This is a genomic window from Vibrio misgurnus (genome assembly GCF_029635775.1).
Taxonomy (GTDB): Bacteria; Pseudomonadota; Gammaproteobacteria; order Enterobacterales; family Vibrionaceae; genus Vibrio; species Vibrio chanodichtyis.
The window spans coordinates 1,959,688-2,017,358 of sequence record NZ_CP113241.1; the positions used below are offsets into that span (position 1 = coordinate 1,959,688).

Sequence of the window (57,671 nt, forward strand, 5' to 3'; positions counted from 1 at the left end):
CAACTTGGAATGATGGATCTTCTGCAACCATTTTACCGATCGCGATACCCATTTTCTCAGAACCGTTCTTATCTTTAGGCTTAACAGCGATAGAGATAACTGGGGTTGGGAAAATCATAGGCTCAAGAGTACATTCGTGCTTAGGATCACATAGAGTGTGACCAGTTTGAACGTTCTTCATACCAACGATCGCAATGATGTCACCTGCTTGTGCAGATTCTAGCTCGTTACGGTCGTTTGCGTGCATCTCAACCATACGGCCAACACGCTCAGTTTTACCAGTTGCACTGTTAAGAATGGTATCACCCTTCTTAATCTTACCTGAGTAGATACGAACGAAGGTCAGGGCACCAAAACGGTCATCCATGATCTTGAACGCAAGCGCTTTTAGAGGCGCATCAACAGATACTGTTGCTACTTCGCCAGTCGGCTCACCAGTTGCTGGATCAGTCAGTGGTTGAGGTTCTACTTCTGTTGGAGAAGGTAGGTAATCAACTACTGCGTCAAGTACAAGCTGCATACCTTTGTTTTTGAATGCAGAACCACAGAAAGTTGGGAAGAACGCGAGATCACGAGTACCTTTACGGATACATGCTTTGATTTGCTCAACAGTTGGCTCTTCGCCTTCCATGTAAGCCATCATCAGCTCGTCATCTTGCTCAACAGCAGTTTCGATCATCATTTCACGGTATTCTTCTACCTGATCAACCATGTCTGCTGGAACTTCTTTGATTTCGAAGTTTTCTGGAAGACCTGAGTCATCCCATACGAACGCTTGACGAGTTAGAACATCAACCACACCAACGAATTCATCTTCGCGGCCGATAGGTAGAGTCATAACCAGTGGGTTTGCGCCAAGAACTTTCTTCACTTGTTCAACAACACGGAAGAAGTCAGCACCCATACGGTCTAGTTTGTTTACGAAGATCAGACGAGATACTTCTGAATCGTTCGCGTAACGCCAGTTAGTTTCTGACTGAGGTTCAACACCGCCAGAACCACAGAATACACCGATACCACCGTCAAGAACTTTCAGAGAACGGTAAACTTCAACTGTGAAGTCAACGTGTCCCGGGGTGTCGATTACGTTAAAACGGTGACCTTTCCAGAAACAGGTAGTCGCAGCAGACTGGATAGTGATACCACGCTCAGCTTCTTGTTCCATGAAGTCCATCGTTGAAGCGCCGTCATGTACTTCGCCCAGACGGTGGATTTTACCAGTCAGCTTCAGGATACGCTCAGTGGTAGTGGTTTTACCCGCGTCAACGTGCGCGAAGATACCAATGTTTCTGTATAATGATAAATCTGCCATTGTCTTACTCTGTTAATAAGGTATAAAGTGCGCGCAGAGTATATCACAATCTGTCAAGACTGATACCCTTGCTTACACCTGCTGATAAAAAATATCCTTAACCGACTTGAAATCATCGCTTAGTCGCGAGTGCGCTGACGCTCATCCACCGAGCAAAACTCTTCGATTTATGCTGTGTAAACCGCGCCGCTACCCACTACAACTGCAAATCTTTAAGGTGCCATTAACTATCGCCTGTCGCAGACAAACTATAGGTGATCCGCCCACGACTCGCGAGGTTCCAAGCAGATTTTTTTAGCCGCACTAGCTTAGGATTACAACTCATCAAAAGCAGCAATCGCATCCGCCAGTTTCTTAACGCCATGAATTTGCATTCCCGCTACACCACCTTTGGGTAAATTGGCAATCGGCACAATCGCTTTCTTAAAACCATGTTTAAAGGCTTCATTGAGCCGCTCTTGGCCACTGGGAACTGGCCGAATTTCACCAGCCAAGCCCACTTCACCAAAAATCACCACATCTTTAGGCAAAGGTCGATCGCGAAAACTGGAGAGCAGCGCCATCAATAACGCTAAATCGGCACTGGTTTCGGTGACTTTAACCCCACCGACCACATTGACAAACACATCTTGATCCGCCATCTGCAAACCACCGTGTTTATGCAGCACTGCCAACAATAAAGACAAGCGGTTTTGCTCTAAACCGACCGCCACACGTCTTGGATTGGCCAACTGTGAGTAATCGACCAACGCTTGAATTTCCACTAACAGCGGGCGAGTACCTTCCCAAACCACCATCACCGAACTACCGGAGGTGGCTTCCTCTCCGCGAGATAGGAAAATCGCCGAAGGGTTACTCACTTCGCGCATCCCTTGTCCGGTCATGGCAAACACCCCCAGCTCATTCACCGCCCCAAAGCGGTTTTTATGGCTACGCAGGGTACGAAAGCGGCTATCGGTATCACCATCCAGTAAAATCGAGCAATCAATAATGTGCTCCAGCACTTTAGGCCCAGCTAGCGTGCCGTCTTTGGTTACATGACCAACGATAAACACCGCCACATTATTCTGTTTGGCATAGCGAGTGAGTGCTGTGGCCGATTCACGCACCTGCGCCACACTCCCCGGCGAGGATTGCACATCCGCCATATGCATAACTTGAATGGAATCGATCACCATAATGCGTGGCTTTTCTTGCTCTGCGATTTGGCAAATGCGATCTACATTGGTTTCTGAGAGCATTTTTAGATGCTGTTTCGGCAAGCCAAGCCGCGCTGCACGCAGCGCCACCTGTTGCAGTGACTCTTCACCAGTGACATATAGGGTTGGCATCTGTTCGGAAAGTAAACACATGGTTTGCAGCAGTAATGTCGATTTACCTGCACCAGGACTGCCGCCAATCAAAATCGCCGCCCCGGGCACAATACCGCCACCGAGCACGCGATCCAGCTCTTTAAAACCACTGCTAAAGCGAGGCACCTCTTGCAAATCAATATCCGCCAAGGTTTGTACTTTGGCTTCAAGAGCACCGGCATACCCCGAGAGCCGTTCATTACGCACAACCTGTGGTGAAGCGGCAAGACGCACTTCCGAGATCGAATTCCATGTACCACAGGCGTTACACTGCCCTTGCCAACGCGGGAAATCCGCACCACATTCGTTACATACATAGGCGCGTTTTGCTTTCACTATTCATCCTCGAACTTGCACTCACTGATCAAGCGTAATACTTTAACAAAAAGGCATCGCAACCACATATCGCTAAAGAAATGTCACTGACCGCCGATGCATCACAATAGAAGACACTTTAACAGAAAAGTATGCAGCAAATCGAAATTCTCTCTCTCGCGGAAAGGCTTATCTCGGTTTACCATTCTGGTGAACTCGATAAGCTTTTAACTCATATGACCGATGGACAACCGCCATCCACCAAGTTATTGGTGAAAATGGAGCTGAACCGCCTAATGGCTCCTTGCAGCAAAAGCATTGATTTACGCGGCAAGGTGCAAGGTGAATGTCGGGAGTATGCGTTCGATAATCGCCAGCATTGGCTCGATGATGTCGCGTTCAACGCCTACCATAAAAATATGAAGAAATTTGGCGGCTATACAGAGGGAGTATGGGAAGCGGTTAATAACACGCGCAATAATTTTCGAGTCATGAAGCAGCAAGGCAAATTGGCACCGAAAAATGACCAGCCGAAAGATACCAGCTTTGAGGTTGAACCACTCAAACTCGGCTACGACCTCAAGCGTCAAGAAAATCGCTTAAAGATCGCTACCCAAATTGAGATTCGATTACCAAACGAACAGTTGATCCATGGCTTAAGTGTCGATCTCTCGCCTTCCGGAGCCAAATTAAAAGTCCCTGCCGCCTTTGACTACAAGCTTGGCGAAATTATTCAAATCTACTTTGCTGAACTGCATAGCGCCTCGATGGTGACTGGGCTGCAGCAAGGTCTTGAATATCGTATTCTCGGTATTGATGAAGCCCATGACAGTGATGCGGTTAAATTTTTGCGCGTGCTAAAACTCAATAATAGCGATGTGATTGAACAAGTGATTGAGGAGGCGATTCAAACCAATACTCAAAAAGCACGCCATGACAATCAAGATAAAATCATCCGAGCACGCACTCGCGGTTATGAGCATATGTACCTCAAACACACCAGTAACTTGCCGCTGTTTTTTAGTCACAACGAGCTCAAACTGGCACTACTGACCGAAAATAATCGGCCGATTTGGCAATATTGGCATGACGAACGGAATCAACAGGCACTCGGCTCGTTATTCAAACCAGAACGTATGGCGTACTTAGCCGCTCCAGGCGTGCGTGGCAGCAATAATGTGCTCTATGCATTTAAACATGAGCATCAACATAAAACGCTGTTTTTTTCGATGCTGATGCCTGAGGCCAGCCAAGAACAACGTAAGCTGTTTTGGCATATCGGAGCCAAGCGCGACAGTTGGCGAGCGTTTCGCTTATTTGTATTTGAGTTATCCGATCAAGAAAGACAAGCCTTAGCACAACATTCGAGTGAGCTTGCCGATCACTCTAGCGCTTTAACCCACTGTGGCGTGTTGCAAGAAATTGGTAATAGTGAGACTGGCCATGATTACCTGCTGGCCGACAAACCGAATCTGGCCACTGGTGCGCTCAATGATTTTCGCCATCCTCGCCAAGTGATGGGTAATCCGATGGGCATCTACTTTGACGCTCGTTCGCGGCGTAAAGAGCCGCGTTATCGCTTTCGAACCCCAGTGCAAGTGAGTAACGGCACACACAGTGTCACAGGAGCGACCGTCGATCTATCCAAACGGGGCTTAAGCCTGCAATTAGAGGCCCCCTTAGCGGTCAAAGCCAATGATCAAGTTTGGGTCGATTATCTTGAGCTCAAGCTGTATGACAAAACGCTGCCACTGGGTAATACCCCTTACCAAGTGGTGCGCATCGATCCGACAGGGCGTAGCTTACAGTTAGTGATTCAAGAGAGTGTTCAAACGATAAAAACCATCGCCTTTTTCAATAGCATCATTGAATGCAACCAAGACAAACTATTGAAAAAAGAGGAAATACTGCCTAGCAACCCACTACTCGAAAGCCTGCATAACATCCTGCTAGATAAGATGGTAAGCACTCCATTTTTTGTCGAAAAAGTGGCTAGCAACCTCAAGCCGAAAGTGATTGGGGTCAATTACCCATTACCAGCTTATCTCAACCTACTCGCTCAATTAAGCAGTGAGCAGCGAATTACCTTGCAGCCGATTTTTAAAGGCCACACTAATTCACTACTCGCAACGCCGATGAAACGGATTGAAGGAGCAGAGCCTCAATACCGCGAAATTTACTTGAGCATAGTGAAGTATGGGACCCAAATTCAATCCATCGAATCACGCTTACTCAGTGATTTTAATGATACCGGCGAGCGGATCCGCTTCATTCGCCAAGGGCAGACAATGGGAGAACTCTATGTACTCAGGATCAGTGGCGTTCCAGTATTTGCCCCCATCACCAATTTGTTGCGCAGTGATTTGAACGAGCTGGCCACCATCAGCCCAGCGCATGCCAAAAGTCTAGAAAAAGAGATGTTGGCACAAGTGGGCTATGGCGAAATTGTCGATATTACCGAGGAAGTGCTGATCCGCCTTGAGCTAACCCGCTAAGCCAATCGTGTATCCATTGACCGTTGGAACCCAAAAACCCGCCAAGCGAGCGTAATCAAACGCTTGGCGGGTTTGGCCGGAATTGGGTTACAGGTGCGTTTTTGGTTTGGCTTGCCAACTCAGCTTTTGCTGGCCAATTAACGCCGCAGAAAGAATACACAGCACACCGCCTAATCCGGCAAAACGCACCGCGGTTTGCGCTTGTGCTTCAACTTTCGGTTTGGCATGAAATGCCACCCCCAGTCCTGCCGCAGCCATCATCAGCAAATCGTTAGCACCATCGCCAACCGCAACCGTATTATGCATTTCGATATCGTATTGCAGCGCCAGAGCGCGCAGAATATCCGCTTTAGTTTGCGCCCCCACCACCTCACCCAACACTTGACCCGTCAGTTTACCATCGATAATTTCCAGTTGATTGGACTTGGCATAATCGAGTGACAACTCCGCTTTTAGATGATCAGAAAAATAGGTGAAGCCCCCTGAAGCAATCGCTACTTTCCAGCCTAGCGCATGCAGCGTAGCCACCAGCTCTGGCAACTCTGGCATCAAAGGCAGCGTTGCGCGCACTTGGCTTAAAATCTCTTCTGGCGCACCTTTAAGTTTACTCACGCGCAAACGCAAACTTTGCTCAAAATCGAGCTCACCTTGCATCGCGCGTTCGGTCACTTGCGCCACTTCTTCGCCCACCCCCGCGAGTTTGGCAATTTCATCAATACATTCAATTTGGATCGCGGTCGAATCCATATCCAATACCATCAAACCGGGTTTGCTCAAATCTGGGACATCTTGGATCCGCGCATAATCCAACTCCAGAGCTTGCAAAATGGTTTCATGCTCAGACGTCAGCTCTCCAGCCATTAAAGCCACCTGATAACCACCCACTTGCCACAAGGCTAAAATGGCGTCAGAACGCTCGGTAAAGAAATCCATATCGGCAAACTGAGCGGGAGTGAGGTAATGGCCATAGACAATCCAACTGGCGCGATGTTTCGCTAACGGATTGACCCCACGCGTAGCAGGGAAACGCTTAAGCAGCGAAGGGTGTTTTTTGATGGGTAACATTGTTAAAGCATCCATGTCGACTTTCCTTATTCGGTACAGCCAGACGTTACCCTATTGCAATTTAAAAACGCAAGTCTCAAACTGAGCGCAGTTGTTTTTTTGCAGGTGTGTTTCCGCATGGATGGTTCACTTTTTTCATTTCGCCTGGTGGCGCGTATTACCACAATGCTCGCAATTGCAGTGATGTTTGTGATCACGATTCAAAATAGTGTGGTGATCAGTAAAGGTAATGAGCGCATTCAAGCCAACCAACTGGAAACCCTGACTAAAGTGTTGATCACACAAGCGGCTCTTTCGGCCAGCAGCATGATTGTCGATCAAGATCAAGAGCGTCTATTAGCACTTACTAACCAATTAGCTACCGAACGACTAGTGTTTGATGCCTCAATTTATGACTCAGAAGGTGTGTTATTTGCCGCCAGTGATGCCGCGTTAAGTGTGCGTGAGGTGCTCGGTTTAGATACCCCACTGCATACGGCGAGTATTGGTCGTCAACAGTTGGTCGAGCCAGTGATCCACGATGGTAGTGTGATTGGTTTTGTGCGGATCAGTTTTGAAACTGGTAAAGTGACGGCGATTTCTGACCATCACTATCGTAAAAGTGATCACAATATGTATTGGATGCTATTGATGAGTTTTGTCAGCGGAGTTTTGCTCACCTTACTGCTGCGCCGTAAAGCCAAAAATCCAACCGGTGAAAATCTATTGCTCCAGCAAACAGAACCCTCATTGGATGAGTAACACGCGACGTTAGTACCCTCTGCAAATGATCACTGCCAAGCAAGCGTGATCATAAATAAAAAAACCTCAGTTGGCACTGAGGTTTTTTATAGTTCAGGCTAAATCAGAGCAGTGATTAATAACCCGCTTGATCGCCAATCAACACTGAATCCAGCGCGATTTCAATCATTTCATTAAAGGTATTTTGACGCTCTTGAGAAGTGGTTTGCTCACCGGTTTTAATGTGATCAGACACGGTGCAGATAGTCAGAGCTTTCGCGCCATATTCTGCCGCCACACCGTAAATCCCCGCAGCTTCCATTTCTACGCCGACGATGCCGTATTTATCCATCACATCAAACATCGATGGATCAGGCGTATAGAATAATTCAGCCGAGAATAGATTACCGACTTTAACCTCAATCCCACGGGCTTTGGCGGCTTCTTCCGCGGCCTTAACCATCTTGTAGTCAGCAATCGCAGCAAAATCATGATCTTTAAAGCGAATGCGGTTTACTTTAGAGTCAGTACACGCGCCCATGCCGATCACCACATCACGTAGTTTGATCCCTTCATTCACCGCACCACAACTGCCGACGCGAATGATCTTCTTCACGCCAAAGTCTTTGATCAATTCAGTCACATAGATTGAGCATGATGGGATACCCATCCCGTGTCCCATCACAGAGATCTTACGTCCTTGATAAGTACCGGTGTAACCGAACATATTACGCACGTCACACACTTGAACCACATCATCAAGGAATTTTTCTGCAATGTATTTGGCGCGCAGTGGATCACCCGGCATCAATACTACGTCAGCGAAATCGCCCATTTGCGCATTAATATGTGGAGTTGCCATGTTTTCGTTCCTTTGGTTTGTTGGCTATCAGCCATCATTAACAAAACCCAACGGCTAAATTTAGCCCTTGAATATGCGTGTTAGAAAAGTTTTTTACCGTAATCCATTGGCGAAATGCCAAAGTAGCTGGCGAGCGTTTGCCCAATGTCAGCAAAGGTGTCACGGCGGCCTAACGAACCCGGCGCAACTTGCTTGCCATACACCAATACCGGAATATGTTCACGAGTATGGTCGGTTCCCGGCCATGTTGGGTCGCAGCCATGATCGGCGGTGAGGATCAAAATGTCCTGCTCCTGCATTAGCGCCAACACTTGCGGCAGACGCTGATCAAAATACTCCAATGCCGCAGCATAACCCCCCACGTCACGGCGGTGACCATAAGCAGAATCGAAGTCAACGAAGTTGGTGAACACGATAGTGTTATCACCCGCTTGTGTGATCTGCTCCAAGGTCGCATCAAACAGGGCAGGAATACCCGTCGCTTTCACTTTATCGGTGATGCCGCAGTTCGCGTAGATATCGGCAATTTTACCAATCGACACCACGCGGCCTTGCTTCTCTTCGACCAGCTTTTGCAGCACCGTCGCCGCAGGTGGTTCAAGCGACAGATCGCGTCGATTGCCAGTGCGGGTAAATTGCCCCTTACCCGTCCCAATAAATGGACGCGCAATCACACGACCAATATTATAATCCGCCAGCTCTTCACGGGCGATTTGGCATAGCTCAAGCAGACGCGATAAACCGAACGTCTCTTCATGACAGGCGATTTGGAATACTGAATCGGCTGAGGTGTAGAAAATCGGCTGACCAGTGCGCATGTGCTGTTCGCCCAACTCATCCAGCACTTGTGTCCCTGAGGCGTGGCAGTTGCCTAAAAAGCCATCCAGTCCTGCCCGGGCTAAAATGCGATCGGTTAGCTCTTTTGGAAAGCTATTTTGCTTATCGCTAAAGTAGCCCCATTCAAACAATACAGGCACACCAGCAATTTCCCAGTGACCGGATGGGGTATCTTTGCCGGAAGAGAGTTCCGCCGCATGAGCATAAGCACCCATGATATCAGCACGCTGATCCAGCCCTGCGGCAAAACGTCCTGTCGATTCTTTATGCGCCATAGCTAAACCGAGTTTAGACAAGTTTGGCAGCTGTAAGGCACCGGTACGCTGGGCGTTATCGGCCAGTCCTTGCGCACAGTGATCGGCAATATGGCCTAGGGTATCCGCCCCCACATCACCAAATGCGCTTGCATCTGCTGTCGCGCCAATCCCAAAGGAATCTAATACTAAAATAAAAGCTCTTTTCATTGTTCACTTCTCCCCGTGGTTACACGTCTTGCGCACGAATTTGACGGTAAACATCCGGTGTTGGCACATAATCACCGCCCACTTTGATCGCACTATGTAACGCATTAGCCGCTTGTTGCCACTGCTGTTCATCGCGTGCATGGATGATGGCTAAAGGTTTATGAGGGTCAGCGATTTCACCCAGACGGATAAATTGGTCAAAACCGACCGCGTAATCAATCTGATCACTCGCGACCCAGCGACCGCCGCCCATAGCGACCACTGCCATACCAATCGCACGAGTATCCATCGCAGAAATAATACCGGACTGCTGCGCGTATACCGGACGCACAATCTCAGCTTTGGCGAGGTAGTTATCGTAGTTCTCGACAAAATCGCTTGGGCCACCAAGGCCTGCCACCATTTTGCCAAAGCGCTCGGCCGCTTGACCGTTATCCAGCACAGCTTGCAGCTTGTCACGCGCTTGTGTGGTGTCTTTGGCTAATTTGCCAAGTACCAGCATTTCCGCACACGACGCCATGGTAACGTCCAGCAAGCGAGGGTTACGGTATTCGCCCGTCAGGAAACGTACCGCTTCACGCACTTCAACGGCGTTACCCGCAGAAGAAGCCAGCACTTGGTTCATATCGGTTAAAATCGCGGTGGTGTGGGTACCAGCACCATTGGCGACCGCGACAATCGATTTGGCTAACTCTTCAGAGGCAGCATAAGTAGGCATAAACGCGCCAGAGCCCACTTTGACATCCATGACTAATGAATCGAGCCCAGCAGCCAATTTCTTCGCAAGAATTGAAGCGGTGATCAGCGAGATGTTATCGACCGTGGCGGTAATATCACGTGTGGCATATACTCGTTTGTCCGCAGGCGCCAAATCACCGGTTTGACCGATGATCGCCACTCCAGCTTGTTTAGTGACGTGGCCAAATAGCTCATTACTTGGCGTGATGTTATAACCGGGGATCGCTTCCAATTTATCCAGCGTGCCGCCGGTATGACCCAAACCACGCCCAGAAATCATCGGTACATAGCCACCACAGGCTGCCACCATTGGGCCAAGCATCAATGAGGTCACATCCCCTACACCACCGGTTGAGTGTTTATCGACGACAGGGCCATCAAAGTGCATCGGCCGCCAGTCGATCACCATCCCGGAATCGCGCATCGCACAGGTCAGTGCAATCCGCTCTGGCATGGTCATTTCACGGAAGAAAATCGCCATCGCAAAGGCCGCAATTTGCCCTTCCGAAACGGTATTACTGGCGACACCTTGAATGAAAAATTGGATCTCCTCATTAGTGAGGATTTCACCATCACGTTTTCTGCGGATGATTTCTTGAGGTAAATATTTTGTTTGCGATGAATACATAGTCGCCTCCCAGTTCCAAATGAAACTGCGTAGTGTAAAGAGGTAAAGCAGCGCGAAGACTCGCGCTGCCATCAGACACAGTGAATATTAGTAAGCGGCAGGATCGGCCTTTTGGTCTGTGACTTCTAATGTATTCAGAAGGTTGGTAAGTAGGCTGGAAGCACCAAACCGGTAATGACGGCTATCGGCCCAATCGCTACCGAGAATCTCATCGGCCATCGCCAGATATTGTTGGGCATCTTGTGCAGTGCGTACCCCGCCAGCCGGCTTAAAACCTACCGTTTTCGCAACGCCCATATCGCGGATCACTTCCAGCATCAGGCGAGCATATTCTGGTGTCGCATTGACAGGGACTTTACCGGTTGAGGTTTTGATAAAATCCGCACCCGCTTCAATACAAATTTGCGATGCTTGTTTGATCAGCGCAGCTTGTTGCAGCTCACCGGTTTCGATGATCACTTTCAGCAGCACCCGCTCACCACAAGCCGCTTTGCACTGTTTCACCAGCTCAAAACCCACTTGTGGATTGCCAGCCATAAGCGCACGATAAGGGAATACCACATCCACCTCATCAGCGCCGTAAGCCACCGCTGCTTTGGTTTCAGCTACTGCAATCTCAATATCATCATTACCGTGTGGAAAATTAGTCACTGTCGCGATACGGACCTCAGGCGTGCCTTGTTCACGCAGTGTCTTCTTAGCAATCGGAATGAAGCGAGGATAAATACAGATGGCGGCGGTATTGCCGACTGGACTTTTCGCGTCACGACAAAGTTGGATCACTTTGGCATCGGTATCATCGTCATTCAGGGTCGTCAGATCCATCAGTTTAAGTGCACGTAGAGCTGCTACTTTCAATTCGCTCATTTCTCTCTATCTCCGATCAATATAGTCATCTATTTTACTGCTTAGTCGATTCTTGGTTCGCTAAACAGCCACAAATAAACGGACTTGGTTCCTTGAAGACTTGGTGCTCAAGCACCAATTGCAATCCTTGTCACCGCACAGTACCCGTTTGGGTCACCGGTTGTATCGCCATCACTACAGTATAGAGGTTTGCGGCTAGACGGTAGTGATACGCGAGGAGCAAACGGTTTGCATCTCAAAAAAAATGGGCCAATATTTTACGCTAACCCATTGTTGAATAATGGTCTAAGTTCGAAAACTCACCAGTGATAGGTGAAATCGCCATCGAGCTAGCCCACAAATAAAACACCCCGCAGCAATCACTTGCTACGGGGTGTTTTTAAACGTGTCTATCGCATTGTTGCTCTAAACTCTATCTCTAATGATTAGAAAGAGAGGAAGAAACCAGCGATAGTCGCCGCCATCAGGTTAGACAGCGTACCAGCAATAACCGCTTTAACACCCATGCGTGCGATATCACCACGACGCTTAGGCGCCAGGCTACCCAGACCACCCAATAGGATTGCGATAGAAGACAGGTTAGCAAAACCACACAGAGCAAACGAAATGATCGCTTTGGTTTTTTCTGACAGCACCGCTGGTGCAGCATCAGTCAGATAAGGAGCAAACTGCGAGTAAGCAACAAATTCGTTAGCCACGGTTTTCAGACCGATAAACTCACCCGCTACAGTTGCTTCATTCCAAGGCACACCGATCAGGAACGCTAGTGGCGCAAACACCCAACCTAACAGCATTTCTAATCGCAGCTCAGGCATGCCGAACCAGCCACCCACGCCACCTAGCATACCGTTGATCAGAGCAATCAGACCAATGAAGGCAATCAGCATCGCACCCACGTTCAGCGCCAGTTGCAGACCAGCAGAAGCACCGCCTGCCGCAGCATCGATAACGTTAGCTGGTTTGTTATCACCACCATCCATTACCACATCTTCGTTTTCGAGTGGCTTTTCAGTTTCTGGCATGATCAGTTTTGCAAACAGCAAACCACCTGGAGCCGCCATGAATGACGCCGCAACCAAGTATTCAATCTTAACGCCCATAGAAGCGTAGCCCGCCAGTACACCACCAGCGATAGAAGCCAAACCACCACACATCACCGCAAACAGCTCAGACTGAGTCATTTTTGGTACAAATGGACGCACCACTAATGGTGCTTCGGTTTGACCAACGAAAATGTTCGCTGCTGCAGACATTGATTCTGCGCGTGAAGTGCCGAGGGCTTTTTGCAAACCACCACCCAGAATGCGAATAACCCACTGCATCACACCCAAGTAGTACAAAACAGAGATCAGCGCAGAGAAGAAGATCAGCGTTGGCAATACGCGGAATGCGAAAATAAAGCCGCCGCCGCCAAACACTTCAAACATCTTGCCTGATACCAGTCCGCCAAACAGGAACGAAGTACCATCGTTACCGTAGTTAATGACGTTAGAGACGGCATCCGAGAAGCCACGTAGTAGCTCTTGGCCCCAAGGAACATACAAAATGAATGCACCCAGTGAAAATTGGATAGCGAAAGCGCCACCCACGGTTCTTAAATTGATAGCTTTACGGTTACTTGACAGAAGTACTGCGATTCCCAGCAGAACTGCCATGCCGATTAGGCTCATAAACAGGCTCATGGTTTATGACTTCCTTATTAGTTTAATGTTGGCGTGTGACAAAATGGAGCGATTAAGCGGGGGCAATTATACCCATGGGCACTGGGGGAAAGTAATGCCAGACTCACAGTTTTGGATAAGATTCATCACGCATTCACCAATTTCTGTGATGGGCATCATGCTTTTTGTTAGAGTTACGCAAAATAACCACATGTTTTTGAGATTTTATTTACACAAACCAAACAGGTTTTGACTGGTTTGCCACAGAATTGGCGCAATCGATTCCTCAGCAACGCCTTTTAACTTCGCCAATGTGGCTAAGACTAAACGTAATTGAGCGGGGTGATTCGCCTCTCCTTGCCAGCCATTGAGCGGCATATCTGGCGCATCGGTCTCCAACACTAAGTGCTCGGTGGGTAAAGCGGCGATCGCTTGGCGCGTTTTATTGGCTCGCGGATAAGTGATAACCCCACCCACCCCGATTTTAAAGCCTAAATCAATAAACTGCTGCGCTTGTTGCAAGCTGCCAGTAAAGGCATGTAGCACACCGCCCTGCTGAAAACGCTGCTGTTTCAATAACTGCAACAATCGGTTATGCGTACGCCGACTGTGTAAAATCACTGGTAACTTGGCTTGGGTAGCAATAGCTAGTTGGGCAATCAACATCTGTTGTTGCAACTGAGCATCCACCTCTATCGCATCATCCAAACCACACTCGCCTAGCGCCACACAAGCGGCATCTGCATGGCTCAGCGCGGTTTCTAATTCAGCTAAATGGGTAACCGAATCTCGATTTAAATAGAGCGGATGAAAACCTAAAGCGTAAGAAATGCTGGATGGAAAACGCTGGGCAAGCTCGGCTACCTGGTGCCAATTTTGCGGCCCAATCGCAGGCACCAGCAGATGTTTAACCCCTTGCTGAGCCGCACGTTGCAGCGCCCTTTCTGGTGCGCTGACGAAGGGGGCAAAATCAAAATGGCAATGAGTATCAAATAACGGCCACACCGTTGAATTAACCCTCTTCACGTTTAAAGACTAACTCAGTCGGTGTCGACTCTTCGGCAACAAAATAATAGCCTGCGCTGTTAAAAGCCTGTAACCCCTCAATCGAATCAATTCGATGTTCAATGATGTAGCGTGCCATCATGCCGCGCGCTTTTTTAGCAAAGAAACTGATAATCTTATATTGCCCCTGCTTGGCATCTTTGAAAATCGGCGTGACAATTTGAGCGTTTAAACGCTGTGGATTAACCGCTTTGAAATATTCATTCGATGCCAAGTTGACTAATAACCGATCCCCTTGCGCGTGCAGCGCCTGATTGAGCTGCTCAGTAATAATATCGCCCCAATAATGATATAAATTGGTGCCCCGTGAATTGGCCAATTTGGTGCCCATCTCTAGCCGGTAGGGCTGCATCAAGTCAAATGGACGCAGTACGCCATATAAACCAGAAAGCATGCGCAGGTGTTGCTGAGCATAATCCAAATCGCTGGCCGATAAGGTTTGCGCGTCTAACCCGGTATACACATCGCCCTTGAAAGCAAAAATCGCCTGACGCGCATTGTCCAAGCTAAAGGTTTCACTCCACTCAGCAAATCGTGCCACATTGAGTCCGGCGATTTTATCGCTCACGCTCATCAGAGCGGCAATCTCACTTGGTGATAAAGTGCGACAAATCTCAACTAAAGCGGCAGCATGGGAAACAAGCTCAGGCTGGGTAAACGTTGAGCTAGCAACCGGTGAGGCATAATCGAGGGTTTTCGCCGGAGAAACAACAATCAGCATAATAATTCCTATGGTTCAATTGAACTTATGTTTGGCCGGAGGTCGCGGTGACGGCGCGCCTCGCCAGATCATTTCGGCAAGCATAAGCAGACTAAAATAGAGTACAAAAAAAGCCATGCACTGTCTGCATGGCTTTTTCAATTGCTCGCATCGGAGATCTCGATGTTGATCTCTAGCTAGAATGCTTTGTTTCTACGATACTTTTTGGTTATCCCAAATCCCATCTTCAAGTTGAGACTTCAACTCTGGATAGTCATTCGCATCGAAGGTCGGCACTTTACCTGCATTTAATTGGCGGTTGTAATCTTTAGCCAGCTTAATCACTATGCTAGAGAGCAGCAAAATCGCCACTAAGTTGACAATTGCCATCAGCCCCATCGACACATCCGCCATCGCCCATACGGTCGGCAGAGTGGCCAGCGATCCAAACATCACCATGCCTAAGAACACTAAACGAAACAGCACTAAGCCTTTTTTGTTGTTATGTTCCAGGAAAACCAAGTTAGTTTCTGCGTACGAGTAATTAGCAATGATCGAGGTAAAAGCGAAAAAGAAAATCGCAAAGGCAATAAAAATGCTGCCCCACTCACCGACTTGTGAGCTTAATGCGCGCTGAGTCAACTCAATTCCAGTCAACTCACCGTGCGGCACATATTCACCTGAAACCAAAATAATCGCCACGGTTGCCGTACAGATCACCACCGTATCGATAAACACGCCCAACATCTGCACATAACCCTGTGAAGCTGGGTGTGGAGGATAAGGCGTCGCGGAAGCTGCAGCATTAGGCGCCGAACCCATACCCGCTTCGTTAGAGAACAAACCACGCTTAACACCATTGATCATGGCTTGTGCAATCGCATAGCCAAGGCCGCCGGCTGCCGCCTCTTGTAACCCGAAAGCACTTTTGAAAATCAGGCTAATCGCACCAGGCACTTTATCGAAGTTAATCACGACCACAAACAGAGCAATCGCCAAGTAAGCAAATGCCATGAAAGGCACGATCAGCTCTGCGGTACGGGCAATTTTGCGAATGCCACCGAAAATCACGAAGCCACTGAGTAGCACCAGCGCTAGCCCCACCGCGATAGGCTCAAGGCCAAATGCGGTTTTCATCGCCCCCGTAATCGAGTTAGCTTGCACCGCGTTAAACACTAAACCAAACGCAATAATCAAGAAGATGGAGAACAGTACGCCCATCCAACGCATACCCAGCCCTTTTTCCATATAGTAAGCGGGGCCGCCGCGGTAATTGCCATCTTTATCACGGGTTTTATACAGCTGTGCCAACGTGCTTTCCGCAAAAGAGGTCGCCATCCCCAGCATGGCAATCAGCCACATCCAGAAAATCGCCCCAGGGCCACCGGCGGTTAAAGCAACGGCCACCCCGGCCATATTCCCTGTACCAACCCGAGCCGCTAAGCTGGTGCATAAAGCTTGGAAAGAAGAAATACCCGCATTATCGGCTTTACGGCTGTTTTTTAGCACGCTAAACGTATGGGTAAAATGACGAAATTGGATAAAACCCAATCTCAATGTGAAATAGATACCAACCCCAACTAATAGGTACACCAGGATGGAGCCCCATAGTAGGTCATTCATTAAATTAATTAAGTCTGTCACAGGAACCTCGTCTTGAGTGATGGGCTGCTTTTACTCCGATGAGTAAAAGTTTCTGTTACACGGATAGGCTATTAAAATTATCTTTTTGCCGTGCACTCGTAGCGCCATTGAGCAAATAAAGGCCCTCAATAGCACCCAGCCTGTTTTTTGACGAGCGGATAATGCAATCTCAACCCACAAAAATCAATATGAACATAATTTCGTTAAAATGTTATTTTTCACCTTAGAATCACGCTCTCATAACATAAGCAAACCATTTAAGCAACAAACCAGACACAATATAAGAGTAAAATAATCACAACAGAGCTCACTTATTAACCACCAACTACGGGTTATACAAACGAAATCTCACCCCCTGAGAATCAGACGATTTCTATTTATCCCAATATCTACCGATAAAATAAGCCGACATTTTGCGATCGTCTGCACAAAAAACAAGCTAAACCATGACCAGCGACTAAAAGAATAACATTTAAGCAACACAGCAAACGGAGCAATTTAATCGTTTGCGCTTATCTTTAGGTTACTATTTCATCAAAAAAAGTACTGCAAAATGTGAAATTCCATTTAAAAACCAACCAAAGCTTCATTAAATCGAAACAAATGAGAAATAAATCATAGTTACGCTTCGCTAAGGTGTGCTATTTAGAAAGCACTCAGGGAATGATGACCATCTAGTGAGGCTATTTATGGACGAACTACGCTTTGATGAACTATTAGAACTCGAATTCTCCAAAATCCGTCACACCCGCACCAAACCTGTCAAACGGATGTGGCGAGAAATCGAAGCAATTCGAGATCGAAAACGGCTAGAAAAAGAGCTGTTAGAGATGGATGTGTGTCTCGAGCTGCAAGACATCACCATTTAATTAACCACTCAACCGCGACTGACGATTGCTCCACTTAAATGGATTCGGATTCACTTGTGCGCACTCGGTGAGCCAAATGGGCATAACGCTCAGCAATCGTGTCACCAAATACAGGATCATCCAGGTTTTCCTGCCATTGAGCTTCGACACTTCGCCAATCATCATCACTGAAACTTTGCCGGATCAGCGGTAAAATCGACTGCTCCTCCAGCTCAAGATGCTGAGTCTGCTGATCGATAAAGGTTTGCAATAATTCCACCAACACCGCCTGAGGAACCACAGCGTCATGTAAAATCATCACCGTGACTTCTAAAAACTGCTGGCTCATTTGCGCTAAAGCTTGATGCTGCTGTGCAAGATTGGCGACCAGCGGATCAGCATAGTGCGCCAGATAATAGCGGTACAAAATATCTTCTTTGGGATGATGTACTTGCTCACTATGGGTAGCTAAATAGTCAATCATCTCTTTCAGCAGGCGGTAGTTAATCGGCTGCTCATTTTTCACACGCGCTAATTTTTGGCCTAACATCGACAACAAACGCACCATGTAACGGTGTTCACGCTGGATCTGCTCCATCATCATCGGTTCAATCTCCCTATCATACTAGGCAACAGTGTAGAGATGGATCGCGATGCCAGCTTTGAGGCGGATCGAAAAAACGCCAACCGAATTAGATCACCTACGGTAGCTGCCACTCGATAGGAGCCATGCCTTGCGCTTGTAATAACTGATTGGTTTGTGAAAAATGCTGACAACCGAGAAAGCCTCGATGTGCAGAGAGTGGCGACGGATGAGGAGCCATTAACACATGATGACGCTGACGATCGATGCGTTGTCCCTTCTTCTGCGCATGTGAGCCCCACAGTAAAAAAACCAACCCACTACGCTGCTGATTAAGCACATCAATCACATGATCAGTAAAGGTTTCCCAACCAGTTTTGGCGTGAGAATGGGCCATTCCTTGCTCGACAGTGAGTACAGTGTTGAGCAACAGCACGCCTTGCTGTGCCCAACTTTGCAGATAACCGTGTGGTGGAATTTGAAAGCCAGCAATATCTTGCGCGAGCTCTTTATAAATATTGATCAGAGAGGGTGGCGTTTTAATCCCCGGTAATACGGAAAAACATAGGCCATGTGCCTGATTTGGCCCGTGGTAAGGATCCTGACCCAAAATCACCACTTTAACATCGCTAAATTCAGTGAAGCGAAACGCGTTAAATACATCCTTGGCGGGGGGATAAATCACCTTACCAGCTTGGCGTTGGCTTTCGACAAATTGCAGGGTTTGTTGAAAATACTCCTGCTGCTTTTGCTGGCCAATCACATCATGCCAAGTGAGAGATTGAGACATATCAATACCTTAAAATTCAATTTTCCTACCGCATTGTATACCCAAATTAAGCACAGTTGCAGACGAGTGTGTAACCTTGTCACAGATCACACACTGAATAACACAAGCGAATGGTATGAACGGCAAGTTCAATCCAATCTTGAAAACAACAATAGCCTTATCAATTAATGCGGTTTTGGTGGTGGCGCCCTGTGATGGCCTTGTCCATTAACATGTCGATTAGGCACCGGACGACGAGCGGCAGGTCGGGGGGCGGGGGAAATTGAATTGGGGAACGAATTCATAACAGCATCCTTCTGACAAACTGGCACGGATCATGAAGAAAGAAATATGCCAAATCTGTGAAACTCACCAATTAATTAAACTTTTATTGTAAAAATTTCCGCAAAGTTGCGATCTCCATCGCCCAGAGTTCTGGATCAATCGTTTCTAGAATCAAAGGGATACCATTAAATCGAGCATCCTGTGCAATATATTCGAAACACTCCCAGCCAATCTCGCCCATGCCGAGTGAATGATGGCGATCGACTCGGCTGGCTAACTTGCTTTTTGAATCATTAATGTGCATCGCACGTAAATAGTGCATACCGACCACGCGTGCAAACTCAGCAAACGTCTCATCGCATGCCGCTTTTGTTCGCAGATCATAACCCGCGGCAAAAGTATGGCAGGTATCCAGACACACCCCAACACGCTGCTTATCTTCAACTTGCTCAATAATCGCGGCTAAATGCTCAAAGCGCCAACCAAGGTTACTGCCCTGCCCTGCGGTATTCTCGATCACGGCGACAACATTCGGCACCGCCCGATGTGCTAAGTTAATTGACTCAGCAATCAAGGCTAAACACTCCTGTTCTGAAATCTGTTGCAAATGGCTACCGGGATGAAAATTGAGTAAGCGCAAGCCAAGTTGATCACAGCGCTGCATCTCATCAATAAACGCCGCGCGTGATTTGGCTAATTTTTCTGGCTCAGGAGCACCTAAATTGATCAAGTAAGAGTCATGCGGCAAAATAGCTTCGCTGGTGAATCCCCATTTAGCACAGTTGGCTTTAAATGCCCGAATAGTACTTTCTTCCAGCGGCTTTGCTGCCCATTGGCGCTGGTTTTTAGTAAATAGAGCAAAGGCATTGGCACCGATTTCATGCGCACGCATTGGCGCAAGCTCTACACCACCCGACGCCGAAACATGTGCCCCAATTAACTTCTCATACATAATGTTGCTCTCATTGTTACTTAATCACTGCCGACTTTCATTGCATCGAGCTAACTTGCTGATTTTGTCTATTCTAAGTCAAACCACATCACAAAAATGTAGTAATTTAACAACAAATTTGAATTTAAAAATTTTTTAATCATTCAAATAAATGTAATTACTGTTATTTTTAAAACATTTATTGATACAAATCAAAAATAAAAGTCCGATTCGAAAGTGCAATCTTGTGGTTTATTGACTTAAATCAATATTTAAAATGTGGACATTTGCTATATAATAGCCAGCTCAACAAGATCTGAAAATTAACACCAATAATACCACTTCAATGTGGACTAGGAGAAAGTGATGATCCAAGGTATCCAAATTACTAAAGCAGCCAACGACGACCTATTGAACTCTATCTGGTTGATCGATAGCGAAAAGAATGAAGCACGCTGCGTTGCTGCGTTGCAAGGCTACACAACTGATCAAGTGGTTAACATTAATGAACTAGGCCAGTTCGAGTGTCGTGAAGTGGCGATCGAAACCACACCACGCATCGAAGGTGGTCAACATCTAAATGTGAACGTATTACAACGCGAGACTCTTGAAGATGCGGTTGCGCATCCAGAGAACTATCCACAACTGACTATTCGTGTTTCAGGTTACGCAGTGCGTTTCAACTCATTGACTGCAGAGCAGCAGCGCGACGTTATCGCACGTACTTTCACTGAATCTCTGTAATTCAGCAATCCGTACTCCGGTTACTCAAACGGTGCTCAATGAGCACCGTTTTTTTTATCTCTAAACACTAGTCAGGCGAAATGAGTTTCACCTGACTAATTTTTGTCTGACTAACTTTGACCTTACCGAATAACGCGGCTCACCGCGATGATTGCATCCCGATTAACAGGGCTCGTAAAGCCGTAAAGTCTGCATCCAACTCTTGAGACAATAGATCGAGCGCCGCATGCTTAGCCAACGGTGCCGGCAGTTCAATATCCGTAGCTAAAATCTCATCCACCACCTCTTTAAATTTGGCCGGATGGGCAGTGCACAGGAAAAGCCCAGTCTCTTGCGGCGCAAGCTGCTCGGTAAGCAGCTGATAAGCAATCGCACCATGCGGCTCACATAAGTAGCCTAACTCATACAACTGCTGTACCGCTTTGGCACTTTGCTGATCAGAAACCGCACCTTTGCCTAAGGTTTCCAAGCCCCAGCCCATACGCTGACACAGCTCTTCAATCCGAGGCCAGTTATTAGGCTGACTGACATCCATCGCATTGGATGTCGTGGCAATGGTCGGTTTCGGTTCCCAACGCCCGGTGGTTAAGTAGCGTGGCACCGTATCATTAGCATTGGTCGCCGCAATAAAACGTTTTACCGGTAAGCCTAACGCTTTAGCCAGCAAACCGGCGGTTAAGTTACCAAAATTGCCACTCGGGACTGAGATCACCAAATTTTCACGCTCAGCCTTGCTCATCTGCGCAACCGCTTCAAAGTAGTAACAGATCTGCGCCATTAAACGGCTAATATTGATCGAATTCGCCGAATTTAAGCCAATTTGTTCACGCAGTTGCGCATCATCAAACGCTTGTTTAACCAAGGCTTGGCACGCATCAAAATCACCATCAATCGCCACGGTATGGATGTTGTTACCCAGTGTGCAAAATAACTTTTCTTGCAGCGGACTGATTTTACCTTTGGGATACAAGATCACCACATTGATATCTGGCATACCATAGAACGCGTGCGCTACCGCCGCACCGGTATCCCCCGATGTTGCGGTTAAAATAGTGATTTTTCCGCCATTAGAAACCGCCGCCAAAGATTGCGCCATAAACCGGCCACCAAAATCTTTAAATGCCAAGGTCGGACCATGAAACAGCTCTAACGCATACACCCCTTGCTTAACTTTTTTGATCGGAGCGGGGAATTGAAACGCAGCATCGACCATAGCACGAACTTTTTCAACCGGCAGTTCATCACCAATCAAAGCAGCGAGAATCTTGCTACTACGTGACACGAAATCTTCCGCGAGCAGTGCATCAATATCATCAAATTTCGGCAAATGTGCCGGAAAAAACAGTCCTTGATTACGGCCTAATCCTTGACGAACCGCTTGGCCAAAAGAGACTTGCTCATCATTTTGTTTTATGTTGTACAGCTTCATAACTCACTTCCTGTTCGTTTCGAGCCTTGCTTGTCTAGCCGACAAATGTGCACGAATCCTTGTTGATTTTGAACATAATTTTGCTCAAGCCAGCTGGCGATACGCTCAGCAACGGCTTGTTCTTTACATACGCTAAATAGGGTTGGGCCACTGCCTGAAATTCCGGTGGCTAACGCTCCAGCGGCTGCTGCATAGCTACGCGCCTTGGCAAAACCGGGCAGCAGTTTCTCACGGTAAGGTTCTGCAATCACATCTTTGATCATTTTGGCGGCTAATTCAGGCTGCTGGGTATGACAAGCGTGAATAAAGCCCGCCAAATAGCGACCGTGCGCCACAATATCTTGCCGGCGATACTGAGCCGGCAAAATCGCGCGTGCCTCTGCGGTTGAGACTTTAATCCCCGGATAAGCCATCACCCAGAACCAATCATCAAAACTTGGTACTGATTGACTGATAATACCGAGCTCTTCGAGCATCAACTGTACGCCACCTAAATAGCAAGGCGCGACATTATCATAATGAATACTGCCGGAAATCTGCCCTTCCATTTCGCCCATCAGTGCCAACAGTTCGGTTTGATCAAGCGGGTTGCCATGAAATTGGTTGAGCGCATCCAAAGCCGCCACAATCGAACAAGCACTAGAGCCGAGCCCTGAACCAATCGGCATATTTTTTTCCAGCGTCATGATCAACGGTTTCAGCGGCAGCGCTTTTTTGTCTAGCTCACGGGCAAAGACTTGCCAGCAATCATACACAATATTCTGCTGGGGATGGCTCGGTAACTTATCGACAAAGCGACCCACCGTTTTCAGTTCAAAAGGTTGCGCACCATGCTCAACCTTAACCCGATCGCCAAGCAGTGAACCATCGATCGGTGACACTGCCGCTCCCAATACATCAAATCCAACACTGACATTACCAATCGATGCCGGAGCGTAAACCACAACACTCATGTCACTTGAATCCATGTCACTTGCACTCATCTCTGTTAAACCCCTAATTTCCAACCCAGTGTACGCATGACATCGGAGAAAACCCCAGCGGCGGTGACTTGTGCTCCGGCACCATAGCCACGCAATACCAGTGGGATCGGTTGATAGTAGCGACTGTAAAACGCCAAGGCATTTTCGCCATTTTTAACTTTGAACATCGGATCGTGCTCATCCACCGCCACAATTCGCACTTGGCATTGGCCATCTTCAATTTGCGCCACGTAACGCAACACTTTACCCTGCGCTTTGGCTTCAGCAACCCGAGCTGCAAATGCCGCATCGGCTTCGGGTAAGCGCGCCATAAAGGCTTCAACACTGCCTGAAGCATCAAAGCCGGCAGGCAATGCGGGTTCAACATGCACATCACTCAGCTCCAACTCATAACCGGCTTCCCGCGCCAAAATGAGCAATTTACGCGCAACATCCATTCCCGATAGATCATCACGTGGATCAGGTTCAGTAAAACCTTTCTGTTTAGCCAAGTTAGTCGCTTGACTCAAACTCATGCCCTCATCGAGTAAGCCAAACATAAACGACAGCGAGCCAGAAAGAATCCCACTGAATTTTTCTAGCTCATCGCCTGCCGCAATCAGGTTTTGTAAGTTTTCAATCACCGGTAAACCTGCGCCGACGGTGGTTTCATACATCAATTTACGTCGTGAGTGACGCGCCACCTCACGCAGTTGATGGTAATAGCTCATGCTGGCCGTGTTGGCTTTTTTATTCGGCGTCACGACATGAAATCCAGCCGCGAGTAAATCCGCATACTGGTTCGCAATCTCATCACTGGCGGTACAATCGACCAATACCGGGTTAATAATATGATGACGCTGCACTAGGTCAGTTAAGTGGGCAACGCTGACCGGCTGATCAGCATTGATCATTCGATCGCGCCACTGCTCAAGCGCTAAGCCAGCACTATCCACCAACATTCCTTTGCTATTGGCCAAGCCACATACCCGCATGATGATGCCTTTTTCTGCCAATTTGGTTTGTTGACGTTGAATTTGATCAACCAACTCGCCACCGACGCCACCGACTCCGATCACGAACACATCTAAAAAGTGTTTCGAGTTAAACAGGTTTTCATGACACGCTTTGATCGCTTCTGCAATCTTATCGTCTGGGATCACTGCCGAAATGGCGCGCTCTGAAGAGCCTTGTGCAATGGCAATCACATTGACGTGTACTTCAGCCAAAGAGGCAAAGAATTGTGAGGCTACACCACGCGAAGTGCGCATCCCATCACCCACCAGCGTGATAATCGCCACATCATCGACAAACTCAACCGGCTCTAATAAGCCATCTTTGAGTTCCAGTTCAAAAGCTTCAGCCAGCGCCTGCTGAGCCAATGCTTTATGCTGTCCATCAATACAGAAACTGATGCTGTATTCGGAAGAAGACTGGGTGATCAGTACAATCGAGACATCTGCCGCTGACATCGCGCCAAATACCCGACTCGCCATGCCAACCATTCCTTTCATTCCCGGCCCTGACACATTGACCATGGTCAGATTGCTCAGCGTGGTGATGCCTTTGATCGCCAGCTTATCTTCACCGGTATCCTGACCAATCAGCGTACCAGCACCTTGTGGATTAAAGCTGTTTTTGATCAGACACGGAATTTGGAATTGGGCAATCGGCGCGATGGTTTTAGGGTGCAATACTGATGCACCAAAGTAAGAAAGCTCCATCGCCTCTTGATAACTGAGTGATTTCAGTAAACGCGCATCATCAACCAATCTTGGGTCACAGTTGTACACGCCATCGACATCGGTCCAAATTTCACAGCAATCCGCACGCAAGCAAGCCGCCAAAACAGCCGCTGAATAGTCAGAGCCGTTACGTCCTAAACAGACCAATTCACCTTGCGCATTACCGGCGGTAAACCCCGGCATAATGTTGACGTGCCGCTGCGGCAGTGGTGAGTGTCGAAAACGCTGAGTCGAAGCTTCAACATCGACCATTGCTTCAAGATAGTCGCCTTTGGCTAATAAATATTGCACCGGATCAATCAGATTAGCCGGTAAACCTTTGGCTTCAATCACCGCTTTCATCAGTTGAATTGAGATCCGCTCACCTTTACTGATGATCCGTGCATTGGCATTATCAGGGCACATACCAAGCAGGGTAATACCTTGTACAAACTGACGCAGTTGGCACATGGATGCCTGTACTTGAGCGTTATAAGCCGCCATTTCTAAATTGGGCAGTTGCTGATGGAGACCATCGCGCAACGCGTAAAATGCCTCTTCAAGCTCAACAATTTGTGCTTCTACTTCACCACGGCACAAAGCGCTCTCAATCACCGCCACCAGCTTATTGGTGGTTTTACCTGGTGCCGACAACACCACCGCCACCTCTTCTTGCTGTGCATTATTGGCAATAATGTCTGCCGCGCGCAAAAAGCGCTCTGGATCGGCCAATGATGAACCACCAAACTTTAATACTCGCATCCCTTCCTCCAAACGTATTTAAAACTGGTATAAAAAAAGGCCTGTATCGGTTGGGATACAGGCCTTTTTTTGTGAATTTTTTCGCTCAGCAGCCTGCCCCAACATGCGATGTGTCGGTAATGGTAATAATGGTGGTCATTACGATCAGGCTGTGATTCAACATAAGTCCATTTGTCTATCTGTGTATTGGCTTGCGAATACGTTTAACCTATTTTTGTTCAATTCGTCAACGAAAATCTAATTTTTATTTGTGATTTTAAATATCTATATCCGTGTTCAGTGAGGCGATGAAATAAAATTTCTGATGCAATTAAGCAGTGACTTAGCCTGCCGAACTGGCTAACCAAACACTGGATAGCCATCGCAGCAAGCCGTCAGTAATCCCTGTGCTCAAAACACGTCAAGCGGCGTCTCGGAGATGACAATACCATTCCAGTCGGCATACAGGTAATCACCGGGTTCAACAATTTGGTTTTGCATAGTCAAGGTGACATTGACATGACCAGCACCACGCTTTTCGGTTTTAAATGGGCAGCTACCGAGCGCTTTGATACCTAAGTCCATCTCCGCCATCGCGACCACATCACGTACCGCACCGTAGACAATCACGCCTTCCCAACCATTTTTGATGGCTAAGATCGCCAATTGATCACCCATTAGTGCTTTTTGGCATGAGCCATGTCCATCAACAACCAGTACTTTGCCTTTACCATTTTGACTGAGCACTTCAGCGACTTGCGAGTTATCGTGATAGCAACGCACCGTCACAATCTCGCCCCAAAAGGCACAGCGTTGGCCAAAATTCTGCAGTGGCAGATTAAGCAAAGTGACTTGCGATTCATACTTATCGCAAAGATCCGGGGTTATATCTCTCATCATTCCTCCATGATTATCTGTTTTAGATTTATTGACTTGGGATTAACCCGAGATAAAACTCGCTATCACCAATCATCGGGCTTATTGAAAAGCACTATTATCCAGCGGAAAGTATTTTCTAAGCCGCGAACAAACACCCTCTAGTGTCACTTTTATCCCATCATAATCAATTGAGTCTAGCTGTAAACGTTGATTATTTACGCAATTCTCATTGTATGACAAGTGCAAACGCTCAGGGTTCCATGTGGTAGTTATGCAAATAAAACGACCAAATCATGAATTTCATCCAGAAAAAACACCACTCTCATTAGGCTCACCAAGGGTTGAACAACCGCTTAGTTGCATAATTCACTCGGTTTACAAATCGTGATAATGCTTAATATCTGTTACATTATAACTCTTGATATAAATCAACAAAGTGATGGGAATTAACATACGGGCATTGTTAGCATGCTGTTAACATTATAAAATCCCGCCCCATAGACTGGTAGAGCCTGTTGAGAATGGGAACCCTCAATGCGAGTTACATCAAGGATGGCGGACAAAAAGCAGTAATGTTTATTAATTTTCATCTTATTAATTAACATAACCCACCAAAATGTGATCTTTTTGCCTAGAATGATTTCTACTAGCACGTTTTTTTTACAAGTTTAGGTAACGCTAATGCAAACCCCGCAGATCCTTATCGTCGAAGATGAGCAAGTCACTCGCAACACTCTTAAGAGTATTTTTGAAGCAGAGGGATACGCTGTTTTTGAAGCCAACAATGGTGAAGAAATGCACCAATTGCTGTCTGATTATCCAATCAATTTAGTGATTATGGACATCAACCTACCAGGAAAAAATGGCTTACTGCTTGCACGTGAATTACGTGAACAGGCCGATGTTGCACTGATGTTTTTAACTGGACGTGACAATGAAGTCGATAAGATCCTCGGCCTAGAAATCGGCGCGGATGACTACATCACGAAGCCTTTTAACCCACGTGAATTAACCATTCGCGCGCGTAATCTGCTCAGCCGTTCAATGAATACGGGCAACGCACAAGAAGAAAAACGTAGTGTTGAGAAATACACCTTTAATGGCTGGGAATTGGATATCAACAGCCGCTCACTGGTCAGCCCTGATGGTGAAAACTACAAGCTACCACGCTCAGAGTTTCGTGCTCTGCTGCACTTCTGCGAAAATCCAGGCAAAATCCAAACTCGTGCCGATCTGCTGAAGAAAATGACTGGTCGCGAGCTGAAGCCACATGACCGTACTGTTGATGTCACGATTCGTCGCATCCGTAAGCACTTTGAATCGGTGTCTGGTACTCCAGAAATTATCGCTACCATTCACGGTGAAGGTTACCGCTTCTGCGGTGATTTAGAAGACTAATCGTTGTGTAGCCAAAAGTGACACCCAAAAAGACCCTAGCTTAATCGCTAGGGTCTTTTTTTAACCGACTGATATTTGCCTGGTTAATCAATTTTTTTCTGGCAGCATTAACCACTGTTTCAAAAGCCCAATATCCGATGGGTACTCATTTTTAATCTCTTCTACCCAATCGCTGATATTTTCCCACCACGCTGGCGTGTCGGGTGATTGCGCTTTTTGGGCAATCATCTGGATCCGTTTTAACCCAATCGATCCAGCGGCACCTTTGATTTTATGGGCTTCATTGACTATCCCCTCTTGATCTTTGGCAATCATATTGGAATCCAACACACTCACATAACTGGGCATCGATTGTTCAAATAAACTGACACTATCCAGCACTGGCTGACGGCCGACAATATCGATATAAGATTGCAACATCTCAATATCCAATAGCTTGCGATACATATCTTGGATCGGTTTTTGTACCGTCACTTGAGGATCGGGTAAAACGGCAAGCGTTTCTCGCTGATCGGTGATTTGAGCGATCACTTTACGCACCGCTGCCACCGATAGTGGTTTACTGAGCGCAGCATCCATACCTCTACGACGGTATTCTTCTTTATCTTTTAGCACATTAGCGGTTAACGCCACTAAAGGCGGCAAAGAAGTATACGTCGCACGATAGTGCTGAGCAATATCAAATCCGGTCATATCCGGCAACTGAATATCCAGAAAAACCAAATCGTAGTCGGTTGGGTTAAAGCGCTCAATCGCCTCTTCTCCCGTCATCGCCACCGTCACTTGATGGCCCATACTCTCCAATAGCGAACGCGCCACGGTAATATTCAACTGAATATCTTCTACCATAAAAATTTTCAGCTGAGTGGGCGATGCTGGCGGCTCAATACTAGCCGGAGCCTGCTCCAACAGTGGCACCGTGATCTTAACCGTAAAAGTACTGCCGAAACCTTGTTCGCTAGCCACACTAATATCGCCCCCCATCAATTGAATTAACTGGAGTGATACCGCTAAACCAATCCCAGTACCTACCGCATGTAAGTTATCTTTACCGGATTTCACTTGATAATACATGGCAAAGATTTTTTGCTGCTCCGCTTCAGAAATGCCAATCCCAGTATCTTCAACTTCAAGGGTGATTTCGGCTTGCTGCTCATGGCACTCAGCACTGACCGTCATCACTACGCCACCTTCTTTAGTAAATTTCATCGCATTACTGAGCAAATTCCATAGCACTTGACGTAGACGAGTCGCATCCACTTCGACCCAACAAGGCAATTCGGTCAAACGCTCTAAATCAAAACGCAGACCTTTTTGCTCAGCCATCAAGGCTGCGAGCACTTCAATTTCAGCCACAAACTCTTCAAAATTAAGCGCTTCGGGGAACAGTTCTAACTTACGGCGATCAAACTTATCCATATCAATAATATCGTTGAAAATATTACCGAGAGTGATGGCGCTGACATTGATGGTTTGCAAATGTTTGCGCTGCTCAACACTAAGCGGTGTATCCAGCAACATGCGACTCAAGCCAACAATCCCATTTAGTGGAGTGCGCAATTCATGGCTAATGGTTGAAATAAAAGTGGTTTTATCGCGACTGGCTTTTTCAAGTGATTCTTCGTTACGTTTGCGTTCGGTAATATCTCGGCCAAAACCAACCAAACCAATATGTTGACCATCTTTGCCATACAAGGGTACTTTACGTAACTCAAAAAAGCTCTTACGACCATTAGGATACACCACCCACTGCTCATGCGTTATGACGGCATTACTGTCAAAAACTTGCTGATCGGTGGCGACTGCCGATTGCGCCATTTCTTTATTGTAAACATCCCAAGGGGTTAACCCGACCAGCTCACTTTCCCGCTTGCCGGTCAACTCTTCCATCGCTCGGTTACAGCCAGAAAATTCACCTTTCGCATTACGGTAGTAGATCAAATCCGGTGAAGCATCAATAAATGAGCGTAATAAAGAGGTCCGTTCAGCCAGTTCGACTTGGGTCTTTTCACGCTGATAAACTTCATTTTCCAGATCGAGCATCGCTTCTTCACGGGCTTCTTCGGCCTTAATCCGATCTTCGATCTCTTGATTTAATTTGAGAATATTCTGCTGATATTTTTGATTCAGCTCGCGATCACGCACCCCCATCTCTTTGAGCTTAGAGACTAATTTTGAGAGGCGTTGGCGCGAGCTTTCCAGTTGTTCGACGATCACGGACAACAAATAGATCGCCGCCGAAGTGATGATAATGCTGATACACACCGAACGAAGAATATCAACATCATCCACAAACCCCTTTAAAAACAGAGTTAAAGCCAGATGAATAACAAAATCCAGTGCCGCCAAGGCAATTGCTAACAGGATGGAAAAACGTAACACCCCTAGTTTGGCCAATGAGTCCACATAGTATTGGGCCAAATTTTTCATCGGTTTCATTCACTGCTCCGTCAGATAAACAGCCATCAGTCTAGCCTTTTTCCTTGGCAAAGGTTAGCCACGCACGCTCACTTGTATTCAATCTGCGACATCAAAGCTGTGTGCGAGACTCAAAAGGAGTGCCAAGTAGCGAACCTTGCCCACCCTCAATCGCCAGCGTTTGACCAATCGCGGTCATCGCCGCCCAGCGATTCTCACACCATAGCGGAGCCAACAAAGTCGGACGGCGTGCTGCTGAAGAGACTCGATGGTAGATAATATGCGGTGGCGTCGAACGGATCATCGCACAAGCAATCGCCACATATTCCTCTTGTTCAAGCACCGATAACCGCCCTGCTCGCCACGCTTTGGCCATGGTACTCCCTTCCACGATATGTAAACCATGTAACTTGATACCATCGGTACCCACCTCAAGCACTTGCTGTAACGTTGCCAGATTATCAGCACGATGCTCACCCGGCAGACCAACAATTAAGTGAGTACACACTTTGATACCGAGCGCCCTTGCCTTGGTGGTGACCTCTGCATAACAGGCGAAATCATGGCCACGATTAATCCGCTTTAACGTGTGGTTATGCGCAGTTTGTAATCCAAGCTCTAACCACACTTCATACCCTTGCTGTACATACCCGGCCAGCAACTGTAACACCGCATCTGGCACACAATCTGGTCGCGTCCCGACACATAAACCGACAATATCCGCCGCTTCAAGTGCTTGTTCATACATCGATTTTAACACTTGCACTTCAGCATAAGTGCTGGTGTAAGCCTGAAAATAAGCGAGATATTTATTGGCGCGTTTGATTTCGCCGGCCCGATCTTGCAACTGCTGCTGGATGGTTTGCTGCTGAGTGGCTTCATTGGCAAAGGAGGCCACATTGCAGAAAGTGCAGCCACCACGGCCAATCGTTCCATCGCGATTAGGACAACTAAACCCACCATGTAACGTCAGTTTATGAACTTTTTCACCATAACGACGCTGTAAATCTTGTCCGATGGTATTGACTAATAGATGTAGATGCATGTCCAACACTCACAATAAATATTCACGATATTTCATGTAATTAAATTACATTCCGCATCATTTAGGCGGCGAATTTTAATCTTTTGAGTTGAATTTCGAATCGATTCAAATCAAGAAATCGGCACAAATCAAACCTCATTCACCGCTTACCGCTAAGCAGTTAAATAAAACGTTCATCTTCCGGTAAAAAAATAAACCCAAGCACAGAGTTTTCGTTGGAATTTGCCCCAGCAAAATTGTAGGATACTTTCAGTTTTCCGTGCTTTTTTGCTCATGAAATAGCAAGCAACGCGGTAGACTTGTCGGTGATATTCCCCACCTACCAAAAGAATCCACTAGAAAAGTGGCTCGATAATAGGAATATCGCTAAGGATTGTCTTTCTCACAACATAATTCCTGTGAGAGACGGAAAGGACGCGGATCTGCTGCCTAAGCAGATTTCACTTAAAACCAAAAAAGGATAAGACGCAGCATCCCAGCACCAAGTCGATCGCTAGCACGGCTTAAGGTAGCAAGGGATCACTGAAGCTCGCTTCAGTGCGGTTGCGTCCTCGATAACTGGAAGGATGTATCTATGGTAGATAAAGCGCAACGTTCGCGTGGTCTTTATACGCCTGAGTTGGAGCACGATGCTTGTGGTATCGGCTTTGTCGCCCACCTGAAAAATCGCAAATCCCATCAGGTGGTCACTCAAGCTTTGGATATGCTTGCACGCATGGAACACCGTGGCGGTCAGGGTTGTGACCCTCGCAGCGGTGATGGCGCAGGCATTTTGTTGCAAAAACCTCACGAATTTTTACTCGAAGAAGCGGTCAAGCTTGGCATCAAGCTGCCCTCATTTGAAAAATATGGCGTGGGAGTGGTGCTATTCCCGAAAGATGAGCACAAACGCGCTCAGTGTCGCGATATTCTGGAACGGAACGCGAAACGCCTTGATCTGGATGTGATTGGCTACCGTGTGCTACCAACCGATAACCGGATGCTTGGTGCCGATCCACTCAGTACTGAGCCACAGTTTGAGCATGTGTTTATTTCCGGTGGCCCCGGCATCCAGCCCGATGAGCTTGAACGTAAACTGTATGTGCTACGTAACTACACGGTGCGCGTCTGCCTAGAAAGCGTCTCCAACATCGGCGATGATTTTTACATCAACTCGATGTCTTATAAGACCTTGGTCTATAAAGGCCAATTGACTACCGCACAAGTACCACAATACTTCCTTGATTTGCAAAACCCAACCATGGTCACTGCACTGGCGCTGGTACACTCGCGCTTTTCGACCAACACCTTCCCGAAATGGCGACTGGCGCAACCTTTCCGCTACATCGCACATAACGGTGAAATCAACACCGTGCGCGGTAACTTGAACTGGATGAAAGCGCGTGAAGCGATTTTACAATCCAAACTGTTTACCCAAGCTGAAATCGATATGCTACTGCCGATCTGCCAAGAAGGTGCATCGGATTCGGCCAACTTTGATATGGTGCTTGAACTGCTGGTGCTGTCCGGCCGCAGCTTGCCTCATGCTCTGATGATGATGATCCCTGAAGCGTGGCAAGAGAACAAAGCGATGGAACCCAAACGCCGCGCTTTCTATCAATATCACGCAAACGTGATGGAACCTTGGGATGGCCCAGCCTCGGTGTGCTTTACCGATGGGGTACAAGTGGGTGCCACATTAGATCGTAACGGCCTGCGTCCATCACGCTATACCGTAACCAAAGATGATTTTCTGATCATGGCCTCTGAATCTGGTGTGGTCGAAATTGATCCGGCCAACGTCGAGTACCGTGGTCGTCTGCAGCCGGGGCGGATCTTTGTCGCTGATCTTGAGCAAGGGCGTATCATCTCCGATGAAGAAGTCAAAGATGGCATCGCCTCAGCTCAGCCTTATGAACAGTGGGTCGAAGAAAACCTACTCAGTTTGAAAAAACTGCCGGCGGCTGACAACGTACATAGCCAGCCATCGCCAGAGCGTCTGCTGCACCGCCAACAAGCGTTTGGGGTGAGCAGTGAAGAGGTCAATGACATCATTCTACCGCTTGCGCAAACCGGCTATGAACCACTTGGCTCAATGGGAGCCGACTGGCCAGTAGCCGTGTTGTCTCATCAATCGCAGCATTTGGCCAACTACTTCAAGCAACTGTTTGCGCAAGTGACTAACCCACCGATCGACCCGATCCGTGAACGCATGGTGATGTCACTCAACACTTACATTGGTCGCGATCAAAACTTGCTGGCGGAAACCCCAGCCCACTGCCGCAAAGTCGAGCTTGAATCGCCGGTCATTTCTAACACTGAGTTGGAAAAACTGCGCGCAATTGATAACGAGCACTTGCAAGCCAAAACCTTAGATATCGTATTTCGCGCCAGTGATGAATCGGGCAAACTTGAGCGCGCGCTCAAGCGGATCTGTCAATACGCAGAAGATGCGGTAATTGATGGCTACTCGATTATTTTGCTGACCGACCGTGCCGCCAACTCAAACCATGCTGCCATTCCGGCCATGCTAGCGGTCGGCGCGGTACACCATCACCTGATCCGCAAAGGTCTGCGCTCCAAATGTGGCATTGTGGTCGAAACTGGTGATGCGCGTGAAACCCATCACTTTGCCACTCTGCTCGGTTATGGCGCCAATGCCGTCAACCCATATCTGGTGGTGGAAACCATTGTTGAGCTTAAACGGCAAAACAAACTCGATGCGGATATTGCGGTCGAGAAATACTTCGAAAACTACCGCAAAGGTGTCAACGGTGGCTTGCTGAAAATCTTCTCGAAAATGGGGATTTCCACCCTGCAGTCCTACCACGGTGCGCAAATTTTTGAAGCGCTTGGGATCAGCAAAGCGGTGGTGGATAAATACTTCACGGGCACCATCACTCGTATCCAAGGCTTAACTCTTGACGATATCGCCAAAGAAGTGCTGGTACGCCATCGCATTGGTTACCCAACTCGGGAAATTCCCCTGCAAGTGCTGGATGTCGGTGGGGTTTATCAGTGGAAACAGCGCGGTGAACAGCATCTGTTTAACCCTGAAACCATTTACTTGCTGCAGCAGTCTACTCGCCACAAAGACTACGCACAGTTCAAGCAATATGCCGCGGCGGTCGATAGCCAAGGCGATAAAGCGGTGACTCTGCGCAGCCAGCTCGATTTTGTCAAAAATCCGGCCGGCTCAATCCCGATTGAGCAAGTGGAACCGATTGAAAGCATCGTCAAACGTTTTGCGACTGGAGCGATGTCATTTGGCTCGATCTCTTACGAAGCTCACTCGACACTGGCGATTGCGATGAACCGCTTAGGCGCGAAATCCAACTCTGGTGAAGGCGGCGAAGATCCGATGCGTTTTAAACTCAACGCCAATGGTGATTCAGAACGCTCAGCGATCAAACAAGTCGCCTCTGGCCGATTCGGGGTAACCTCTTACTATCTGACCAACGCGGATGAAATCCAGATCAAGATGGCGCAGGGAGCGAAGCCGGGCGAAGGTGGTCAGTTGCCGGGCGATAAAGTCGATGAATGGATTGGTGCCACTCGTCACTCCACACCAGGAGTGGGTTTGATCTCACCACCACCGCATCACGATATTTATTCGATCGAAGATTTAGCCCAGCTGATTTTCGATCTGAAAAACGCCAACCGCAAAGGGCGGGTTAACGTCAAACTGGTGTCTGAAGCCGGAGTTGGTACCATTGCATCCGGTGTCGCGAAAGCGAAAGCCGACGTGGTGCTGATTGCTGGCCACGATGGTGGTACCGGTGCTTCCCCGATTTCATCAATCCGTCATACGGGTCTACCGTGGGAGCTTGGCTTGGCCGAAACCCATCAGACTCTGCTGAAAAACGGACTGCGTAACCGCATCGTGGTGCAAGCCGATGGTCAAATGAAAACCCCGCGTGATATCGCAATTGCGGTACTACTCGGCGCGGAAGAGTGGGGCGTCGCGACCGCAGCGCTGGTGGTAGAAGGTTGTATCATGATGCGTAAGTGTCACAAGAACACCTGCCCAGTCGGCATTGCAACGCAAAATAAAACACTGCGTGAGCGTTTCGAGGGACGCGCGGATGATGTGGTGACCTTCTTCCAATACATGGCACAAGGTCTGCGTGAAATCATGGCCGAGCTGGGTTACAGAACCATTAGTGAAATGGTCGGCCAAGCGCACAAACTGACCGTGCGCGATGATATCGGCCACTGGAAATACCAGAATCTCGATCTCTCACCGATCCTGTTTATTGAACCACCGCGCCATGAAGATGGCATTTATTGTCAGACCGAGCAAAATCACCTGCTTGATGGCGTACTGGATCGCACTTTGATCCAACTGGCCAAGCCAGCGCTTGAGCACGGTAGTGCAGTGACAGCGGAACTGCCGATCATCAACACCGATCGTAGTACTGGTACTATGCTGTCGAACGAAATCTGTAAGGTTTACCAAGACCAAGGTCTGCCACAACCAATGCAGGTGAAATTCAACGGCAGTGCCGGACAATCGTTCGGCGCATTCCTCACCAAAGGCGTTTACTTTGAAGTCGAAGGTGATGCCAATGACTACTGGGGCAAAGGGCTTTCTGGTGGCACATTGGTGCTGTACCCGAACCGTAATTCATCGATTGTACCGGAAGAGAATATTGTGGTCGGTAACGTCTGTTTCTACGGTGCGACCTCTGGCGAATCTTACATTCGCGGCCTAGCGGGTGAGCGTTTCTGTGTACGTAACTCAGGCGCGAAAGTGGTTGTTGAAGGTATCGGTGATCACGGCTGTGAATACATGACCGGCGGTGTCGCGGTGATCCTCGGCTCAACCGGCCGTAACTTCGCCGCGGGTATGAGTGGCGGTGTGGCTTACGTTTGGGATAAATCGGGCGACTTCAAAGCTAAGCTCAATGCCGAGCTGGTCGATCTCGATCCTATCGAAGCGCAAGACCAAGCCCTACTCAAAGAGATGTTAACTAAGCATGTTCAATTCACAGGTAGTGAAGTGGCCAAAGCTTTCCTCGCCAACTTTGATGCAAGTCTAGCCACTATGGTGAAGGTCATGCCGCGTGATTACAAAGCGGTATTGCACAAACGTGCTGAGCAGGAGCAACAGGCCACATTAGCAGCGGAGGCGGTATAAATGGGTAAAGCAACCGGATTTTTAGAATTTGGTCGTGAGCTGCCGAAAAAAATCGACCCGGCAGAGCGGATCAAAAACAACCGCGAGTTTGTTCTTAACCAAGAATTTGGTAACAAGATCAATCAGCAAGCTTCACGTTGTATGGATTGTGGTGTGCCGTTTTGTCATAACGGCTGCCCGATTGGCAACATTATTCCCGAGTTTAACGATGCGGTGTATCGCGACAGTTGGGAAGAAGCTTGGAATATTCTGAGCTCAACCAATAATTTCCCAGAGTTTACTGGCCGAGTTTGCCCAGCGCCTTGTGAAAGCGCCTGTGTGCTCGGGATTAACCAAGATCCAATTACCATCTGCAACATTGAAAAAACCATTGCTGAACGCGCTTATCAAGCGGGTTATGCCAAACCAAGAACCCCACGTTCACGCACCGGTAAAACGGTGGCGATTATCGGCTCAGGACCAGCCGGACTTGCCGCCGCCGAGCAACTTAATGCAGCAGGCCATAGCGTGACCGTGTTTGAACGTGATGAAAAAGTCGGTGGTTTGCTGCGCTTCGGTATTCCAGATTTCAAACTGGGAATGGATGTTATTGATCGCAAAATCAATGTGATGGAGCAAGCGGGCGTTAAGTTCGTGGTCAATGCCCATATCGGAGTAGAGATCAATGCTCAGCAATTGCGCCAAGAGTTTGATGCCGTATTGCTGACCGGTGGTTCAACCGTACCCCGCGATCTGGCGATTCCGGGACGGGATCTGCAAGGCGTGTATTTCGCGATGCAGTTCCTTGCACAAAACAACCGCCGCGCCAATAACATGGATCTCAAAAGTGCGGAAATCCATGCTCAAGGCAAGCACGTGGTGGTGATTGGTGGTGGCGATACTGGCTCAGATTGTGTCGGTACCTCGAACCGTCATGGCGCCGCGAGCATTACTCAGGTGGAGATCATGCCAGTTCCATCCAAAATGCGCCCAGCCAATATGCCTTGGCCGCAGTATCCAATGATTCTGCGCACGTCAACTTCTCATGAAGAAGGGTGTCAGCGCCATTGGAATATTCTCACCAAAGAGTTCATTGGTAATGAACAAGGTGAAGTGACGGGTCTACGCATTGCTGACATCGTGTGGCAAGATGCCGCCCCCGGTGAACGGCCAAGCTTTAATGAAGTGGCGGGCAGTGAGCGGGTGATCCCTTGCGATATGGCATTTTTGGCGATGGGCTTCCTGCATCCAGAACCACACGGGGTGATCGCTCAGCTCGGTATCAAGCTGGATGAGCGTGGTAATGTGGCCACACAAGATTTTGCCACCAACCAAAAAGGCGTATTCGCCGCTGGCGATATGCGTACCGGCCAATCACTGGTGGTGCGCTGCATCAACGAAGGCCGTGAATGCGCACGCGCAATTGACACCTTCTTGATGGGCAATACTCACCTTGAAGCCAAAGCCGATTCACTGATGCTTTCGGCTTAAGCAAAGCACAGGCGCGAGCGATACATCCTCGCTTGCGCCTTGTGAGTGAAACCTTTCCTTCCATCTTGTTTGATTTCGGCCAGCCCTCGGGCTTGGCCTTTTTTATCCAACCTTTTTATAAAACCCGGTTCATTTCAGTGCCACGTTCAAGAAACACTCTTTGGGCGTAAAATCGCTACACTCGATGATCCCGCTGCAGCTCGATCGATTAACCGTGCTCGTGCTACACTGCGACTCGTTTTCCTATTGATAGATAAAAGAGAGCTTCCATGAAAATCGGCATCATCGGCGCAATGCAACAAGAAGTCGCTATCCTAAAAGATCTTATTGAAGATGTGCAGCAAGTAGAGCAAGCCGGTTGCACGTTTTACAGCGGTCGAATCCAAGGTGTCGAAGTCGTGCTGCTGCAATCTGGGATCGGTAAAGTCGCGGCGGCATTAGGCACCACTTTACTGCTCAGCCAATACGCACCCGATGTGGTGTTCAACACCGGCTCTGCTGGCGGCTTTGATGCCAGCCTAAATGTGGGTGATGTGGTGATCTCAAGCGAAGTGCGTCATCACGATGCGGATGTGACCGCTTTTGGTTATGAGATGGGCCAAATGGCAGGCCAACCAGCGGCTTTTATCGCAGACCAAGCATTAATCGCCCTCGCCGAGCAAGCACTCGCCAGCTTACCTGCCACTCATGCAGTACGCGGCTTGATCTGTACCGGTGATGCGTTTGTATGCAGCGCCGAGCAACAAAGCGTGATCCGTCAACACTTCCCACAGGTTGTCGCAGTCGAAATGGAAGCATCCGCCATCGCGCAAACCTGCCATCAATTCAAGGTGCCTTTTGTGGTGGTGCGTGCTATCTCTGATGTCGCGGATAAACAATCGCCAATGTCATTTGATGAATTTCTTCCCTTAGCTGCGCAAAGCTCTTCGGCGATGGTGTGCAAAATGATTGAATTGCTCAAATAAGTGAGCCAATAGATGGATAACGGATTTTCCCATCTGTATGCCAATGGTGCGCTACTCGTCATGTGGGGCGCACTGCTGTTTCACTGGTTACTACCGATCCCTTATGCCGCGCACCCGCTGACTTTGTGGCACAAGTTTGCTCAGTTACTGGCCAGCAAAGTGAATACTCCGAGCAGCTATCGGCAAACTTTGCTGTCCGGCACTTTAGCTTGGGGGTTAATGATCATCCCCACTCTCGCACTGTTATGGGCGCTTAAACCACTGGTCTGGCAACCGCAGTTGTTTGATTTAGCTCTGCTGCTGATTGCGTTAGATTGGCGACGCCAGCAAACGCTTGCCAATCAACTGGCGCAAGCGTTAGCTATAGACAATAAACCGCAAGCACGCGAGCTGTTACAACCGTTGCTCAATCGACAAACCGCGCCACTTTCAGCGCTTGGACTTGGTAAAGCAGGGGCGGAAACCTTGATCATGGGCTTTGGACGCAACGTGGTGTGTGTGCTGTTTTGGTATGGCCTACTCGGCGGCAGTGGCGCACTACTGTATCGCTTGATGGCTGAACTGGCGCGAGCATGGTCACCCTCGCGCAGCGCATACCAACCTTTTGGCCTCTCTGCGGTGCGGATTTTAGTCGTGCTCGATTGGCTACCACTGCGGCTGTTTAGCTTATTGATCATGTTCGGTAAACAAGCGGGATCGGTCTACCAAGCGGTGCGGGAACAAAGCCGCAGTTGGCCACTACCCGGCCCAGCTTGGCTATTGTGTGCAGTCAGCAATAAATTGCAGCTCTCACTCGGTGGGCCTGCGATGTATGGTGATAAAAAAAGTGTTCGCGCGAAAATTGGTGGGCGAATTGCCCCTGCTGCGATCCATCTAGCGCAAGTACACCACTTGATCGCTTGGCGCATCTTAGTCTGGATCGCATTAGAAAGCCTGTTGTTACTGTTCATCTATCGCGGAGTATAAATGCCAGTTATCCAACTGTTCATCGGCGCGTTATGGTTTATTACAACCAGCGCATTCGCCGCGCCATTTGTAGCGCAGCGCGTGATTAGCCTAGCCCCACATGCCACGGAAATTGCTTACGCAGCAGGGCTAGGCGATCAATTGGTTGCCGTCAGTGAATACAGTGACTACCCACCTGCGGCGCTAAAACTGGATCGTGTCGCTAATCATCAAAGCATCAATATTGAAAAAATCCTTACTCTGCAACCCGATTTGATCATCGCTTGGCCGGCTGGCAACCCACCACGGGAATTGGCCAAACTGCGCCAACTCGGCCTGACGATTTATGACTCGCAAACCAAAACGCTCGCTGAGATTGCCAATAATATTGAAGCGCTAAGCCAATATTCCGCCAACCCACAATTGGGCCAACAAGCAGCACAACAATTTCGCCAGCGTTTACAGGCGCTGCGCGAGCAATATGCGACTAACCGGCCGATGCGCTATTTTTATCAGCTCAGTGAAAAACCGATCATCACCCTCGCGCAGGGGCACTGGCCAAGTGAAGTGTTTAGCGTCTGCGGCGGCGAAAATATCTTTGCCGATAGCAGCGTCCCCTATCCACAAGTCAGCATCGAGCAGGTATTGGTCAAACAACCTGAAGTGATTTTTACCTCGCCCCATGCGCTGAGTGATGGCCACATGTGGCAAGCTTGGCGTAACCAATTGAGTGCGGTAAAAAACCAGCAAGTTTGGCCTCTCACCACCGACTGGTTAAATCGCCCTACCCCAAGAAGCTTAGATGCGGTGCAACAAGTGTGTGAGTACCTCAAAATTGCACAAAATCAGTAACGGTAGCCGATAAAATTTCGTAAAATCCGCCGCGATTTCTCTACCCGATACGATATACATAGTGAGACAGCCTTGGATACCTCTCTGCTTTACTTGATTGATATGTTTGGTACCGCGATATTTGCGGTTTCTGGTGTGCTGCTGGCTGGACGCTTGAAAATGGACCCATTTGGCGTAGTGGTACTTGCCAGCGTCACCGCGATTGGGGGTGGTACCATCCGCGATATGGCGCTTGGTGCAACGCCAGTCTTTTGGATCAAAGATACCCTCTATTTATGGGTGATCCTGATCACTTGTGCGCTGACCATGCTATTGGTACGCCGCCCGAAAAGAGTCGCGTGGTGGATCCTGCCGGTGTGTGATGCGATTGGCTTAGCGGTGTTTGTTGGAATTGGCGTGGAAAAAGCGCTGAGCTACCAAAGTTCAGCGCTGATTGCGGTGATCATGGGGGTGATCACTGGCTGTGGCGGTGGCATTATTCGTGATGTCTTGGCGCGAGAAATTCCGATGGTGCTGCGCAGTGAGGTATACGCCACCGCCTGTATTATCGGTGGCATAGTCCATACCAGCGCACTGAGCATTGGTTGCAGCAGCTCAACCGCGCTGCTCTCTGGGATCTTTACCACGTTACTGATCCGGCTTGGTGCGATTCGCTGGCATCTATCGCTCCCCACTTTTGCCCTATCAAAATAAGTGAGCTTGCCTCGAGCTAAAAGCCAATCATGGATTGCAGCGCGCTGGCGTGCTGCTGCCAAAGTAGCCGAAGCGCCATCAACATCGACATGGTGATCACTAATGGTCGGATCCAACGCTGACCTTTGCTGATCACCACTTTCGCCCCCAAGCGCGCACCAATAAATCCGCCCACCGCCATGGTTAGGCCGATCGGCCAAATCGGTAAGCCTGCGATAATGAAAAAGGTTAGCGCGGCGATATTGGAAGTAAAATTGAGCACCTTAGTGCGTGCAGTGGCTTCGACTAAGCCAAGATGGCCTAATGCGACAAAACACACGGTAAAAATCGCGCCAGTACCTGGGCCAAAAAAACCATCGTAAAAACCGACCCCAAATCCGACCGTAAACGCAAAAGCACTCTCGGATAAGGGGGCTGGGCCTTGGTCGACTTTGGTCGCGGGGGCGAGTAAGAAATAGAGTGAGATAGCGATCAACAGCCCCGGGATCAAGCTGGTCAATAAAGAGGCATCAATATACTGCACCGCCTCCGCGCCAAGCGCCGCACCGACAAAGGTACAGCCAATCGCCAGTCGCATCGTTTTTAAATTCACGATACCTTGGCGCACAAAATACAACGTAGCCGAAAAACTACCAAACGAACTTTGTAGCTTGTTGGTCGCTAACGCTTGAGTCGGTGGTACTCCTGCCGCCAGCAAGGCCGGTAAAGTCAGCAAACCGCCACCACCCGCCATGGCATCAATAAACCCGGCGACGCAAGCCACCATCCATAACAGCCCTAATATTTCCAGTGAAAGTTCCATTTTTCCCCAAGCGATTCAAAGATAAGCTCTAACAGTAGCGCTGCTCAAAACAGCGAAACACAAGACAACAACCTATTTCATTTACTGCATCATTTCGATCAAACTAGGTTTTGTTACGTAATTCAGCCAAAAAATATTCCGCTAATATAGCTAAACAATAATAAAATTCCCCTTCATCACAGGCAGACTTTAAGCGTTGTAAATAGAGCGTCGCCCACGGAAAAAGATGCTTGTTTAATAGTTCAATTGCTGCGGATTCTTGATCTTGTTCAAGAAAGTGAGCAAGGGCCAATAGCATCAATCCAAATTGATCTTCTGGCTCGTGGCAATCAAGTTGCACCGCTACGCCATGACGTTGAAGAAATTGACGATAAGCTAAGGTACTTTCACCCATCACGATATTCTCAGGATCTAAGTACACCGATCCCCAAGGTGGAGCGAGCATATACCCTAGCCCTTCGAATAGTTGACTAAAGTGTTCAGGTTGCGGTGATGGTAGGTGATGGCACACTGCCGCAATCGCATCAGGATCGCTCCAAGAGAAATAATTGGCTAATTGTGGAAGATCGTGTAACGCATACTGCGCAGGTTCACTTTGCGGTGCATAATAAAATAAGCTACCCAGGATTCTGGGAACAATTGCTAACATTAACTTTCCTTTGTTCTAAAACGTACTCAGCCTGCGATCCAAGTACCCAAGCATACTTGCTTATGGTATCTGATCTCACAGGCTGAAAGTTAAACTCGGTTGAAAAGGAGAATACCGTCAAAGTATCCTCCCAACAGCCATCACTACATCGTTATCCACCACAGATTATAAAATGCAATACGTGAAGCTAACTCGCCGATAATCATGATTAGCGCACCACTGAAAAGTAAAGGTTTAACGGCTTGTTTTTTGAGTAAGACCCACACCGCAAGTGCAAGGGCAATGGCGATGGAGAACCAATAAGTGTACCAGTACACCATTTGTGCACTCACTAAATCTGGTACCTGCTCGGTTAAAAATGCCATATATCCCGTACGAGTAGCCAAGGAAACCACCGCTCCGATGATCACCACTAAACTAGCGAGTCGCTTAACACCAAGCCCTAAAGCACACATGCCACCAGAGATAGCCACGGTCAGCCACAAATGCAGCGACGTATAATGGCTATTCCAAGCTGGAACGGTGGCCAATTGGTAAACTTGTGTAATCGACCAAGCAAAAGCAAGACCCAATAGCGCCGTGATTCCATTTAACCATTGGTGCAATGTATCAGTAACCGTAACGTTAAGCTTGGCTTGCAGGGTTGCACGTAGGCGAGTAGCACTAAGAGCCACGGTTAAACAAACGCCACCAAAATAGAGGCCGCTTAACACAATTTCATTACTCATTGGTGAGCGGAATAAACCAAATAGTAAGTTAAACGCACGCAGAGGCTGCCCCATATGTAAGCCACCCAGCACCATTCCTACTGCCAATAAAATCATGGCAACGAGATTGATTTTATGACGCTGAGCGTGAGTAATTTGCCCAAGAAGACCGGCGATAAAAGCCAATACCATCATACCAACCGCGGTTTGGCCTAAAACCGTAAAAAAGACTAAAGGTAATTCATGCATCGTTTATACCTCTGAAGGGTTTTGAACAGCACCGGTTTTATCACCCGTCATACGGGCATCCGCATGCGCTTTAATGACTAAACTTGGCTTGGTCAACTGCGGATCGGGTAATGGTGCAACCGCATTGGTATCACCGTATTTGGCGCGTAATGTGGCTATCTCATCAAAATCAAGCGCACGTTGTGGACAAGACTCGACACACACAGGTTTTAAACCTTGAGCCACTCGTTCATAGCAGCCATCGCACTTCGACATGACCTTCTTTTGTTGATCAAACTGCGGCGCACCATAAGGGCAGCGCATTTCACAATAGCGACAACCAATGCATTTTTCTTGATCAACCACAACTAAACCATCTTGTTTTCGCTTATGCATCGCCCCTGTCGGACAACCTTGAACGCAGGTTGGCTCAGCACAGTGATTGCAGGAGATGGATAAATAATAGTTGAAGGTATTTTGCTGCCAAGCATTGCCTACTTTCTTCCACTCACCACCACCATACTCGTATACTCGGCGATACTTCGGACCTACCTCTTGCGCCTTTTCATCTTTACAACTGATTTGGCACGTTTTACAACCAGTACATTTAGATGAGTCGACAAAAAAGCCATATTGTTTCATTTAAAAATCTCCTCAGATGCGCTTAACGTCGACCAAATTGGTGTGTTGTGGGTTACCTTTCGCTAAAGCCGTTGGCCGTTGCGAGGTAAGTCGGTTGATACAACCACCAATATCAACACCTTGTTTATTGGTCTGCGCCCATGCGCCTTCTGGCATCGCCGTTACACCGGGCATGATACGTGGTGATACCTTGGCTTTAATTCGCACTCTTCCTCTGTCATTAAATACTTCGACAAAATCATCATTGTGGATGCCTCTCACTTGTGCATCGATAGGGTTAATCCACAGAACATCAGGTGCAACTTCTTTCAATTGAGCTACCGATGAATAGGTTGAGTGACAATGACCTTTGGGATGAAAGCCTGTCAATTGCAACGGATATTTCTCAAGCATTGCTTTATCTTCGATGCCTTCGACTGCTGGCCAGTATTCTGGGATCGCTGAAATTTTATCCCCAGGCAGTAATTGCCACTGAGTCGCCAGTTCTGCTAACTGCTCTGAATAGATCTCAATTTTGCCTGATGGCGTTTTCAACGGGTGCTGCGCAGGATCATCACGAAAATCTTTTAACGCAATATGCTGGCTGCTATCGGCAATCCGGCGATCAATCACCCCCATGCCATCGGTTTGCTCAAATGTAGGCAAATGCGGTTCTTGTTTACGAACTTGGTTGTAAGCATGTTCGATCCACTCTTGATAGCTTCGACCTTCGGTAAACGCCTCTTTCAGCCCCATCTTAGCCGCGATTTCCGCCAAGACATCATAGGTCGGCCGGTTTTCCCACATGGGTTCAATCGCTTTTTGCAAACGAACCAAATAATGATAAGACCCTGATTGATAAGAATTATTAATCAATTCATCAGATTCTAGGGTTGAGACATCCGGCAGTAATAAATCCGCGTATTTAGCGCTCGCCGTCATATGGTTATCCCACACCAGAATAAACTCACACAACGACTCATCACGCAGCACTTTATCCACTTGGTTAAGATCTGAATGCTGATTTGCGGTGATATTCGACGCGTAATTCCATAAGAATTTCACATTGGTCGTTAAACGATCCCGACCTTTGATGTAGTCTTTTTCTGGTGTCATCTCTGTGCCGCGAGTGATCGCATCAACCCAGCTAAAACAGGGAATCGAGACTTTGATTGGGTTCGGTATCGCCAAACCTGCTAGCGGATAATTGACACTGCCTCCCCAAGTACCAATATTGGTTCCTGGACGCCCAAACTGACCCGTCATGATAGGTAGCATCATGATCGCACGTGCAGCATGCTCACCGTTTTGTGTACGTTGAACTCCCCAGCCTTGAGAAATCCACGCCGCTTTAGCGCCAGCAATTTCACGAGCCAATTGACGAATACGTTGCGCTGGAATTTCGGTCAATGCCTCCGCCCATTCTGGCGTTTTTTCGATTTGGTCTTGTCCGAGACCAAGAATATAAGCCTTATACGATGAGTTCGCTGGCGCACTAGCTGGCAAGGTATCTTCACTCCAACCAACCGTATATTGGTTCAGCATGGCCTCATCGAGCAGATTTTCTTTGATCAAGGTATGCCCGATTGCCGCAACTAACGCCGCATCGGTACCTGGACGAATCGGTAACCATTCAGCATTAAATGCGGTTACGCTATCGGTACGACGAGGATCAATCAAAATAACCTTAGCGCCGCTTTGTTCAAGAGCATGATAAATTTCAGCAATTTGCCCACCACCTGACATGCGCGTTTCTGCCAAGTTTTGGCCAAACATCACCACTAAATCCGAATTTTTAATCTCAGCAAAAAGCGTTTGTTGCTCTGTACCGTAAATATTTCCCGCTTGCCCAAAAACAAACGGTTGAATACGGTTAAGTTGAGCTTCCGAATAGCTATTGTGCATATCTAAGAAGCCGCCGGCTAAATTAAGCAGGCGCTTACACGTATTGCGGCCTTGTAAATTCGCTCCTGTTGTTCCACTACCGTATTGATAGTAAATCGCTTCATTGCCATACGTATTGATCACCCGCTGTAGCTGATCGGCAACGATAGTGGTAGCTTCATCCCAACTGATACGCTTGAATTTACCTTCACCACGTGCGCCAACCCGTAGCATCGGGTACTTTAAACGATCAGGGTTATAGGTTCGGAAACGAGCCGAGCGACCTCGTAAGCAAGGACGGATTTGATGCTGACCAAAAATCGCTTCATTGACTCCATCTTCAGGAGAAATCTTGACCGCTACACCATCGCGTACATGAACTTTAAATGGGCAACGGCTGCCACAGTTTACTAGACAAGCGCTATAACGGATCTGTTCTGAACTCGATGAGGAGGATGGCGTTGGTGCTGCTAACGCATTGAATGGCAAGCTGATCGAACTGGCGGCCAAGGTTGCGCCAGAAGCAACCGCGGAGTTTTGAATAAACTCACGGCGCGTGAATAATTTTTTGATTATTGATGTGGACATAGTAGACCCTCCAATGTATTGGTCTATTATCCAAACCTTGCATCAGTCACCCTATGATCACTATCAATAAAAATATCATTAAACATTGCATTTCTTAAACACTTATCACCAAAACTTAACAATAATAATTATCATTAATCTTTTGTTGATTCACGAAATTGCCACGCAATCGCATTGGCTGGACAAATTGGACGACATTCGCCACACCCATTACATAAATTCTCATCAACCACCGGCTGTTGTTTAGGCTCACAATCAATAGCCTGGGTTGGACACTGCTCAGTACATAACTCACAATATCCTAATAAACGGTTATGGCACTGATAAGCAAAGGTCGGTAATAGCTCAGTTTTAGTAGCAGGTAGCAGCGCACCTGTTGGGCAAGCTTGGGCGCACTGAGTGCATAATTGACAATGATTGTAATCTAGACATAGCTCTGGCCATTGCCCTGTTAATTGGATCACTGAACTCGGGCAGGCTTTAACACACAAACCGCAGCCATCACATAACTGCCTAAACTGTGCCTCTACCAATGCCCCAGGGGGACGAGGTACGGTACGTCGCGGTTGATCATCAACCTCATAATAAGCCGCCTTACCTCTGGCAACTAAACCACGAAAAAGATCACGGCGACTAAAATTACGGGGACTATTACTCATCACCACCAAGCTACGCTAAACGACCACCAGCCAATCATATCGTGAAAAGACCTAAAGCTAAAAGTCTGGTTCATGTTCAAAAAAACAGATGACCTCGCTTGCACTTGCTGATGCGCGTAAAAAAGCCCGCTGACGAGCGGGCAAAGAGGTTGTCAGAGAGGCTTAAAGCCTCTCTTGTTGTAATACCAATTAAGCTTGGTTAGCTTTTACACGTGCATGCAGCTCTTGTACTGAGGTGACCGAGGCTTTGGCATCCGCGGTATGCGCCATACAAGTAGCAAACGCTGCATTTAACGTCGTGGTGTAGTTGACTTTGTGGGCCAACGCGCCACGGCGCAGAACTTTTGAGTCTTCAATCGCTTGACGACCAGAGGCAGTGTTGACGATGTAGGTGTACTCGTGGTTCTTGATCCGATCCAGAATGTGTGGACGACCTTCATGCACCTTGTTAACCAGACGTGGGTTAATCCCAGCTTCGCCAAGGATCACTGCAGTGCCGTGAGTCGCATCCAACTGATAACCCAATTTCACCAACTTAGAAGCCAGATCAACGGCACGCTGTTTGTCGCCTTCACGTACCGACAGTAGCGCACGACCACCTTCTGGATACACCGAGCCACTGCCCAATTCTGCTTTGGCATACGCTTCAGCAAACGTTGCACCGACACCCATGACTTCACCGGTTGAGCGCATTTCAGGGCCAAGCAGTGGATCTACGCCAGGGAACTTGTTGAATGGCAGAACCACTTCTTTGACTGAGTAGTAAGGTGGAATGATCTCTTTAGTGAAGCCTTGTTGCTCCAGAGTTTGTCCAACCATGACTCGCGCAGCGATTTTCGCCAATGGTGCGCCAGTCGCTTTTGACACAAACGGTACGGTACGCGCAGCGCGTGGGTTGACTTCAATCAGGTAAACTTCGTTGTCTTTGACCGCAAACTGAATGTTCATCAGGCCACGTACGCCCAATTCAAATGCCAGTTTCTCAACTTGCTCACGCATCTTGTCTTGGATTTCTTGGCTCAGCGTATAAGCGGGCAATGAACAGGCAGAGTCACCAGAGTGAACACCCGCTTGCTCAATATGTTCCATGATGCCGCCAATCACAACGCGTTCACCATCACAAATTGCATCGACATCGACTTCGGTAGCATCATCCAAGAAGCGATCTAACAACACAGGCGATTCATTGGATACGCTGACCGCTTCATTAAAGTAACGACGCAGATCTTGCTCATCGTACACAATTTCCATCGCACGGCCGCCCAATACATAAGATGGACGAACCACTAATGGGAAACCGATTTCACGCGATTTTTCAATCGCTTGCTCAATCGCTGTCACGGTGGCGTTCTCAGGCTGTTTAAGACCTAAACGTTGTACCGCTTGCTGGAAGCGTTCACGGTCTTCCGCGCGGTCAATCGCATCAGGGCTAGTACCAATCACCGGTACACCGGCAGCTTCTAGCGCACGGGCTAGCTTGAGCGGCGTTTGACCACCGTACTGTACGATCACCCCTTTTGGCTTCTCAACTCGCACGATAGCAAGCACATCTTCCAAAGTGATTGGCTCAAAGTAGAGACGATCTGAAGTGTCATAGTCGGTTGATACGGTTTCTGGGTTACAGTTAACCATGATGGTTTCATAACCATCTTCACGTAGCGCCAGTGCTGCGTGTACACAACAGTAGTCAAATTCGATGCCTTGGCCGATACGGTTTGGGCCACCGCCGATCACCATGATCTTATCTTTATCGGTTGGATTCGCTTCACACTCTTCATCATAAGTTGAGTACATGTAAGCGGTATCGGACTTAAATTCTGCCGCACAGGTATCCACACGCTTGTACACTGGGTGGATATTATTTTGGTCACGCAGACGACGGATTTCGCCTTCACCCACCCCGAGCAGTTTTGACAAACGCGCATCGGAGAAGCCTTTACGTTTCACCTTACGCAGAACGTCTTGATTCAAACCTGCAAAACCACCGGCTTTAACTTGCGCTTCGATATTGACCAGCTCTTCGATTTGCACCAAGAACCAGCGATCAATATTGGTCAGGTTAAACACACCGTCAACTGACATACCAGCACGGAAGGCATCGGCGATATACCAAATACGCTCAGCACCAGCTTCTTTCAGTTCATAGCGGATTTTGGTCAGCGCATCTGGCGCGTCCAGATCCACTTTTTCATCCAGACCTGCTGCGCCCACTTCTAAGCCACGCAGTGCTTTTTGCAGCGATTCTTGTTGGTTACGACCAATCGCCATCACTTCACCAACCGACTTCATTTGCGTAGTCAGGCGGTCATTGGCACCGGCGAATTTTTCGAAGTTGAAACGAGGGATCTTAGTCACCACGTAGTCGATGGTCGGCTCGAACGAGGCTGGAGTTGCACCGCCAGTGATGTCGTTCATCAATTCATCTAGCGTAAAGCCCACTGCCAATTTGGCGGCTACTTTCGCAATCGGGAAGCCGGTGGCTTTAGAAGCCAGTGCTGATGAGCGAGATACCCGTGGGTTCATCTCGATGATCACCATACGACCATCTTTCGGATTGATACCGAACTGAACGTTAGAACCACCGGTTTCTACGCCGATTTCACGCAGTACCGCCAGCGATGCGTTACGCATCAGTTGGTACTCTTTATCGGTCAGAGTTTGTGCTGGCGCAACCGTGATCGAGTCACCGGTATGGATACCCATTGGGTCAAAGTTTTCAATCGCACAAACGATGATGCAGTTGTCGTTTTTATCACGCACCACTTCCATCTCGTACTCTTTCCAACCGATCAGCGATTCGTCGATCAGCAGCTCATTGGTCGGAGAAAGATCCAGACCACGTTCACAGATCTCTTCAAACTCTTCGCGGTTGTATGCGATACCGCCACCACTACCACCCATAGTAAAGGAAGGGCGGATAATACATGGGAAGCCAACCATATCGAGGACTTTATACGCTTCTTCCATGCTTTTCGCGGTATCAGCACGTGGGCACTCAAGACCGATCGATTTCATCGCCTTATCAAAGCGTGAACGATCTTCTGCTTTATCAATCGCATCGGCCGTCGCGCCGATCATTTCCACACCAAACTCAGCCAGTACACCATGCTTTTCCAGCGCCAATGCACAGTTGAGTGCCGTCTGGCCGCCCATGGTTGGCAAAATGGCATCTGGACGCTCTTTTTCGATGATGTTACGCACCACTTCCCACTGGATTGGCTCGATGTAAGTTGCATCAGCCATTTCTGGGTCAGTCATGATGGTTGCTGGGTTTGAGTTAACCAGAATAACGCGGTAGCCCTCTTCACGTAGCGCTTTACACGCTTGGGCACCTGAGTAGTCAAACTCACAAGCTTGACCGATAACAATTGGACCCGCACCAAGGATAAGGATGCTCTGAATGTCAGTACGTTTTGGCATTATCTACTACTCCAAATTAAGCGCGGTATTGTTTAATCAGTTCAATAAAATGGTCGAACAGCGGTGCGGCATCGTGCGGGCCAGGGCTTGCTTCTGGGTGACCTTGGAAGCTAAAAGCTGGCTTGTCAGTACGATGAATACCTTGTAATGAACCATCAAACAGCGATTTGTGAGTGGCACGCAAGTTAGCGGGTAGTGTCGCTTCATCAGCAGCAAAACCGTGGTTTTGCGAAGTGATCATCACCACGCCACGATCCAAATCTTTTACTGGGTGGTTAGCACCGTGATGACCGAACTTCATTTTTACCGTTTGCGCACCCGAAGCGAGGGCCAAAATTTGATGGCCTAGGCAGATACCAAACACTGGGATATTTTTCTCAAGGAAAACCTGAGTCGCTTCAATCGCATAAGTACATGGCGCAGGGTCGCCAGGGCCATTAGATAGGAAGACACCATCTGGATTGAGGGCTAACACTTCTTCTGCAGAGGTTTCGGCGGGTACCACAGTTAAACGACAACCACGGTCGACCAACATACGTAGAATATTGCGCTTGGCACCAAAATCATATGCCACGACATGGTAAGGCAATTCGCTGTCAGCTTTAGCTTCTGGCAGGCCGCCTTTTAGCGTCCATGATCCTTGTTGCCATGAGTAGGCTTCTTTAGTCGAAACCACTTTAGCCAGATCCATACCTTTAAGACCCGGGAACTCTTTAGCTTTGGCAAGCGCTAATGCTTGATCCAGATTATCGCCCGCCATGATGCAGCCATTTTGTGCACCTTTCTCACGTAAAATGCGGGTTAGCTTACGAGTATCAATATCTGCAATACCGACAATATTTTGCGATTTTAGATAGTCAGAGAGTGATTGTTCACTACGGAAGTTAGAAGCAATAAGAGGGAGGTCACGTATCACAAGGCCTTGGGCATGAATCGCGGTCGATTCTTCGTCTTCGGAGTTGGTTCCGGTATTGCCAATGTGAGGATAAGTAAGAGTAACAATTTGCTGAGAATAGGAAGGATCAGTGAGGATTTCTTGGTACCCCGTCATCGAGGTATTAAAAACAACTTCACCAGCGGAAATACCATCTGCTCCGATGGAGACTCCGTGGAACACCGTCCCATCTTCTAGGACTAATAGTGCTGATTTACTCAAGACAACCTCCAGAATAAAAATGCATAAAAAATAAATTATTTTTCAAACCCACCCTCATGCCAGCCACTAAACTATGCATTAGGGTGCCATAGGCAAATTGGCGATATTCTAGAGATCTAAATCTAACCTGTCAATATAACCCTAAAAACTTAACTTATTTTTACAGCAGTTAGATTCAATTGCAGTTCAAAAGCATCAAAAACACACATTTACCCAGTCAATTAACCTTACCAATCTCCCCATCGACCTGAATCAAGATTTTCCAATTTGAAATTATTGACAAAAAAACAACCAACCACAAAGCAAACGTTCACCACCAAGTTTTATGAACAAAAAACACCACCAAAGCAAGAAAACCAAGCGAAACCAGCAAAAACACCATCAAAGTTACTTGTAAACACCATTACATGGCCAAGAAGAGTTTGTTGCGATTTTGGATGATAAAAAAAACGCCAGCAAATCGCTGGCGCATAATTATGTATTTACAATTCATTCAAACCTAGCACATCCGTCATCGAATACAACCCAGCCGGTTGCTGCGCCAGCCAAATAGCGGCTTTGACCGCACCATTGGCAAAGGTCATCCGATCGGTTGCTTTATGGCTGATCTCGACTCGCTCACCAATATCAGCAAACATCGCGGTGTGCTCACCAATAATGTCGCCAGCCCGAATGGTTGCAAAGCCGATTTCATGGCGTGAACGCTCACCAGTGATCCCTTCACGCGCATACACCGCAACATCACTCAATTGGTTGCCCATCGCATGCGCAATCGCCTCACCCATGCCGATCGCGGTGCCCGAAGGAGCATCCACTTTATGGCGATGATGCGCTTCAATGATCTCAATATCGCAATAATCCCCCATCACTTGCGCGGCTTTCTCCAATAGCTTGAACACCAAGTTAACCCCAACACTGTAATTAGGTGCCATCACAATTGGGATCTGTTTGGCCGCTTGAGCAATGGTCGCGCGCTGTAAATCAGAAAAACCAGTCGTACCAATCACCAGCTTTTTACCATACTGCTCACACAACGCTAAATTCGCTAAGGTGCTGGCCGGAGCCGTGAAATCAATAATCACATCAAACTGTTCAACTGCTTGCTCAAGGTTATCAACCAGCACTATGCTTTGTTTACCAATCCCACACAGTTCACCAATATCGACACCAACCAATGAGGACTCAGGACGCTCTGAGCCAGTGCCCAATTCACACAGCGGATTCTGGTGAGTTGCTTTTACCAGATTACGTCCCATACGCCCTGCGGCACCCGCTATCGCAATTCTAACCATCTTGCTGTCTCCATTCTCCACTGCCTGCGCAGTTGCAATTTGTTGCGCTAAACTACCAACTATCGTCGCCGGTGACTAGTCTGCGGCGAAACTCAAACAAGCAAACATCAATTTAAGCAAACTCTACCATTACCCGCTCAACAATCGGTTGATTAGCTTCGGGAAACTCATAGTCCACTAAATCCGCTACCTTGACCCAACGCCCTTGTTGACCTTCACGTCCGTATGGTTGCTGTGCAAAAGCGCTGACTAACATAAAATCAAAGCACAGTGCTTTGTCTGGGTAGTCATAATCAAAATGCTGAAAAGGGCGCTGCTCGGTAACCACAATCCCAATCTCCTCTGCTAGCTCGCGCACCATAGCTTGCTCGACACTCTCACCGGCTTCAACTTTACCACCAGGGAACTCCCAATATCCGCCTTTATGCAGATGATCAGGACGTTTGGTAATATAAATTTGGTTCTGCTCTGGGTTAAAAATGATCCCTGCAACGATGTGGACACGTTTCAAACTATAGCTCCGGTTTAATCTAGCAAACTGAAAATAATCGAGGTCAAGCCGCCTCACTGGTCAATCACATTCTGTGCTAAGCATCATTCACAGGTCAACACGCTTGAGCGCTAAAACTCAGTTGCAAAAAGAGCCGCCACAGCGACTCTTTTATTTTACTAACCAACAATCGGTTTAATTAATTTGCCCGTGGCACTGTTTGTATTTTTTGCCACTGCCACATGGACACGCTTCGTTGCGACCAACTTTGCGCTCATCACGCACCATAGGTTGGTTCGAACCCTGCTCTTGTGGTTCATCTTCAGGATTAGCATGCTGGGCTTGCGCATGACGCGCCGCTTCTGCCGCTTGAGCTTGGCGTTGAGCTTCCATGCGCTCAACTTCTTCTTGCTGCTGCACGCGCACTTTTGACAGCACCGTGATCACATCCGATTTCAGAGATTCAAGCAACTCTTCAAACAGCTCAAACGACTCACGTTTGTACTCTTGTTTCGGGTTTTTCTGTGCATAACCACGTAAATGAATACCTTGACGCAAATGATCCATCGCCGCCAAATGCTCTTTCCACAAAGTATCGAGCGTTTGCAGCATCACCGATTTTTCAAAGTTACGCATCACCGCAGGACTCACCGCTTGCTCTTTGGCTTGATACACTTCAACCGCCTGCTCGATGATGCGTTCACGCAACACTTCTTCATACAGTTTGTTGTCAGCATCCAACCAAGATTGGATTGGCAGTTGCAGATCGAAGTCATTTTTCAGCCGCTCTTGCAAGCCATCGATGTCCCACATATCTTCCAGAGATTGTGGCGGAATGTATTCATCGATCACTGTGTTGAGTACATCTTCACGGTTTTGCGCAATCATATCGCTGATATCATCAGCGCTCATCAGCTCATCACGCAGCTCATAAACCACTTTACGCTGGTCGTTCGCCACATCATCGTATTCCAGCAATTGCTTACGAATATCGAAGTTACGACCTTCCACTTTACGCTGGGCTTTTTCAATCGAACGCGACAACATTTTAGACTCGATTGCTTCGCCTTCATCCATACCGCTTTGGATCAATGCAGCCATACGATCAGAGGTAAAAATACGTAGTAAAGTATCTTCCATTGAGAGATAGAAACGCGAAGAGCCCGCATCACCTTGACGGCCAGAACGACCGCGCAACTGGTTATCGATCCGACGCGACTCATGACGCTCGGTACCAATGATGTGCAAACCGCCCGCTTGCAGAACTTGATCATGTATCGGTTTCCAATCCGCTTTGATCTGCTGGATCTGCTCTTGGCTTGGGTTGTCCAGTTTTTCCACTTTCGCTTGCCAGCTACCACCCAATACAATATCGGTACCCCGACCAGCCATGTTGGTCGCGATGGTTACTGCTCCAGGCATACCGGCTTGAGCCACAATTTCCGCTTCTTTTTCATGGAACTTAGCGTTGAGTACATTGTGCTTAATGCCGGCTTTTTGCAGTGCGTTAGACAGCAGCTCCGACTTTTCAATCGAAACGGTACCGACCAGTACCGGTTGGCCTTGTTTGACCCGCAGTTTGATATCTTCAATGATCGCGGCAAACTTCTCGGCTTCCGAGCGGTACACCACATCCGGCATATCATTACGTACCATAGGTTTGTTGGTGGGGATCACCACAGTTTCCAAACCATAGATTTGTTGGAATTCAAACGCTTCGGTATCGGCGGTTCCGGTCATACCGGAGAGTTTTTCGTACAGACGGAAGTAGTTTTGGAAAGTGATCGAAGCCAAGGTTTGGTTTTCGTTCTGGATTTTCACCGCTTCTTTCGCTTCCACCGCTTGGTGCAAGCCGTCGGACCAACGACGCCCAGGCATAGTACGACCGGTGTGCTCATCGACGATCACTACTTCACCATCCGGGGTTACGATGTAATCGACGTTCTTTTCAAACAAAACATGGGCACGCAGCGCGGCGTTGACATGATGCAGCAAGCTAATGTTGGCTGGCGAGTACAGCGTATCGCCCTCAAGCATCATACCGTTTTTCACCAACAGCTCTTCGACAAACTCTTGGCCCGTTTCGGTTAGATGTACCTGCTTAGATTTTTCATCCACCGTAAAGTGACCGTCACCACGGTACTCTTCAGAATCTTCTTGATCTTGTTTTTGTAGCAGTGGGATCAGCTTATTGATACGGATATACAGATCCGAGCTGTCTTCTGCAGGGCCGGAAATGATCAACGGTGTACGCGCTTCGTCGATTAAGATCGAGTCCACTTCATCGACCACGGCGAAGAAACGAGCGCGTTGCACGCGATCTTCTGGGCGGAACGCCATGTTATCGCGCAGATAGTCAAAACCAAATTCATTGTTGGTGCCGTACAGAATATCCGCTTGATAAGCTTCTTTTTTGGCTGGCTGCGGCATATTCGGAATGTTGATGCCAACCGTCATACCTAAAAATTCAAACAGTGCGCGGTTAGTTTCCGCATCACGTTTCGCTAAGTAGTCATTCACGGTAACAATGTGTACGCCCTTGCCTGGTAGCGCATTGAGATAGGCCGCTAAAGTGGCGGTCAAAGTTTTCCCTTCACCAGTACGCATTTCAGCGATTTGACCACCATCAAGTACCATACCGCCAATCAACTGCACATCGAAATGGCGCATACCAAATACCCGCTTGGATGCTTCACGTACGGTGGCAAAGGCCTCTGGTAACAGTTGGTCTAGATTTTCACCCTGTTCAAGACGTTGACGAAATTCCACCGTTTTGGCTTTGAGCTCTTCATCGGAGAGCGCTTCAAAGGCAGGCTCGAAGTTATTAATCTGTTTTACAATCTTGCGTAAACGGCGCAGTGTGCGGTCATTGCGACTGCCAATCACCTTTGTCAGTAGCTTAGTTATCATTTGTTATGGATCTCTCTGTGCTAAATCGCTGTCTATCGACCTTGGAATGGGTTTAGTCTCTACCTATTTTCAACTAAGGATACTGAGATAAATCATTACTATGAGATATTGTGATGACGGCGTTTATTTTCAAGGCACGCGGTTAATTAAGTGCTGCCTAGTGTAAGGAATTTTTGTCTTAACAACCAAGTTTCTCGATGATTTGTTGAATAGCAGCTTGCGGTTTTGTGCACTAAGCCCAATGTTGATAAGGTTACGAGGCGATTTTACTCAGGACAGTGCCAGCAAACATGTACGTTTCGGTACGTCAAGAAGCGCGCTAGAATAGCCACTACCCCAATCAAAGGAGAGTCCGATGCGTGATCATCGCCCTACCGCTACCGATGAGTTGATTCAGGCATCCAAACTCAAACAAATCCAAGATCATGCGAAAGCTATTTTGCTAATTAATCGCCAATTACAAGAAATCCTACCAAAAGGCTTAAAAAGCCAAGTGCGCGCCGCCAATGTGCGCGGCGGTAATCTAGTATTAGAAGCCGCGAGTGCCGCGATTAAGATGAAAGTGGATTACGAGCGTTTGCATTTACTCTCGCAGCTCAGGCAAAACGGATTTGGTCATTTGATCACAATTGAAATACGAGTCAACCCAGATCTATATCGGCAAACCTTAGCCAATACCGATGCTGCCCCAATAACCGAGTCTCGGCGACAATTATCCGAGCATACAGCGCACGTGCTGC

The 57,671-nt window shown here is 48.0% G+C and carries 43 protein-coding genes, 2 pseudogenes and 1 other annotated feature (2 of these 46 only partly in view); of the genes and pseudogenes, 12 read left to right on the forward strand and 33 right to left on the reverse strand.

Annotation, left to right across the window (positions count from 1 at the left end):
* On the reverse strand, positions 1-1,312 hold the 5' portion of the coding sequence (gene fusA / locus OOK74_RS08990) for an elongation factor G (RefSeq protein WP_274722774.1). Its footprint begins 776 nt before the window's first position; the window shows 1,312 of its 2,088 coding nt (coding positions 1-1,312); it begins with the start codon at positions 1,310-1,312; its stop codon lies off the left edge, out of view.
* 314 nt (positions 1,313-1,626) lie between these two features.
* Complete coding sequence (gene radA / locus OOK74_RS08995; RefSeq protein ID WP_278183264.1) at positions 1,627-3,003, reverse strand: DNA repair protein RadA; 1,377 nt, start codon at positions 3,001-3,003, stop codon at positions 1,627-1,629.
* Between the two features lie 128 nt (positions 3,004-3,131).
* Between radA and OOK74_RS09000 the strand changes: the two genes are divergently transcribed.
* Positions 3,132-5,474, forward strand: a complete 2,343-nt coding sequence (locus tag OOK74_RS09000; protein WP_278182634.1) for a PilZ domain-containing protein — start codon at positions 3,132-3,134, stop codon at positions 5,472-5,474.
* A gap of 87 nt (positions 5,475-5,561) precedes the next feature.
* On the opposite strand, the gene serB is transcribed toward OOK74_RS09000, so the two are convergent.
* Entirely contained in the window at positions 5,562-6,554 is a 993-nt protein-coding gene (gene serB / locus OOK74_RS09005) for a phosphoserine phosphatase (RefSeq protein WP_278182635.1), read from the reverse strand.
* A 102-nt stretch (positions 6,555-6,656) separates the two neighbouring features.
* Between serB and OOK74_RS09010 the strand changes: the two genes are divergently transcribed.
* Positions 6,657-7,280, forward strand: a complete 624-nt coding sequence (locus OOK74_RS09010) for a YtjB family periplasmic protein (protein ID WP_166014437.1) — start codon at positions 6,657-6,659, stop codon at positions 7,278-7,280.
* 115 nt (positions 7,281-7,395) lie between these two features.
* Here OOK74_RS09010 and deoD read toward each other — a convergent pair whose 3' ends face one another.
* The 8 genes from deoD to OOK74_RS09050 form a co-directional block, all read right to left on the reverse strand.
* Positions 7,396-8,121, reverse strand: coding sequence for a purine-nucleoside phosphorylase (deoD, locus tag OOK74_RS09015; protein WP_166014436.1), 726 nt, complete (start codon positions 8,119-8,121; stop codon positions 7,396-7,398).
* Positions 8,122-8,201: 80 nt separating this feature from the next.
* On the reverse strand, positions 8,202-9,422 hold the full coding sequence (locus OOK74_RS09020) for a phosphopentomutase (protein ID WP_274722777.1): 1,221 nt from the start codon (positions 9,420-9,422) through the stop codon (positions 8,202-8,204).
* A 19-nt stretch (positions 9,423-9,441) separates the two neighbouring features.
* Positions 9,442-10,788, reverse strand: coding sequence for a thymidine phosphorylase (gene deoA, locus OOK74_RS09025; protein ID WP_278182636.1), 1,347 nt, complete (start codon positions 10,786-10,788; stop codon positions 9,442-9,444).
* 87 nt (positions 10,789-10,875) lie between these two features.
* Positions 10,876-11,655, reverse strand: coding sequence for a deoxyribose-phosphate aldolase (gene deoC / locus OOK74_RS09030; RefSeq protein WP_274722779.1), 780 nt, complete (start codon positions 11,653-11,655; stop codon positions 10,876-10,878).
* 425 nt (positions 11,656-12,080) lie between these two features.
* Positions 12,081-13,337 (reverse strand): NupC/NupG family nucleoside CNT transporter, encoded by a 1,257-nt coding sequence (locus OOK74_RS09035; protein ID WP_274722780.1) that lies wholly within the window; start codon positions 13,335-13,337, stop codon positions 12,081-12,083.
* 204 nt (positions 13,338-13,541) lie between these two features.
* Positions 13,542-14,321 carry a TatD family hydrolase gene (locus tag OOK74_RS09040; protein WP_278182637.1) on the reverse strand — a complete coding sequence of 260 codons (780 nt, stop codon included), beginning with the start codon at positions 14,319-14,321 and terminating at the stop codon, positions 13,542-13,544.
* Between the two features lie 7 nt (positions 14,322-14,328).
* Positions 14,329-15,102, reverse strand: coding sequence for a peroxide stress protein YaaA (yaaA, locus tag OOK74_RS09045; RefSeq protein WP_274722782.1), 774 nt, complete (start codon positions 15,100-15,102; stop codon positions 14,329-14,331).
* A gap of 192 nt (positions 15,103-15,294) precedes the next feature.
* Positions 15,295-16,725 (reverse strand): alanine/glycine:cation symporter family protein, encoded by a 1,431-nt coding sequence (locus OOK74_RS09050; protein WP_274722783.1) that lies wholly within the window; start codon positions 16,723-16,725, stop codon positions 15,295-15,297.
* A 689-nt stretch (positions 16,726-17,414) separates the two neighbouring features.
* On the opposite strand from OOK74_RS09050, the gene OOK74_RS09055 reads away from it, so the two are divergent.
* Entirely contained in the window at positions 17,415-17,594 is a 180-nt protein-coding gene (locus OOK74_RS09055; RefSeq protein ID WP_166014428.1) for a DUF3545 family protein, read from the forward strand.
* 34 nt (positions 17,595-17,628) lie between these two features.
* Here OOK74_RS09055 and OOK74_RS09060 read toward each other — a convergent pair whose 3' ends face one another.
* From OOK74_RS09060 to nfo, 3 genes are all read right to left on the reverse strand, one after another.
* On the reverse strand, positions 17,629-18,177 hold the full coding sequence (locus OOK74_RS09060) for a hemerythrin domain-containing protein (RefSeq protein ID WP_278182638.1): 549 nt from the start codon (positions 18,175-18,177) through the stop codon (positions 17,629-17,631).
* 97 nt (positions 18,178-18,274) lie between these two features.
* On the reverse strand, positions 18,275-18,946 hold the full coding sequence (gene ung / locus OOK74_RS09065) for a uracil-DNA glycosylase (RefSeq protein WP_278182639.1): 672 nt from the start codon (positions 18,944-18,946) through the stop codon (positions 18,275-18,277).
* A gap of 367 nt (positions 18,947-19,313) precedes the next feature.
* On the reverse strand, positions 19,314-20,162 hold the full coding sequence (nfo, locus tag OOK74_RS09070) for a deoxyribonuclease IV (protein WP_278182640.1): 849 nt from the start codon (positions 20,160-20,162) through the stop codon (positions 19,314-19,316).
* A gap of 345 nt (positions 20,163-20,507) precedes the next feature.
* On the opposite strand from nfo, the gene grcA reads away from it, so the two are divergent.
* Complete coding sequence (gene grcA, locus OOK74_RS09075) at positions 20,508-20,885, forward strand: autonomous glycyl radical cofactor GrcA (protein ID WP_278182641.1); 378 nt, start codon at positions 20,508-20,510, stop codon at positions 20,883-20,885.
* Positions 20,886-21,024: 139 nt separating this feature from the next.
* Here the strand turns inward: grcA and thrC are convergent, their stop codons facing one another.
* From thrC to OOK74_RS09105, 6 genes and pseudogenes are all read right to left on the reverse strand, one after another.
* The gene (gene thrC, locus OOK74_RS09080) at positions 21,025-22,314 is read right to left on the reverse strand and encodes a threonine synthase (protein ID WP_278182642.1); all 1,290 of its coding nucleotides are present in this window, start codon (positions 22,312-22,314) and stop codon (positions 21,025-21,027) included.
* Entirely contained in the window at positions 22,311-23,267 is a 957-nt protein-coding gene (gene thrB / locus OOK74_RS09085) for a homoserine kinase (RefSeq protein WP_278182643.1), read from the reverse strand. Before thrB ends, thrC begins: the two co-directional genes overlap by 4 nt.
* A 35-nt stretch (positions 23,268-23,302) precedes the next feature.
* Positions 23,303-25,762, reverse strand: coding sequence for a bifunctional aspartate kinase/homoserine dehydrogenase I (thrA, locus tag OOK74_RS09090; protein WP_278182644.1), 2,460 nt, complete (start codon positions 25,760-25,762; stop codon positions 23,303-23,305).
* Positions 25,763-25,792: 30 nt separating this feature from the next.
* Positions 25,793-25,912 (reverse strand) — a sequence feature (Thr leader region).
* Positions 25,848-25,941, reverse strand: a pseudogene (thrL, locus tag OOK74_RS15035) (thr operon leader peptide). It overlaps the preceding feature by 65 nt.
* 211 nt (positions 25,942-26,152) lie before the next feature.
* On the reverse strand, positions 26,153-26,638 hold the full coding sequence (locus OOK74_RS09100) for a putative 4-hydroxy-4-methyl-2-oxoglutarate aldolase (RefSeq protein WP_166014420.1): 486 nt from the start codon (positions 26,636-26,638) through the stop codon (positions 26,153-26,155).
* 147 nt (positions 26,639-26,785) lie between these two features.
* Positions 26,786-26,902: pseudogene (locus tag OOK74_RS09105) on the reverse strand (DUF3293 domain-containing protein); the annotation flags it as partial.
* Between the two features lie 399 nt (positions 26,903-27,301).
* Between OOK74_RS09105 and arcA the strand changes: the two are divergent.
* Complete coding sequence (arcA, locus tag OOK74_RS09110) at positions 27,302-28,018, forward strand: two-component system response regulator ArcA (protein WP_274722792.1); 717 nt, start codon at positions 27,302-27,304, stop codon at positions 28,016-28,018.
* An 87-nt stretch (positions 28,019-28,105) separates the two neighbouring features.
* Here the strand turns inward: arcA and arcB are convergent, their stop codons facing one another.
* Positions 28,106-30,457, reverse strand: a complete 2,352-nt coding sequence (arcB, locus tag OOK74_RS09115; protein ID WP_278182645.1) for an aerobic respiration two-component sensor histidine kinase ArcB — start codon at positions 30,455-30,457, stop codon at positions 28,106-28,108.
* 91 nt (positions 30,458-30,548) lie between these two features.
* A complete protein-coding gene (gene mnmL, locus OOK74_RS09120; RefSeq protein WP_278182646.1) occupies positions 30,549-31,481 on the reverse strand; it encodes a tRNA modification radical SAM protein MnmL/YtqA in 933 nt (310 codons plus the stop codon).
* 574 nt (positions 31,482-32,055) lie between these two features.
* Here mnmL and gltB point away from each other — a divergent pair.
* From gltB to OOK74_RS09150, 6 genes are all read left to right on the forward strand, one after another.
* Positions 32,056-36,600 carry a glutamate synthase large subunit gene (gene gltB, locus OOK74_RS09125; RefSeq protein WP_278182647.1) on the forward strand — a complete coding sequence of 1,515 codons (4,545 nt, stop codon included), beginning with the start codon at positions 32,056-32,058 and terminating at the stop codon, positions 36,598-36,600.
* Positions 36,601-38,070, forward strand: coding sequence for a glutamate synthase subunit beta (locus OOK74_RS09130; protein ID WP_278182648.1), 1,470 nt, complete (start codon positions 36,601-36,603; stop codon positions 38,068-38,070). It begins immediately after the preceding gene.
* Positions 38,071-38,339: 269 nt separating this feature from the next.
* Complete coding sequence (gene mtnN / locus OOK74_RS09135; protein ID WP_274722797.1) at positions 38,340-39,035, forward strand: 5'-methylthioadenosine/S-adenosylhomocysteine nucleosidase; 696 nt, start codon at positions 38,340-38,342, stop codon at positions 39,033-39,035.
* A gap of 12 nt (positions 39,036-39,047) precedes the next feature.
* Positions 39,048-40,001: a cobalamin biosynthesis family protein gene (locus tag OOK74_RS09140; RefSeq protein ID WP_278182649.1), complete on the forward strand. Its 954-nt coding sequence runs from the start codon at positions 39,048-39,050 to the stop codon at positions 39,999-40,001.
* Positions 40,002-40,832 carry a vitamin B12 ABC transporter substrate-binding protein BtuF gene (gene btuF, locus OOK74_RS09145; RefSeq protein WP_278182650.1) on the forward strand — a complete coding sequence of 277 codons (831 nt, stop codon included), beginning with the start codon at positions 40,002-40,004 and terminating at the stop codon, positions 40,830-40,832. It abuts the gene before it with no gap.
* Between the two features lie 72 nt (positions 40,833-40,904).
* Positions 40,905-41,525: a TRIC cation channel family protein gene (locus tag OOK74_RS09150; protein WP_166014411.1), complete on the forward strand. Its 621-nt coding sequence runs from the start codon at positions 40,905-40,907 to the stop codon at positions 41,523-41,525.
* Positions 41,526-41,541: 16 nt separating this feature from the next.
* Here the strand turns inward: OOK74_RS09150 and OOK74_RS09155 are convergent, their stop codons facing one another.
* From OOK74_RS09155 to secA, 11 genes are all read right to left on the reverse strand, one after another.
* Positions 41,542-42,327, reverse strand: coding sequence for a TSUP family transporter (locus OOK74_RS09155; RefSeq protein WP_274722800.1), 786 nt, complete (start codon positions 42,325-42,327; stop codon positions 41,542-41,544).
* Positions 42,328-42,430: 103 nt separating this feature from the next.
* Entirely contained in the window at positions 42,431-42,976 is a 546-nt protein-coding gene (locus tag OOK74_RS09160; protein WP_278182651.1) for a molecular chaperone TorD family protein, read from the reverse strand.
* Between the two features lie 143 nt (positions 42,977-43,119).
* A complete protein-coding gene (locus tag OOK74_RS09165; protein WP_274722802.1) occupies positions 43,120-43,932 on the reverse strand; it encodes a dimethyl sulfoxide reductase anchor subunit family protein in 813 nt (270 codons plus the stop codon).
* A 3-nt stretch (positions 43,933-43,935) separates the two neighbouring features.
* A complete protein-coding gene (locus OOK74_RS09170) occupies positions 43,936-44,553 on the reverse strand; it encodes a DMSO/selenate family reductase complex B subunit (protein WP_274722803.1) in 618 nt (205 codons plus the stop codon).
* Between the two features lie 12 nt (positions 44,554-44,565).
* Positions 44,566-47,004, reverse strand: a complete 2,439-nt coding sequence (locus OOK74_RS09175; RefSeq protein ID WP_278182652.1) for a DMSO/selenate family reductase complex A subunit — start codon at positions 47,002-47,004, stop codon at positions 44,566-44,568.
* A 134-nt stretch (positions 47,005-47,138) separates the two neighbouring features.
* Positions 47,139-47,663: a 4Fe-4S binding protein gene (locus tag OOK74_RS09180; protein WP_278182653.1), complete on the reverse strand. Its 525-nt coding sequence runs from the start codon at positions 47,661-47,663 to the stop codon at positions 47,139-47,141.
* Positions 47,664-47,852: 189 nt separating this feature from the next.
* On the reverse strand, positions 47,853-51,083 hold the full coding sequence (gene carB / locus OOK74_RS09185) for a carbamoyl-phosphate synthase large subunit (RefSeq protein WP_278182654.1): 3,231 nt from the start codon (positions 51,081-51,083) through the stop codon (positions 47,853-47,855).
* A gap of 16 nt (positions 51,084-51,099) precedes the next feature.
* On the reverse strand, positions 51,100-52,239 hold the full coding sequence (carA, locus tag OOK74_RS09190; RefSeq protein WP_277208118.1) for a glutamine-hydrolyzing carbamoyl-phosphate synthase small subunit: 1,140 nt from the start codon (positions 52,237-52,239) through the stop codon (positions 51,100-51,102).
* Between the two features lie 482 nt (positions 52,240-52,721).
* Entirely contained in the window at positions 52,722-53,531 is an 810-nt protein-coding gene (dapB, locus tag OOK74_RS09195; protein WP_277208115.1) for a 4-hydroxy-tetrahydrodipicolinate reductase, read from the reverse strand.
* 112 nt (positions 53,532-53,643) lie between these two features.
* Positions 53,644-54,042, reverse strand: a complete 399-nt coding sequence (mutT, locus tag OOK74_RS09200) for an 8-oxo-dGTP diphosphatase MutT (protein WP_274722810.1) — start codon at positions 54,040-54,042, stop codon at positions 53,644-53,646.
* 174 nt (positions 54,043-54,216) lie between these two features.
* The gene (gene secA, locus OOK74_RS09205; protein WP_278182655.1) at positions 54,217-56,931 is read right to left on the reverse strand and encodes a preprotein translocase subunit SecA; all 2,715 of its coding nucleotides are present in this window, start codon (positions 56,929-56,931) and stop codon (positions 54,217-54,219) included.
* A gap of 355 nt (positions 56,932-57,286) precedes the next feature.
* On the opposite strand from secA, the gene OOK74_RS09210 reads away from it, so the two are divergent.
* On the forward strand, positions 57,287-57,671 hold the 5' portion of the coding sequence (locus OOK74_RS09210; protein ID WP_277208106.1) for a DUF721 domain-containing protein. 83 nt of this gene lie beyond the right edge of the window; 385 of the gene's 468 nt are visible here — the first part of the coding sequence; its start codon is at positions 57,287-57,289; the stop codon falls past the right edge of the window.

What these genes read in the sequence shown, in the direction of transcription:
- OOK74_RS09000 (WP_278182634.1), top strand. Translation starts at nt 3,132, where the DNA reads ATGCAGCAAATCGAAATTCTCTCTCTCGCGGAAAGGCTTATCTCGGTT.
- serB (WP_278182635.1), bottom strand. Translation starts at nt 6,554, where the DNA reads ATGGATGCTTTAACAATGTTACCCATCAAAAAACACCCTTCGCTGCTT.
- OOK74_RS09010 (WP_166014437.1), top strand. Translation starts at nt 6,657, where the DNA reads ATGGATGGTTCACTTTTTTCATTTCGCCTGGTGGCGCGTATTACCACA.
- deoD (WP_166014436.1), bottom strand. Translation starts at nt 8,121, where the DNA reads ATGGCAACTCCACATATTAATGCGCAAATGGGCGATTTCGCTGACGTA.
- OOK74_RS09020 (WP_274722777.1), bottom strand. Translation starts at nt 9,422, where the DNA reads ATGAAAAGAGCTTTTATTTTAGTATTAGATTCCTTTGGGATTGGCGCG.
- deoA (WP_278182636.1), bottom strand. Translation starts at nt 10,788, where the DNA reads ATGTATTCATCGCAAACAAAATATTTACCTCAAGAAATCATCCGCAGA.
- deoC (WP_274722779.1), bottom strand. Translation starts at nt 11,655, where the DNA reads ATGAGCGAATTGAAAGTAGCAGCTCTACGTGCACTTAAACTGATGGAT.
- OOK74_RS09035 (WP_274722780.1), bottom strand. Translation starts at nt 13,337, where the DNA reads ATGAGCCTGTTTATGAGCCTAATCGGCATGGCAGTTCTGCTGGGAATC.
- yaaA (WP_274722782.1), bottom strand. Translation starts at nt 15,102, where the DNA reads ATGCTGATTGTTGTTTCTCCGGCGAAAACCCTCGATTATGCCTCACCG.
- OOK74_RS09055 (WP_166014428.1), top strand. Translation starts at nt 17,415, where the DNA reads ATGGACGAACTACGCTTTGATGAACTATTAGAACTCGAATTCTCCAAA.
- OOK74_RS09060 (WP_278182638.1), bottom strand. Translation starts at nt 18,177, where the DNA reads ATGATGATGGAGCAGATCCAGCGTGAACACCGTTACATGGTGCGTTTG.
- ung (WP_278182639.1), bottom strand. Translation starts at nt 18,946, where the DNA reads ATGTCTCAATCTCTCACTTGGCATGATGTGATTGGCCAGCAAAAGCAG.
- nfo (WP_278182640.1), bottom strand. Translation starts at nt 20,162, where the DNA reads ATGTATGAGAAGTTAATTGGGGCACATGTTTCGGCGTCGGGTGGTGTA.
- grcA (WP_278182641.1), top strand. Translation starts at nt 20,508, where the DNA reads ATGATCCAAGGTATCCAAATTACTAAAGCAGCCAACGACGACCTATTG.
- thrC (WP_278182642.1), bottom strand. Translation starts at nt 22,314, where the DNA reads ATGAAGCTGTACAACATAAAACAAAATGATGAGCAAGTCTCTTTTGGC.
- thrB (WP_278182643.1), bottom strand. Translation starts at nt 23,267, where the DNA reads ATGAGTGTTGTGGTTTACGCTCCGGCATCGATTGGTAATGTCAGTGTT.
- thrA (WP_278182644.1), bottom strand. Translation starts at nt 25,762, where the DNA reads ATGCGAGTATTAAAGTTTGGTGGTTCATCATTGGCCGATCCAGAGCGC.
- OOK74_RS09100 (WP_166014420.1), bottom strand. Translation starts at nt 26,638, where the DNA reads ATGAGAGATATAACCCCGGATCTTTGCGATAAGTATGAATCGCAAGTC.
- arcA (WP_274722792.1), top strand. Translation starts at nt 27,302, where the DNA reads ATGCAAACCCCGCAGATCCTTATCGTCGAAGATGAGCAAGTCACTCGC.
- arcB (WP_278182645.1), bottom strand. Translation starts at nt 30,457, where the DNA reads ATGAAACCGATGAAAAATTTGGCCCAATACTATGTGGACTCATTGGCC.
- mnmL (WP_278182646.1), bottom strand. Translation starts at nt 31,481, where the DNA reads ATGCATCTACATCTATTAGTCAATACCATCGGACAAGATTTACAGCGT.
- gltB (WP_278182647.1), top strand. Translation starts at nt 32,056, where the DNA reads ATGGTAGATAAAGCGCAACGTTCGCGTGGTCTTTATACGCCTGAGTTG.
- OOK74_RS09130 (WP_278182648.1), top strand. Translation starts at nt 36,601, where the DNA reads ATGGGTAAAGCAACCGGATTTTTAGAATTTGGTCGTGAGCTGCCGAAA.
- mtnN (WP_274722797.1), top strand. Translation starts at nt 38,340, where the DNA reads ATGAAAATCGGCATCATCGGCGCAATGCAACAAGAAGTCGCTATCCTA.
- OOK74_RS09140 (WP_278182649.1), top strand. Translation starts at nt 39,048, where the DNA reads ATGGATAACGGATTTTCCCATCTGTATGCCAATGGTGCGCTACTCGTC.
- btuF (WP_278182650.1), top strand. Translation starts at nt 40,002, where the DNA reads ATGCCAGTTATCCAACTGTTCATCGGCGCGTTATGGTTTATTACAACC.
- OOK74_RS09155 (WP_274722800.1), bottom strand. Translation starts at nt 42,327, where the DNA reads ATGGAACTTTCACTGGAAATATTAGGGCTGTTATGGATGGTGGCTTGC.
- OOK74_RS09160 (WP_278182651.1), bottom strand. Translation starts at nt 42,976, where the DNA reads ATGTTAGCAATTGTTCCCAGAATCCTGGGTAGCTTATTTTATTATGCA.
- OOK74_RS09165 (WP_274722802.1), bottom strand. Translation starts at nt 43,932, where the DNA reads ATGCATGAATTACCTTTAGTCTTTTTTACGGTTTTAGGCCAAACCGCG.
- OOK74_RS09170 (WP_274722803.1), bottom strand. Translation starts at nt 44,553, where the DNA reads ATGAAACAATATGGCTTTTTTGTCGACTCATCTAAATGTACTGGTTGT.
- OOK74_RS09175 (WP_278182652.1), bottom strand. Translation starts at nt 47,004, where the DNA reads ATGTCCACATCAATAATCAAAAAATTATTCACGCGCCGTGAGTTTATT.
- OOK74_RS09180 (WP_278182653.1), bottom strand. Translation starts at nt 47,663, where the DNA reads ATGAGTAATAGTCCCCGTAATTTTAGTCGCCGTGATCTTTTTCGTGGT.
- carB (WP_278182654.1), bottom strand. Translation starts at nt 51,083, where the DNA reads ATGCCAAAACGTACTGACATTCAGAGCATCCTTATCCTTGGTGCGGGT.
- dapB (WP_277208115.1), bottom strand. Translation starts at nt 53,531, where the DNA reads ATGGTTAGAATTGCGATAGCGGGTGCCGCAGGGCGTATGGGACGTAAT.
- secA (WP_278182655.1), bottom strand. Translation starts at nt 56,931, where the DNA reads ATGATAACTAAGCTACTGACAAAGGTGATTGGCAGTCGCAATGACCGC.